The 57313-nt window shown below is 39.7% G+C and carries 61 protein-coding genes (2 of these 61 only partly in view); 47 read left to right on the top strand and 14 right to left on the bottom strand.

Features of this window, described 5'->3' with window-relative positions:
• From OVN23_RS00495 to coaB, 5 genes are all read right to left on the bottom strand, one after another.
• Positions 1-106, bottom strand: the beginning of a protein-coding gene (locus OVN23_RS00495) for a transcription repressor NadR (protein ID WP_267240136.1). It extends 410 nt beyond the left edge of the window; the window shows 106 of its 516 coding nt (coding positions 1-106); it begins with the start codon at positions 104-106; its stop codon lies off the left edge, out of view.
• A gap of 11 nt (positions 107-117) precedes the next feature.
• Entirely contained in the window at positions 118-645 is a 528-nt protein-coding gene (locus OVN23_RS00490) for an ECF transporter S component (RefSeq protein ID WP_001097400.1), read from the bottom strand.
• A 177-nt stretch (positions 646-822) separates the two neighbouring features.
• Entirely contained in the window at positions 823-1386 is a 564-nt protein-coding gene (locus OVN23_RS00485; protein ID WP_000747412.1) for an ECF transporter S component, read from the bottom strand.
• A complete protein-coding gene (coaC, locus tag OVN23_RS00480; RefSeq protein WP_164226223.1) occupies positions 1370-1921 on the bottom strand; it encodes a phosphopantothenoylcysteine decarboxylase in 552 nt (183 codons plus the stop codon). Before coaC ends, OVN23_RS00485 begins: the two co-directional genes overlap by 17 nt.
• 11 nt (positions 1922-1932) lie before the next feature.
• Positions 1933-2622 (bottom strand): phosphopantothenate--cysteine ligase, encoded by a 690-nt coding sequence (gene coaB, locus OVN23_RS00475; protein ID WP_267240130.1) that lies wholly within the window; start codon positions 2620-2622, stop codon positions 1933-1935.
• Between the two features lie 232 nt (positions 2623-2854).
• On the opposite strand from coaB, the gene OVN23_RS00470 reads away from it, so the two are divergent.
• Entirely contained in the window at positions 2855-4525 is a 1671-nt protein-coding gene (locus OVN23_RS00470; protein ID WP_267240129.1) for a formate--tetrahydrofolate ligase, read from the top strand.
• A gap of 74 nt (positions 4526-4599) precedes the next feature.
• Here OVN23_RS00470 and OVN23_RS00465 read toward each other — a convergent pair whose 3' ends face one another.
• A complete protein-coding gene (locus OVN23_RS00465) occupies positions 4600-4743 on the bottom strand; it encodes a hypothetical protein (protein ID WP_267240128.1) in 144 nt (47 codons plus the stop codon).
• A gap of 85 nt (positions 4744-4828) precedes the next feature.
• On the opposite strand from OVN23_RS00465, the gene mutY reads away from it, so the two are divergent.
• The 5 genes from mutY to OVN23_RS00440 all read left to right on the top strand — a co-directional run bounded on the left by mutY (position 4829) and on the right by OVN23_RS00440 (position 9774).
• Positions 4829-6004, top strand: a complete 1176-nt coding sequence (gene mutY / locus OVN23_RS00460; protein ID WP_218757738.1) for an A/G-specific adenine glycosylase — start codon at positions 4829-4831, stop codon at positions 6002-6004.
• A gap of 55 nt (positions 6005-6059) precedes the next feature.
• The gene (yycF, locus tag OVN23_RS00455; protein ID WP_050259789.1) at positions 6060-6764 is read left to right on the top strand and encodes a response regulator YycF; all 705 of its coding nucleotides are present in this window, start codon (positions 6060-6062) and stop codon (positions 6762-6764) included.
• On the top strand, positions 6757-8106 hold the full coding sequence (gene vicK / locus OVN23_RS00450; protein ID WP_061387623.1) for a cell wall metabolism sensor histidine kinase VicK: 1350 nt from the start codon (positions 6757-6759) through the stop codon (positions 8104-8106). Before yycF ends, vicK begins: the two co-directional genes overlap by 8 nt.
• A gap of 1 nt (position 8107) precedes the next feature.
• The gene (locus tag OVN23_RS00445; RefSeq protein WP_000004961.1) at positions 8108-8917 is read left to right on the top strand and encodes an MBL fold metallo-hydrolase; all 810 of its coding nucleotides are present in this window, start codon (positions 8108-8110) and stop codon (positions 8915-8917) included.
• Positions 8918-9000: 83 nt separating this feature from the next.
• Positions 9001-9774, top strand: coding sequence for a potassium channel family protein (locus OVN23_RS00440; RefSeq protein ID WP_267240127.1), 774 nt, complete (start codon positions 9001-9003; stop codon positions 9772-9774).
• Positions 9775-10033: 259 nt separating this feature from the next.
• On the opposite strand, the gene OVN23_RS00435 is transcribed toward OVN23_RS00440, so the two are convergent.
• On the bottom strand, positions 10034-11020 hold the full coding sequence (locus OVN23_RS00435; protein WP_000204727.1) for an L-lactate dehydrogenase: 987 nt from the start codon (positions 11018-11020) through the stop codon (positions 10034-10036).
• 193 nt (positions 11021-11213) lie between these two features.
• Between OVN23_RS00435 and gyrA the strand changes: the two genes are divergently transcribed.
• From gyrA to lepA, 16 genes are all read left to right on the top strand, one after another.
• Positions 11214-13682, top strand: a complete 2469-nt coding sequence (gyrA, locus tag OVN23_RS00430; RefSeq protein WP_267240091.1) for a DNA gyrase subunit A — start codon at positions 11214-11216, stop codon at positions 13680-13682.
• The gene (srtA, locus tag OVN23_RS00425; protein WP_130886013.1) at positions 13682-14425 is read left to right on the top strand and encodes a sortase SrtA; all 744 of its coding nucleotides are present in this window, start codon (positions 13682-13684) and stop codon (positions 14423-14425) included. Before gyrA ends, srtA begins: the two co-directional genes overlap by 1 nt.
• Before the next feature lie 138 nt (positions 14426-14563).
• Positions 14564-15361 carry a formate/nitrite transporter family protein gene (locus tag OVN23_RS00420; protein ID WP_267240090.1) on the top strand — a complete coding sequence of 266 codons (798 nt, stop codon included), beginning with the start codon at positions 14564-14566 and terminating at the stop codon, positions 15359-15361.
• Positions 15362-15507: 146 nt separating this feature from the next.
• Positions 15508-16788 (top strand): O-acetylhomoserine aminocarboxypropyltransferase/cysteine synthase family protein, encoded by a 1281-nt coding sequence (locus OVN23_RS00415; RefSeq protein ID WP_267240088.1) that lies wholly within the window; start codon positions 15508-15510, stop codon positions 16786-16788.
• Positions 16789-16883: 95 nt separating this feature from the next.
• Positions 16884-18158, top strand: coding sequence for a DUF2130 domain-containing protein (locus tag OVN23_RS00410; RefSeq protein ID WP_267240087.1), 1275 nt, complete (start codon positions 16884-16886; stop codon positions 18156-18158).
• 11 nt (positions 18159-18169) lie between these two features.
• Positions 18170-19048 (top strand): tRNA pseudouridine(55) synthase TruB, encoded by an 879-nt coding sequence (truB, locus tag OVN23_RS00405; RefSeq protein ID WP_267240138.1) that lies wholly within the window; start codon positions 18170-18172, stop codon positions 19046-19048.
• Positions 19049-19159: 111 nt separating this feature from the next.
• Entirely contained in the window at positions 19160-19798 is a 639-nt protein-coding gene (gene udk, locus OVN23_RS00400; protein WP_102210182.1) for a uridine kinase, read from the top strand.
• Between the two features lie 110 nt (positions 19799-19908).
• Positions 19909-22356 carry a GbpC/Spa domain-containing protein gene (locus tag OVN23_RS00395; protein ID WP_267240086.1) on the top strand — a complete coding sequence of 816 codons (2448 nt, stop codon included), beginning with the start codon at positions 19909-19911 and terminating at the stop codon, positions 22354-22356.
• Between the two features lie 239 nt (positions 22357-22595).
• On the top strand, positions 22596-23936 hold the full coding sequence (gene xseA, locus OVN23_RS00390) for an exodeoxyribonuclease VII large subunit (RefSeq protein ID WP_267240085.1): 1341 nt from the start codon (positions 22596-22598) through the stop codon (positions 23934-23936).
• On the top strand, positions 23914-24126 hold the full coding sequence (locus tag OVN23_RS00385) for an exodeoxyribonuclease VII small subunit (protein WP_000043226.1): 213 nt from the start codon (positions 23914-23916) through the stop codon (positions 24124-24126). Before xseA ends, OVN23_RS00385 begins: the two co-directional genes overlap by 23 nt.
• Positions 24123-24998, top strand: a complete 876-nt coding sequence (locus OVN23_RS00380; RefSeq protein WP_267240082.1) for a polyprenyl synthetase family protein — start codon at positions 24123-24125, stop codon at positions 24996-24998. The genes OVN23_RS00385 and OVN23_RS00380 overlap by 4 nt, the downstream gene beginning before the upstream one ends.
• Positions 24991-25806, top strand: coding sequence for a TlyA family RNA methyltransferase (locus OVN23_RS00375; RefSeq protein ID WP_267240081.1), 816 nt, complete (start codon positions 24991-24993; stop codon positions 25804-25806). Before OVN23_RS00380 ends, OVN23_RS00375 begins: the two co-directional genes overlap by 8 nt.
• On the top strand, positions 25799-26230 hold the full coding sequence (locus tag OVN23_RS00370) for an arginine repressor (protein ID WP_020900686.1): 432 nt from the start codon (positions 25799-25801) through the stop codon (positions 26228-26230). Before OVN23_RS00375 ends, OVN23_RS00370 begins: the two co-directional genes overlap by 8 nt.
• A gap of 6 nt (positions 26231-26236) precedes the next feature.
• Positions 26237-27904, top strand: coding sequence for a DNA repair protein RecN (gene recN / locus OVN23_RS00365; RefSeq protein WP_267240080.1), 1668 nt, complete (start codon positions 26237-26239; stop codon positions 27902-27904).
• A 1-nt stretch (position 27905) separates the two neighbouring features.
• Complete coding sequence (locus OVN23_RS00360; RefSeq protein ID WP_000133350.1) at positions 27906-28634, top strand: metallophosphoesterase family protein; 729 nt, start codon at positions 27906-27908, stop codon at positions 28632-28634.
• A gap of 78 nt (positions 28635-28712) precedes the next feature.
• Positions 28713-30536 (top strand): translation elongation factor 4, encoded by a 1824-nt coding sequence (gene lepA / locus OVN23_RS00355; protein WP_001047207.1) that lies wholly within the window; start codon positions 28713-28715, stop codon positions 30534-30536.
• An 80-nt stretch (positions 30537-30616) separates the two neighbouring features.
• Here the strand turns inward: lepA and OVN23_RS00350 are convergent, their stop codons facing one another.
• Complete coding sequence (locus OVN23_RS00350) at positions 30617-30814, bottom strand: hypothetical protein (RefSeq protein ID WP_267240079.1); 198 nt, start codon at positions 30812-30814, stop codon at positions 30617-30619.
• A 180-nt stretch (positions 30815-30994) separates the two neighbouring features.
• Here OVN23_RS00350 and OVN23_RS00345 point away from each other — a divergent pair, with 180 nt between their 5' ends.
• The 14 genes from OVN23_RS00345 (at position 30995) to OVN23_RS00280 (ending at position 42823) form a co-directional block, all read left to right on the top strand.
• Complete coding sequence (locus tag OVN23_RS00345; RefSeq protein ID WP_000521974.1) at positions 30995-31471, top strand: PTS sugar transporter subunit IIA; 477 nt, start codon at positions 30995-30997, stop codon at positions 31469-31471.
• Between the two features lie 38 nt (positions 31472-31509).
• Positions 31510-31815 (top strand): PTS sugar transporter subunit IIB, encoded by a 306-nt coding sequence (locus tag OVN23_RS00340; protein ID WP_000590549.1) that lies wholly within the window; start codon positions 31510-31512, stop codon positions 31813-31815.
• Between the two features lie 47 nt (positions 31816-31862).
• Positions 31863-33338, top strand: a complete 1476-nt coding sequence (locus OVN23_RS00335) for a PTS galactitol transporter subunit IIC (RefSeq protein ID WP_267240078.1) — start codon at positions 31863-31865, stop codon at positions 33336-33338.
• Between the two features lie 203 nt (positions 33339-33541).
• The gene (locus OVN23_RS00330) at positions 33542-34438 is read left to right on the top strand and encodes an aldose 1-epimerase family protein (protein ID WP_267240077.1); all 897 of its coding nucleotides are present in this window, start codon (positions 33542-33544) and stop codon (positions 34436-34438) included.
• Between the two features lie 163 nt (positions 34439-34601).
• Entirely contained in the window at positions 34602-35027 is a 426-nt protein-coding gene (gene lacA, locus OVN23_RS00325) for a galactose-6-phosphate isomerase subunit LacA (RefSeq protein ID WP_000029277.1), read from the top strand.
• A 30-nt stretch (positions 35028-35057) separates the two neighbouring features.
• Positions 35058-35573: a galactose-6-phosphate isomerase subunit LacB gene (gene lacB, locus OVN23_RS00320; protein WP_001216913.1), complete on the top strand. Its 516-nt coding sequence runs from the start codon at positions 35058-35060 to the stop codon at positions 35571-35573.
• A gap of 10 nt (positions 35574-35583) precedes the next feature.
• Entirely contained in the window at positions 35584-36513 is a 930-nt protein-coding gene (locus OVN23_RS00315; RefSeq protein ID WP_267240076.1) for a tagatose-6-phosphate kinase, read from the top strand.
• Between the two features lies 1 nt (position 36514).
• A complete protein-coding gene (gene lacD, locus OVN23_RS00310) occupies positions 36515-37495 on the top strand; it encodes a tagatose-bisphosphate aldolase (protein ID WP_267240075.1) in 981 nt (326 codons plus the stop codon).
• A 234-nt stretch (positions 37496-37729) separates the two neighbouring features.
• A complete protein-coding gene (locus tag OVN23_RS00305) occupies positions 37730-38566 on the top strand; it encodes a PRD domain-containing protein (RefSeq protein ID WP_164226244.1) in 837 nt (278 codons plus the stop codon).
• A 35-nt stretch (positions 38567-38601) separates the two neighbouring features.
• Entirely contained in the window at positions 38602-38919 is a 318-nt protein-coding gene (locus tag OVN23_RS00300; RefSeq protein WP_262078539.1) for a PTS lactose/cellobiose transporter subunit IIA, read from the top strand.
• A complete protein-coding gene (locus OVN23_RS00295) occupies positions 38919-40610 on the top strand; it encodes a lactose-specific PTS transporter subunit EIIC (protein ID WP_267240074.1) in 1692 nt (563 codons plus the stop codon). Before OVN23_RS00300 ends, OVN23_RS00295 begins: the two co-directional genes overlap by 1 nt.
• Before the next feature lie 214 nt (positions 40611-40824).
• The gene (lacG, locus tag OVN23_RS00290) at positions 40825-42231 is read left to right on the top strand and encodes a 6-phospho-beta-galactosidase (protein ID WP_267240073.1); all 1407 of its coding nucleotides are present in this window, start codon (positions 40825-40827) and stop codon (positions 42229-42231) included.
• 41 nt (positions 42232-42272) lie between these two features.
• Positions 42273-42530 (top strand): DUF3884 family protein, encoded by a 258-nt coding sequence (locus tag OVN23_RS00285; RefSeq protein ID WP_267240072.1) that lies wholly within the window; start codon positions 42273-42275, stop codon positions 42528-42530.
• 125 nt (positions 42531-42655) lie between these two features.
• Positions 42656-42823: a hypothetical protein gene (locus OVN23_RS00280; protein WP_181949285.1), complete on the top strand. Its 168-nt coding sequence runs from the start codon at positions 42656-42658 to the stop codon at positions 42821-42823.
• Here OVN23_RS00280 and OVN23_RS00275 read toward each other — a convergent pair.
• Positions 42813-43574: a DeoR/GlpR family DNA-binding transcription regulator gene (locus tag OVN23_RS00275; protein WP_164226247.1), complete on the bottom strand. Its 762-nt coding sequence runs from the start codon at positions 43572-43574 to the stop codon at positions 42813-42815. The genes OVN23_RS00280 and OVN23_RS00275 overlap by 11 nt on opposite strands.
• A 188-nt stretch (positions 43575-43762) precedes the next feature.
• On the opposite strand from OVN23_RS00275, the gene OVN23_RS00270 reads away from it, so the two are divergent.
• The gene (locus tag OVN23_RS00270) at positions 43763-43909 is read left to right on the top strand and encodes a hypothetical protein (RefSeq protein ID WP_023933379.1); all 147 of its coding nucleotides are present in this window, start codon (positions 43763-43765) and stop codon (positions 43907-43909) included.
• Here the strand turns inward: OVN23_RS00270 and nrdF are convergent.
• The 3 genes from nrdF to nrdH all read right to left on the bottom strand — a co-directional run bounded on the left by nrdF (position 43906) and on the right by nrdH (position 47514).
• Positions 43906-44868, bottom strand: a complete 963-nt coding sequence (nrdF, locus tag OVN23_RS00265; protein ID WP_023939068.1) for a class 1b ribonucleoside-diphosphate reductase subunit beta — start codon at positions 44866-44868, stop codon at positions 43906-43908. The two genes, OVN23_RS00270 and nrdF, sit on opposite strands and share 4 nt — an antisense overlap.
• Before the next feature lie 187 nt (positions 44869-45055).
• Positions 45056-47215 (bottom strand): class 1b ribonucleoside-diphosphate reductase subunit alpha, encoded by a 2160-nt coding sequence (gene nrdE, locus OVN23_RS00260; RefSeq protein ID WP_267240071.1) that lies wholly within the window; start codon positions 47213-47215, stop codon positions 45056-45058.
• Between the two features lie 80 nt (positions 47216-47295).
• Positions 47296-47514 carry a glutaredoxin-like protein NrdH gene (gene nrdH, locus OVN23_RS00255; protein WP_000259242.1) on the bottom strand — a complete coding sequence of 73 codons (219 nt, stop codon included), beginning with the start codon at positions 47512-47514 and terminating at the stop codon, positions 47296-47298.
• A 350-nt stretch (positions 47515-47864) separates the two neighbouring features.
• On the opposite strand from nrdH, the gene OVN23_RS00250 reads away from it, so the two are divergent.
• The 4 genes from OVN23_RS00250 to OVN23_RS00235 all read left to right on the top strand — a co-directional run bounded on the left by OVN23_RS00250 (position 47865) and on the right by OVN23_RS00235 (position 51092).
• Complete coding sequence (locus tag OVN23_RS00250; RefSeq protein ID WP_000146947.1) at positions 47865-48128, top strand: phosphocarrier protein HPr; 264 nt, start codon at positions 47865-47867, stop codon at positions 48126-48128.
• A gap of 5 nt (positions 48129-48133) precedes the next feature.
• Positions 48134-49867: a phosphoenolpyruvate--protein phosphotransferase gene (gene ptsP / locus OVN23_RS00245; RefSeq protein ID WP_267240030.1), complete on the top strand. Its 1734-nt coding sequence runs from the start codon at positions 48134-48136 to the stop codon at positions 49865-49867.
• 133 nt (positions 49868-50000) lie between these two features.
• The gene (locus OVN23_RS00240) at positions 50001-50495 is read left to right on the top strand and encodes a YkgJ family cysteine cluster protein (RefSeq protein WP_173233520.1); all 495 of its coding nucleotides are present in this window, start codon (positions 50001-50003) and stop codon (positions 50493-50495) included.
• Positions 50496-50552: 57 nt separating this feature from the next.
• Entirely contained in the window at positions 50553-51092 is a 540-nt protein-coding gene (locus OVN23_RS00235) for a ClbS/DfsB family four-helix bundle protein (protein WP_173233518.1), read from the top strand.
• 203 nt (positions 51093-51295) lie between these two features.
• On the opposite strand, the gene dhaQ is transcribed toward OVN23_RS00235, so the two are convergent.
• Both dhaQ and dhaS read right to left on the bottom strand, forming a co-directional pair.
• Positions 51296-52285, bottom strand: a complete 990-nt coding sequence (gene dhaQ / locus OVN23_RS00230; RefSeq protein ID WP_023936903.1) for a DhaKLM operon coactivator DhaQ — start codon at positions 52283-52285, stop codon at positions 51296-51298.
• Positions 52282-52812 (bottom strand): dihydroxyacetone kinase transcriptional activator DhaS, encoded by a 531-nt coding sequence (gene dhaS / locus OVN23_RS00225; protein WP_000168606.1) that lies wholly within the window; start codon positions 52810-52812, stop codon positions 52282-52284. The genes dhaQ and dhaS overlap by 4 nt, the downstream gene beginning before the upstream one ends.
• 153 nt (positions 52813-52965) lie before the next feature.
• On the opposite strand from dhaS, the gene dhaK reads away from it, so the two are divergent.
• From dhaK to OVN23_RS00195, 6 genes are all read left to right on the top strand, one after another.
• The gene (gene dhaK, locus OVN23_RS00220) at positions 52966-53955 is read left to right on the top strand and encodes a dihydroxyacetone kinase subunit DhaK (RefSeq protein WP_173234975.1); all 990 of its coding nucleotides are present in this window, start codon (positions 52966-52968) and stop codon (positions 53953-53955) included.
• A gap of 21 nt (positions 53956-53976) precedes the next feature.
• On the top strand, positions 53977-54552 hold the full coding sequence (gene dhaL, locus OVN23_RS00215; protein WP_024057029.1) for a dihydroxyacetone kinase subunit DhaL: 576 nt from the start codon (positions 53977-53979) through the stop codon (positions 54550-54552).
• Positions 54552-54926 carry a dihydroxyacetone kinase phosphoryl donor subunit DhaM gene (gene dhaM, locus OVN23_RS00210; protein WP_173234977.1) on the top strand — a complete coding sequence of 125 codons (375 nt, stop codon included), beginning with the start codon at positions 54552-54554 and terminating at the stop codon, positions 54924-54926. Before dhaL ends, dhaM begins: the two co-directional genes overlap by 1 nt.
• A 487-nt stretch (positions 54927-55413) precedes the next feature.
• Positions 55414-56415, top strand: coding sequence for a hypothetical protein (locus OVN23_RS00205; protein ID WP_173249760.1), 1002 nt, complete (start codon positions 55414-55416; stop codon positions 56413-56415).
• A complete protein-coding gene (locus OVN23_RS00200; RefSeq protein WP_000658758.1) occupies positions 56412-56609 on the top strand; it encodes a hypothetical protein in 198 nt (65 codons plus the stop codon). The genes OVN23_RS00205 and OVN23_RS00200 overlap by 4 nt, the downstream gene beginning before the upstream one ends.
• Before the next feature lie 38 nt (positions 56610-56647).
• On the top strand, positions 56648-57313 hold the 5' portion of the coding sequence (locus tag OVN23_RS00195) for a YjjG family noncanonical pyrimidine nucleotidase (RefSeq protein ID WP_112443710.1). It continues 27 nt past the right edge of the window; the window shows 666 of its 693 coding nt (coding positions 1-666); its start codon is at positions 56648-56650; the stop codon falls past the right edge of the window.

Genomic DNA, 57313 nt, shown 5'->3' with positions numbered 1-57313 from the left:
TAACTTGTCGAGTGACATGAAAGTGCTCAGCTAATCTTTGGCCATTGAGGGCTTTAGGAGCTTCTTTCAAGAGTTGGAGCAGGGCTTGTTTGCGATCTTTTGTCATAGTTCTTCCTTTTAACGGCGTTTTCGAAGCACTTTATAGACAGCTAGTGCTAATGTATAGTCTACCATACTATGGATAATTGTACCAAATCCAACTAGTACAAATAGAACATAAAACATATTTTCTACATTGGTACCAGAAGTTGCGTAAAAAACGACACAGGCCAATACTTCAGCAAGGGCATGAACGACAGCCAAAACAAAGTTGAAAATCCAGGAAGATTTTGGTTTATCTAGGGTATCGGGGAATTTTTGTAGGTAAAGAGCTCCCAGAGTCCCAAAAAAGATATGGGAAAAAGCTCGAAATACGATAACCATAGGATAGCCAGCCATCAAAAATCCAAAACTAGAGGCTAGGATGACAAAAACTGCCATCAAGGGCGACAAAAACATGGCAATAAAAATAGCGATGTGGCTCCCCAGAGTATAAGAAGCAGGTGGAATGACGATTTTGAAAGGCATAACAATTGGAATCAAAATCGCAATAGCCGTTAAGAGGGCAGTCATTGTCATAAATTGTGTCTTTTTCCGTGTATTCATAAGAATCTCCTTTTTAACTGTATATACACTAGTATAGTACTATAAACAAGACAATAAAGCAAGGATTTACTTGAGTTTATAGGTCATTTTAAATTAAATATTGGTAAAGATTTCACTAATAATAGTAATGATATAGAGCAAAATCTCCACCTTCAAGTATGAAAGCGGAGATTGTTTTTATTTCTTCAAGGTTTGTAGTCTTGGAACAATGGCTAGGGTTAGAACTGCGGAAATGACTAATTCAGCAATCGAGTTTGTTGAGATAACGGTTGCTAGGAGTTTTTGGATATTACCATCAAAGACATTTCCAAAAAGGTAGAAAATTCCACCAAGTACAAAGACTGTGTTGGTAAGTGAACCAAGGGCACCAGCTAAAATAAGACCAGTTTTATTTTTCATCAGTTTATAAACTAGATACGGAGTTAAACCAATCAGAATACGTGGGACGATGGCAATGATAGCTGAGTAGATGTTTCCGTTTGGTACAAATGGGGAGAAGAGGTAGCTTGTTGGTAAAATTGTAATAGTGTTAACGGTTAAGCTAAGTAGCCCCATCAAAAATCCAAGTGTAACTCCAACTCGTGGACCGTAGATAATGCTGGCAATAATGACAGGAATATGAACAATGGTCGGTTTGATTGGGAATGGAAAAAGGTTAAAGATAAGTGAGCTTAGAAAATGAATCACAAGCATGGTTGCAAAAAAGATAGCAATAGGTGCAATATTAGAGCGTTTTTTCATCGAGAGTTTCCTTTATTCTTTCTAAAATAATTGTGAGGTCGGCTAAGGCTCCTCTTCCGTGGTCTCCACAAGCTAGTAGGGATTCCTTAGGAGCAATCAGCTGATAGCCGTAGGTTTCTAATGTTTTCAGATTAGCCTGAGTTGCTGGATGGTCATACATTTTTGTATTCATAGCAGGAGCTATTAGTTTGGGAATATGACTTGGCAAGGCTAAAGCTGTACTGGTCACCATGTTGTCCGCAAAACCAAGGGCTAGTTTTGCGATAGTGTTAGCAGTTGCAGGGGCCACGATGAATACATCCGCCTTTTTTCCAAGTTCGATATGATTAACCTGTTCAGGATAGGGTTCCTTCATGACATCCAGGTGGACATGATTCTGTGATAAGACCTGTAGAGTCAAAGGTTGGATAAACTCTGTAGCAGCCTGAGTCATTAAAACAGTGACTTGATAGCCTTGTTTTTTTAGAGAACTGACTAAATCTGCCGACTTATAAGAGGCGATTGAGCCCGTTACAGCCAAGAGAATGTTTGCCATAGCTTTCCTTTCTAAGAATGATAGGCTTGAATTTTTTCAAGGAGGAGTTTTGCAATTTCTTCTTTAGTGTTAACCGTTTGAAGATAATCTTTCTCAACAAAGATTGCACGATGCTGGTTTGCTGAAATTTGAGTCAGGTCATTTGCGATAATCAAGTCTGCTTGGTTCTTGATAAGACTTTTTCTAGCAATGTCAACCAGATGGTCTTCGGTAACATCAACCAGCAGTTTGAAACCAATCAGATGAATAGCAGGATTCCATTCCTTGACTAGAGAGATGATCTTGGGTGTTTTTTTCAGGAATAAGACCTGAACCTCGTCGGTTGAAGAAATCTTAGCCTGATGATTCTGCTTGCTTAAAAATTCTTCTAGATTGGAGCTAGCCTGAACTTCCTCAAGTCCTGTCATATAAACAGAAGTGTAGTCGGACACCGCCATTGAGTGAATCAAAACCTGATAATCTGCAACCCGTTCTTGCATTTCCAGTAGAAGGTCCTTGGTATTGGTAATTTCTCGAATGCTTAGATTAGGGTGAGCTTCTGGCTTCAGAGCTCGTTTTGTCGTAATTAAACAAACTTCATGCCCTGCAGCAAGCAAGGTTTCTGTGATGATTTTCCCCAAGCGACCTGTAGAATGGTTAGTGATAGAGCGGACGCTATCGATAGCTTCACTGGTACCGCCCGATGTAACTAAAATTTTCATAGCACCATTGTACCAAAAAAAAAATAATAAGCAAAAGAAAGCGCTTGAATATATATATAAAATAATAAGAATCTACTATAGTTTTAAACTATAAAGCCATATAAAATTTAAGAAAGGACTCTAAAAACCTTAAAAATAGGGATATTTACGAACGTTTAGAGAGTTTAAGGATGTTAAAAATCTTGTTTTGTGTTATAATGAATTATCATATAAGAGGTTAGAGGAGTTTTGAATGAAAACAGATATTGAAATCGCACAGAGTATTGAGTTGAAGCCAATCGTTGATGTTGTAGAAAAACTGGGTATTTCTTACGATGATTTGGAGTTGTACGGAAAGTACAAGGCTAAACTCAGCTTTGATAAAATTCGTGCAGTTGAGAGTAATCCAGTTGGGAAATTGATTTTGGTTACTGCCATCAACCCAACACCAGTAGGTGAGGGAAAATCAACCATTACCATTGGTCTTGCGGATGCCTTGAATAAGATTGGCAAGAAAACCATGATTGCTATTCGTGAACCGTCTCTTGGTCCAGTAATGGGGATTAAGGGTGGTGCCGCTGGTGGTGGTTACGCCCAAGTGCTGCCAATGGAAGACATCAATCTCCACTTTACTGGGGATATGCATGCCATTACAACTGCCAACAATGCTCTTTCAGCCTTGATTGATAACCACTTGCACCAAGGAAATGAGCTAGGAATTGACCAGCGCCGTATTCTCTGGAAACGTGTAGTGGACTTGAACGACCGCGCTCTTCGTCATGTAACCGTTGGACTTGGTGGTCCTTTAAACGGTATTCCTCGTGAGGATGGATTTGACATTACCGTCGCTTCCGAAATCATGGCGATTCTTTGCTTGGCAACGGACATCGAGGACTTGAAACGCCGTTTGGCTAATATCGTTATCGGATATCGCTATGACCGTACACCTGTTTCTGTAGGTGATTTGCAGGTTGAGGGTGCCTTGGCTTTGATTTTGAAAGATGCTATTAAGCCAAACTTGGTTCAGACAATTTACGGTACACCTGCCTTTGTACACGGTGGTCCATTTGCCAATATTGCTCATGGATGTAACTCTGTCTTGGCAACGACCACAGCCCTTCACTTGGCTGATTACACAGTTACTGAAGCTGGTTTTGGTGCGGACCTTGGTGCCGAGAAATTCCTTGATATTAAGACACCAAACTTGCCAACTTCTCCAGATGCAGTAGTTATTGTCGCAACCCTTCGTGCCCTTAAGATGAATGGTGGTGTGGCTAAAGACGCTCTGACTGAAGAAAACGTAGAAGCTGTTCGTGTCGGTTTTGCCAACTTGAAACGCCATGTTGAAAATATCCGTAAGTTCGGTATTCCAGCAGTTGTTGCGATTAACGAATTTGTATCTGATACAGAAGCTGAAATTGCAGCCTTGAAAGAACTTTGTGCCTCAATCGATGTACCAGTTGAATTGGCAAGTGTCTGGGCTGATGGTGCAGAAGGTGGAGTAGCGCTTGCCGAAACGGTTGTCAAGACTATCGCTGAAAATCCATCTAACTATAAACGTTTGTATGACAACGGCCTTTCTGTCCAAGAAAAGATTGAAAAGATTGTTACTGAGATCTACCGTGGTAGCAAAGTGAACTTTGAGAAGAAAGCTCAAACGCAAATCGCTCAAATTGTTCAAAACGGTTGGGACAAATTACCAATCTGTATGGCTAAGACCCAGTATAGCTTCTCAGACAATCCAAATGCACTTGGGGCACCTGAAAACTTTGAAATTACCATTCGCGAATTGGTGCCAAAATTAGGTGCAGGCTTCATCGTTGCCTTAACTGGTGATGTCATGACCATGCCAGGACTTCCAAAACGACCAGCAGCCCTCAACATGGATGTTGAAAGCGATGGAACAGTCCTAGGCTTGTTCTAGTATATTGTACTTGACTTTAAATGAGTTTGGAAATACTATCCAAGCTCATTTTTTCTCAGACTGCAAGCAGTTTGTCAATAAGAATTATACTCTTCGAAAATCTCTTCAAACCACGTCAGCGTCTCCTTGCCGTAGGTATATGATGTTCTATCCACAACCTCAAAACAGTGTTTTGAGCAACCTGCGGATAGCTTCCTAGTTTTCTCTTTGATTTTCATTGAGTATCAGTCCTCTTTCCCTTGGGAAGAGGCTTTTTAATACTAGGAAAAGGACAGTTAGAGTCTTCTGTGTTATACTAGAGATATGTTAGATTTGAAAGAATACGGTATCGTCATGTGGCCGGAGGAGAAGATTGTTTCTTTTCGTCAGAAACTCCTCACTTGGTATGATGAAAACAAAAGAGATTTACCGTGGCGTAGAAGTAAAAATCCTTATCATATCTGGGTGTCTGAAATTATGCTCCAGCAGACCAGGGTGGATACGGTTATCCCTTACTATGAACGATTCTTGGACTGGTTTCCAACAGTGGAAAGTTTGGCAACTGCCTCTGAAGAAGGTTTGTTGAAGGCTTGGGAGGGACTGGGATATTATTCTCGAGTACGCAATATGCAGACTGCGGCCCAGCAGATTATGGCTGACTTTGGTGGTCAATTTCCAAATACCTATGAAGGAATTTCCAGTTTGAAAGGAATTGGTCCTTACACTGCAGGAGCCATTTCCAGTATTGCTTTTAACTTGCCTGAGCCAGCTGTAGATGGTAATGTTATGCGTGTTTTGGCCCGTCTGTTCGAAGTCAACCATGATATTGGCATTCCAAGTAATCGCAAAATTTTTCAGGCAATGATGGAAATCTTGATTGATCCGGATCGTCCTGGCGACTTTAACCAAGCTTTGATGGACTTAGGCTCAGATATTGAGGCTCCTGTAAACCCTAGGCCAGAAGAGAGTCCAGTGAAGGACTTTAGTGCGGCATATCAGAATGGAACCATGGACCGTTATCCAATCAAGGCTCCAAAGAAAAAGCCAGTTCCCATTTATCTAAAAGCCCTAGTTGTGAAAAATGCTCAGGGACAATTTTTACTTGAAAAAAATGAAAGTGAAAAGTTATTAGCAGGATTTTGGCATTTTCCCTTGATAGAAGTTGATGAGTTTCCGCAAGAAGAGCAGTTTGACCTCTTTCATCAGGTTGCAGAAGAAAGTGTCAACTTTGGCCCCAGTCCAGAGGAGAGTTTCCAGCAGGACTATGATCTAGATGTTGATTGGTTTGATACTTATTTTGAGACTATCAAGCATGTCTTTAGCCATCGAAAGTGGCATGTACAGATTGTAGCAGGTCAGGTGAGTGACTTTCATGATTTTTCAGATAGAGAAGTTCGCTGGCTTTCACCAGAAGAGTTCAAGGATGTCCCACTTGCCAAACCCCAACAAAAAATCTGGCAGGCTTATGCAAAAGCCAACTTAGACAGTAGCAAAGACTAGCTATTGTGTCTTCTTGCTATTTTTTTGGTATAATAGTAGAGAAAAAGGTGAACAAATGAAAAAAATACTAATTGTAGATGATGAGAAACCAATCTCGGATATTATCAAGTTTAATATGACCAAGGAAGGTTACGAAGTTGTAACTGCTTTTAACGGTCGTGAAGCGCTAGAGCAATTTGAAGCAGAGCAGCCAGATATTATTATTTTGGATTTGATGCTTCCAGAAATTGATGGTTTAGAAGTTGCCAAGACCATTCGCAAGACAAGTAGTGTACCTATTATCATGTTGTCGGCTAAAGACAGTGAATTTGATAAGGTCATCGGTTTGGAGCTTGGGGCAGATGACTATGTAACGAAACCCTTCTCCAATCGTGAGTTGCAGGCGCGTGTTAAAGCTTTGCTGCGTCGTTCTCAACCTATGCCAGTAGATGGGCAGGAAGCAGATAGCAAACCTCAACCTATCCAAATTGGGGATTTAGAAATTGTTCCAGACGCCTACGTGGCTAAAAAATATGGCGAAGAACTAGACTTAACCCACCGTGAGTTTGAGCTTTTGTATCATTTGGCATCGCATACAGGTCAAGTCATCACGCGCGAACACTTGCTTGAGACTGTCTGGGGTTATGACTATTTTGGTGATGTCCGTACAGTTGATGTGACTGTCCGACGTCTGCGTGAGAAGATTGAAGATACACCCAGCCGACCAGAGTATATCTTGACGCGCCGTGGTGTAGGGTATTACATGAGAAATAATGCTTGATTTACTGAAACAAACGATTTTTACCAGAGATTTTATCTTTATCCTGATTTTGTTAGGTTTCATCCTTGTTGTGACCCTTCTATTACTAGAGAATAGACGTGATAATATTCGATTGAAGCAAATCAATCAAAAGGTTAAAGATTTGATTGCAGGAGATTATTCCAAGGTTCTTGATATGCAAGGTGGGTCTGAAATTACCAATATTACCAATAATTTGAATGACTTGTCGGAGGTTATTCGTCTCACTCAGGAAAATCTAGAACAAGAGAGTAAGAGACTAAATAGTATTCTGTTTTATATGACAGATGGGGTTCTTGCGACTAATCGTCGGGGTCAGATTATCATGATTAACGATACAGCCAAGAAGCAACTGGGGCTGGTTAAAGAAGATGTTCTGAATAGAAGCATTTTGGAATTGCTCAAGATAGAAGAAGACTATGAATTGCGTGATTTGATTACCCAAAGTCCAGAATTGTTGCTAGATTCCCAAGACATCAATGGCGAATATCTAAGCCTTCGAGTTCGCTTTGCCTTGATTCGTCGAGAGTCTGGCTTTATTTCAGGTTTGGTGGCTGTTTTGCATGATACGACGGAGCAGGAGAAGGAAGAGCGCGAACGGAGACTCTTTGTGTCCAATGTTAGCCATGAGTTACGGACTCCTTTAACCAGCGTGAAATCTTATCTTGAAGCCTTGGATGAGGGAGCTTTGTGTGAAACTGTAGCACCAGACTTTATCAAGGTTTCTCTTGATGAAACCAACCGTATGATGCGCATGGTGACGGATCTCCTCCATCTTTCACGGATTGATAACGCCACCAGTCACTTGGATGTGGAACTGATTAACTTCACTGCCTTTATTACCTTTATCCTCAATCGTTTTGACAAGATGAAAGGACAGGAAAAAGAAAAGAAATATGAGCTGGTGAGAGATTATCCTATCAATTCTATCTGGATGGAAATTGATACAGACAAGATGACACAGGTGATTGATAATATTCTCAACAATGCCATCAAGTATTCGCCAGATGGGGGTAAAATCACTGTCAGAATGAAGACAACTGAAGACCAGATGATTTTATCCATTTCTGACCATGGTTTAGGCATTCCTAAGCAGGACTTACCACGTATCTTTGACCGTTTCTATCGTGTGGATCGTGCTAGAAGTCGTGCACAAGGTGGTACAGGTTTGGGACTGTCTATTGCCAAAGAAATTATTAAACAACATAAGGGCTTTATTTGGGCCAAGAGTGAATACGGTAAGGGATCAACCTTTACCATTGTGCTCCCTTATGATAAGGATGCAGTAAAAGAAGAAGTATGGGAGGATGAAGTAGAAGACTAGAATGAGTGAAACAGGCTTTAAATACAGTATTTTAGCGTCGGGTTCCAGTGGAAATTCCTTTTATTTGGAAACACCAAAAAAGAAGCTTTTAGTGGATGCAGGCTTGTCTGGTAAAAAGATTACTAGCCTACTTGCTGAAATTAACCGCAAGCCAGAAGACCTGGATGCCATCTTGATTACCCATGAGCATTCAGATCATATCCATGGAGTGGGCGTTTTGGCTCGCAAGTATGGTATGGATCTTTATGCCAATGAAAAGACCTGGCAGGCTATGGAAAATAGTAAATATCTTGGCAAGGTGGATTCTTCGCAAAAGCATATCTTTGAGATGGGCAAAACCAAAACCTTTGGAGATATTGACATCGAGAGTTTTGGTGTAAGCCATGATGCAGTCGCACCGCAGTTCTATCGCTTTATGAAAGATGATAAAAGTTTTGTCCTTTTGACAGATACAGGTTATGTCAGTGACCGTATGGCAGGAATTGTCGAAAATGCGGACGGCTATCTTATCGAGTCCAACCATGATGTAGAGATTTTGCGAGCAGGATCTTATGCTTGGCGACTCAAACAACGAATCCTATCGGATCTCGGTCACCTTTCTAATGAAGATGGTGCTGAAGCTATGATTCGTACCTTAGGAAATCGCACTAAGAAAATCTACCTTGGTCACTTGTCTAAGGAAAACAATATCAAGGAGTTGGCTCACATGACCATGGTCAATCAGCTAGCACAAGCTGATCTGGGAGTCGGAGTAGACTTTAAGGTTTATGATACCTCACCAGATACCGCAACACCCTTGACAGACATATAAAAAGAAGGCGAGTGCCTTCTTTTTTATAAATTAGTAGATATTTGTTGTGGTATAATGTTTAAAAATGACATAGGAGAAGTAGTGTGAAAAGAAAATGGTTATTTAAGGATTACTATGATACAACGATTATCATACTTGCTTTAATCTCTGTTATTCTGGTATTGCTTGGATTTTCTGAGATGATTGATTTGGACAATCCTCCGTACAATATTATTGATTTACTACTTTGGGGTGTTTTTGTAATTGATTATAGTTGGCGCTTTTTTATTACTAAAAGAAAATGGCGCTTTATTCTTGAAAATATTTTTGATTTATTGGCTATTCTCCCTTTAAATGCTATTTTCACAGTTTTTCGATTAGGACGTATCTTTCGCCTAGCAAGGCTGACAAAATTACTGAAACTGACTCGTTTACTTAGAATAATTGGACTTACAGGTAAATTAGAAAGAAAAATTAGTAGATTCTTACGGACAAATGGCCTGATTTATATCTTGTATGTTAATATTTTTATCGTTCTAGTAGGAAGTTCAATTTTATCTGTAGTTGAAGAAAAATCCTTCTCAGATAGTCTTTGGTGGGCTCTTGTGACAGTAACTACTGTTGGTTATGGTGATATTGTTCCAGTTTCCCTTTTTGGGAAATGGCTAGCAGTTTTACTGATGCTTGTCGGTATTGGAACAATAGGGATGTTAACAAGTGCCTTGACGAACTTTTTTGTAAAGGATAATCCAGATGAACAGATAAAACTTGATCAACTTCAACATGAATTATCTAGTCAGAGAATATTACTAGAGAAGCAATCTGAGAAAATCGAAGAACTGCATCGGATGATACAAGATTTGCTTGAAAAAACATAATAAAAATAAAGATGAGAGAAAGTTTGAGTTGAGGAGAAATCAAGTAAGTTTTGACACAATAGAACGCATATTATCAGGTATAAAAACTTGATACTATGCGTTTTATAGAGAAATGAAATCAAATCTGAACAAATCAATTAGAAATTTAAAGCATTTTATAACAACGTTTTAGAGTAATGGGGTGCTATTTCAACTTCAACCTACTATAATACAGAAAAAAACAACTCCCTGAGTACTCAAGGAGTTATTTCTATCTAAATTAGTTTTTAGAAGCTTCTTGGAATTCTGGGTTTTTCCATGCTTCGTCAATGATAGCTTGCAATTCTTTAGCAGATGCTTGCATTTTTTGAGTTTCCGCGTCGTTCAATGGGATATTTACTGGACGAACGATACCATGTGCACCAACAACAGCTGGTTGACCGATAAAGACGTTCTCAACTCCGTATTGACCTTCTTGGAATACTGAAAGTGGAAGTACTGCATTTTCATCGTCAAGGATTGCTTTAGTGATACGAGCAAGGGCTACTGCGATACCGTAGTATGTTGCACCTTTTTTGTTGATGATTGTGTAGGCTGCATCACGAACACCTTCGAACAATTCAATCAATTCAGCTTCTTGAACATTTTGAGTGTCTTTAAGGAATTCTTCAAGGTTTACACCAGCGATGTTTGCGTGTGACCAAACAGCGAACTCAGAGTCACCGTGTTCACCCATGATGTAAGCGTGAACTGAACGAGCATCTACATCCAATTTTTCAGCAAGTGCTTGACGGAAACGAGCTGAGTCAAGTGAAGTACCTGAACCGATAACGCGTTCTTTAGGGAAACCAGAGAATTTCCAAGTTGAGTAAGTCAAAACGTCAACTGGGTTAGCAGCAACAAGGAAGATACCTTTGAAACCTGATTCAACAACTTGAGTTACGATTGATTTGTTGATAGCAAGGTTTTTACCTACAAGGTCAAGACGAGTTTCACCTGGTTTTTGAGGCGCACCTGCAGTGATCACAACAAGGTCAGCGTCTGCACAGTCAGAGTATTGAGCTGCATAGATTTTTTTAGGTGAAGTGAAGGCAAGGGCGTGACTAAGGTCAAGCGCGTCACCAACAGCTTTTTCATGCAATTGTGGAATTTCGATAATTCCAAGCTCTTGTGCAATTCCTTGGTTAACAAGTGCAAAAGCGTAAGATGAACCTACAGCACCATCTCCGACAAGGATAACTTTTTTGTGTTGTTTAGTTGAAGTCATTGTTCTAAACATCTCCTTAATTTTATTAGGGGATTTTCCCCAGACAACTTCATTCTATCACTTTTAAAAAACTTTGTCACGAATATGCCTTATAGTTCTCAATGTAAACGTTTTAGTGGGTTAGAGGCTGAAATAGATGGGAATTTATGGTATAATGTTGTTACTTACTAATTGTGAAATGAGGCATTTATTAATGCAGGATAAAAATTTAGTGAATGTCAATCTGACAAAGGAGATGAAGACGAGCTTTATCGATTACGCCATGAGTGTTATCGTAGCCCGGGCTCTTCCTGATGTTCGAGATGGCTTGAAACCTGTTCACCGTCGCATTCTCTACGGAATGAATGAATTGGGTGTTACTCCAGACAAACCTCATAAAAAATCTGCTCGTATTACAGGGGATGTCATGGGTAAATACCACCCACACGGGGATTCCTCTATTTATGAAGCCATGGTCCGTATGGCTCAATGGTGGAGCTACCGTTACATGCTTGTAGATGGGCATGGAAACTTTGGTTCCATGGATGGAGATGGTGCTGCCGCCCAGCGTTACACTGAGGCACGTATGAGCAAGATTGCTCTAGAAATGCTTCGAGATATCAATAAGAATACGGTTGATTTCGTCGATAACTATGATGCCAATGAACGGGAACCCTTGGTTTTGCCAGCTCGTTTTCCAAACCTTTTGGTTAATGGAGCAACTGGTATTGCTGTTGGGATGGCAACCAATATTCCACCTCATAATCTAGGTGAAACCATTGATGCAGTGAAGTTGGTCATGGATAATCCTGAAGTGACTACCAAGGAATTGATGGAAGTCTTGCCTGGTCCAGATTTTCCAACAGGTGCCCTTGTCATGGGGAAATCAGGTATCCACAAGGCTTATGAAACAGGTAAAGGTTCGATTGTCCTACGTTCTCGTACCGAAATCGAAGAAACTAAGACTGGCCGTGAGCGCATCGTTGTAACAGAATTTCCTTACATGGTCAATAAAACCAAGGTGCACGAGCATATTGTTCGCTTGGTTCAGGAAAAACGCATTGAGGGGATTACAGCAGTACGTGATGAGTCAAACCGTGAGGGTGTTCGATTTGTTATTGAAGTCAAGCGTGATGCGTCAGCCAATGTTATCCTCAATAATCTTTTCAAGATGACCCAGATGCAAACCAACTTTGGTTTCAATATGCTGGCTATCCAAAATGGTATACCGAAAATTTTGTCTCTTCGTCAGATTTTGGATGCTTATATCGAGCACCAAAAAGAAGTAGTTGTTCGTCGTACACGTTTTGATAAGGAAAAAGCGGAAGCGCGCGCTCATATCTTAGAAGGTCTCTTGATTGCGCTAGACCATATCGACGAAGTGATTCGTATCATTCGTGCTAGTGAAACGGATGCGGAAGCACAAGCTGAGTTGATGAGTAAGTTTAAGCTTTCTGAACGTCAAAGTCAGGCCATCCTAGACATGCGTCTTCGTCGTTTGACAGGTTTGGAACGCGATAAGATTCAATCTGAGTATGATGACCTCTTGGCTCTGATTGCGGACTTAGCGGATATTCTTGCTAAGCCTGAACGTGTTTCTCAAATTATCAAAGACGAATTAGATGAAGTTAAACGTAAATTTTCCGATAAACGCCGTACAGAGTTGATGGTCGGTGAAGTCTTGAGTCTTGAAGATGAAGATTTGATTGAAGAATCGGATGTCTTGATTACCCTTTCTAACAGAGGCTACATTAAGCGTTTGGATCAGGATGAGTTCACTGCTCAAAAACGTGGGGGTCGTGGTGTGCAAGGAACGGGAGTGAAAGATGATGACTTTGTTCGTGAGTTAGTGTCAACTAGCACCCATGATCACCTGCTCTTCTTCACAAATAAAGGACGTGTCTATCGTCTTAAAGGTTATGAAATTCCTGAGTATGGTCGGACTGCCAAAGGGCTACCAGTAGTCAATCTCTTGAAATTGGATGAAGACGAAAGTATTCAGACGATTATCAATGTTGAGTCTGAACGCAGTGATGATGCTTATCTCTTCTTTACAACCCGTCATGGTATTGTGAAGAGAACCAGCGTTAAGGAATTTGCTAATATTCGTCAAAATGGACTTAAAGCACTGAATCTTAAAGATGAAGATGAGTTAATTAATGTCTTGTTGACGGAAGAAGAGACGGATATTATCATTGGTACCAAGTTTGGTTATGCAGTTCGCTTTAATCAATCAGCCGTTCGCGGCATGAGTCGTATCGCCACAGGTGTGAAAGGTGTGAATCTCCGTGAGGGAGACACAGTAGTTGGTGCTAGCGTAATTACTGATCAAGATGAGGTTCTTATCATTACTGAAAAAGGATATGGTAAGCGTACAGCTGCTACTGAATACCCAACAAAAGGTCGTGGTGGTAAGGGAATACAGACAGCTAAAATTACCGAAAAAAATGGCTTGCTGGCCGGTCTTATGACTGTTCAAGGGGATGAGGATTTGATGATTATCACTGATACAGGTGTCATGATTCGAACCAATCTTGCCAATATTTCACAAACAGGACGCGCAACTATGGGAGTTAAAGTAATGCGCCTGGATCAAGATGCTCAGATAGTGACCTTCACAACGGTTGCAGCGGCAGAAAAAGAAGAAGTTGGGACAGAAAATGAAACAGAAGGTGAAGCATAATGTCTCAAAAAAATAATAAAAAGAAAAACAAACGAAAAAATCTGCTGACAAATATCCTAGCAGGATTTCTGATAGTACTGTCACTGGCTTTGATTTTTAATGCGCAAATTCGAAATATTTTCATGGTCTGGAATACCAATAAGTATCAAGTTAGTCAGGTATCAAAAGAAAAAATAGAAGAAAATCAGGATACAGAAGGAAATTTTGATTTTGATTCGGTCAAAGCGATTTCTTCGGAAGCTGTTCTAGCTTCTCAATGGGATGCTCAAAAATTACCAGTTATTGGGGGAATTGCAATTCCTGAATTGGAAATGAATTTGCCGATTTTTAAAGGACTTGATAATGTTAATCTCTTCTATGGTGCTGGTACAATGAAACGCGAGCAAGTAATGGGAGAAGGAAATTATAGTCTAGCTAGTCACCATATCTTTGGTGTTGATAATGCTAATAAAATGTTATTTTCTCCTTTAGATAATGCTAAAAATGGTATGAAGATTTATCTAACCGATAAAAATAAAGTTTATACCTATGAAATCCGTGAAGTCAAACGTGTGACACCGGATCGTGTTGATGAAGTTGATGATAGAGATGGGGTCAATGAAATCACATTAGTAACCTGTGAAGACCTTGCTGCTACAGAACGTATTATTGTAAAAGGCGATTTGAAAGAAACAAAAGATTATTCACAAACATCTGATGAAATCCTAACAGCTTTTAATCAACCATATAAACAATTTTATTAATACAAATCAGTGAAATCCATGATTTCACTGATTTTTTAAGATTTTCATAAAAATAAACTGTTATGAAATACAGAAAACGCTTCCTTAATTCTAAAGTTTGTGATATAATTATCAAGAAAAAAGATTTAGGAGTTTATTATGGTTTCTTCAGAATTTATCTCAAAGATTGAATTTGCTTGCAAGAAGAAAGAAAGTCTTTATAGTCAAAGCAAACTTAAGTATGCGATTCGTTCTATGTTCGCAGGTGCATTTTTAACCTTCAGTACAGCTGCTGGTGCAGTTGGGGCTGATTTGATTAATAAAATTGCACCAGGTAGTGGACGTTTCCTATTCCCCTTTGTCTTTGCTTGGGGATTGGCCTATATTGTTTTCTTGAATGCCGAGTTGGTAACATCAAACATGATGTTCTTGACTGCTGGTAGTTTCTTGAAAAAAATCTCTTGGAGAAAAACAGCTGAGATTTTACTTTACTGTACCTTGTTCAATCTTATCGGAGCTTTGATAGCAGGTTGGGGCTTTGCCCACTCAGCAGCTTATGCACATCTGACTCACGATAGCTTTATTTCAGGTGTTGTTGAGATGAAGTTAGGCCGTTCAAATGAATTGATCTTGCTTGAGGCGATTTTGGCAAATATTTTCGTAAATATTGCGATTCTTTCATTTGTTTTGGTCAAAGATGGTGGTGCCAAACTTTGGCTTGTATTGTCAGCGATTTACATGTTTGTATTCTTAACAAACGAGCACATTGCTGCGAACTTTGCTTCTTTCGCGATTGTAAAATTCAGTGTTGCTGCTGACTCAATTGCTAACTTCGGTGTTGGAAATATGCTTCGCCACTGGGGTGTAACCTTCATCGGAAACTTTATAGGAGGTGGCCTCTTGATGGGTCTTCCATATGCCTTCCTCAATAAAAACGAAGATACTTATGTAGATTAAGAAAATGAGCACGATTGAGTCGTGCTTTTTTCGATTTCGTAAGAAGTAATAGCCACTCCTTATATCAAAATATAAAAAAGAGGTATTAGTCAAGATAGGTTGATAGTGCTACAATATCCTTAATCAAACTATTTGGAGGTCGTTTTATGACTCGTGATTTTAAATTTGAAACATTACAATTGCATGCTGGTCAAGTTGTGGATCCAGCTACCAAGTCTCGTGCAGTACCGATTTATCAGACTACATCCTTTGTTTTTGATGACACGCAGGAAGGTGCCGATTTGTTTGCCTTGAGAAAACCAGGTAATATCTATACTCGTATTACAAATCCTACAACGGCTGCCTTTGAAGAAAGAATTGCTGCCCTTGAAGGTGGTGTTGGAGCTCTTGCAACAGCATCAGGTATGGCCGCAGTGACTTATACGATTTTGGCCCTTGCCCATGCTGGTGACCATGTTGTAGCAGCATCAACTATTTACGGTGGGACTTTCAATCTCTTGAAAGAAACCCTTCCTCGTTATGGGATCACAACAACCTTTGTCGATGTGGATAATTTGGAGGAAGTAGAAGCAGCGATCAAAGACAATACCAAGCTTGTCTTAATTGAAACCTTGGGCAATCCCTTGATTAACATTCCTGACTTGGAAAAATTGGCTGAGATTGCGCATAAACACCAGATTCCACTCGTTTCGGACAACACTTTTGCTACACCATATTTGATTAACGTCTTTTCTCACGGTGTTGATATTGCCATTCACTCTGCGACTAAGTTTATCGGTGGGCATGGTACGACTATTGGTGGCGTTATTGTCGATAGTGGTCGTTTTGACTGGGCGGTTTCAGGGAAATTCCCTCAATTTGTTGAGGAAGACCCAAGCTATCACAATTTGAGCTATACTCGTGATGTGGGTGCAGCTGCCTTTATTATAGCTGTCCGTGTTCAATTGCTCCGTGATACAGGTGCAGCCTTGTCCCCATTTAATGCATTCTTGTTACTACAAGGACTTGAGACCCTCTCTCTTCGTGTGGAACGCCATGTGCAAAATGCAGAGAAAATTGTTGATTTCCTTGTCAACCATCCTAAGGTAGAAAAAGTCAACTATCCAAAACTTGCTGATAGTCCTTACCATGCTTTGGCTGAGAAATATTTGCCAAAAGGTGTGGGCTCAATCTTTACCTTCCATGTCAAAGGTGGGGAGGCAGAAGCACGCAAGGTAATTGATCATTTAGAAATCTTTTCTGACCTAGCAAACGTGGCAGATGCCAAGTCTCTTGTTGTTCACCCAGCTACAACCACTCACGGTCAGTTGTCAGAAAAAGATCTTGAAGCAGCAGGTGTCACACCAAACCAAATCCGTTTGTCTATCGGACTTGAAAATGTAGATGATTTGATTGAAGACTTGCGCTTGGCCTTGGAAAAAATTTAAAGTAAAAGAAGATAAACAGTGGGTTTCGACTCGCTGTTTTTGATTTTTCCTCAGGCATGATATAATGGTTACAGAAGCCTAGAAAGAGGAACGTTATGAACGAAATCAAATGCCCCAACTGTGGGGAAGTCTTTACAGTAAATGAAAGTCAGTATGCCGAACTTTTGTCTCAAGTGAGAACAGCAGAGTTTGATAAGGAACTACACGATAGGATGAAGCAGGAACTGGCCTTGGCTGAGCAAAAGGCCATGAATGAACAACAGTCTAAACTAGCTCAAAAAGACCAAGAAATTGCTCAATTGCAGAGTCAAATCCAAAACTTTGATACAGAAAAAGAATTGGCCAAGAAAGAGGTTGAACAGACAAGCCATCAGGCCTTATTGGCTAAGGACAAGGAAGTACAGGCCTTGGAAAACCAATTGGCAACCTTGCGTTTGGAGCATGAAAATCAACTGCAAAAGACTCTTTCTGACCTAGAAAAAGAACGGGATCAGGTCAAAAATCAGCTCCTTCTGCAAGAAAAGGAAAACGAGCTTTCTCTTGCTTCAGTTAAGCAAAACTACGAAGCTCAACTCAAAGCAGCCAGTGAACAAGTCGAATTTTACAAGAATTTCAAAGCCCAACAATCTACAAAAGCCATCGGGGAAAGTCTGGAACAGTATGCGGAAAGTGAGTTTAACAAGGTCCGTAGTTTTGCCTTTCCAAATGCTTACTTTGAAAAGGATAACAAGGTTTCTTCGCGTGGGTCTAAGGGGGACTTTATCTTCCGTGAGTGTGATGAAAATGGGGTAGAGATTATCTCCATTATGTTTGAGATGAAGAATGAAGCTGACGGAACAGAGAAAAAGCACAAGAATGCAGATTTTTACAAGGAATTGGACAAGGATCGTCGTGAAAAGAACTGTGAATATGCCGTTTTGGTGACCATGCTTGAGGCGGATAATGATTACTTTAACACAGGGATTGTTGACGTCAGCCACGAGTATGAAAAGATGTATGTGGTCCGTCCTCAATTCTTTATCCAATTGATTGGGCTCTTGCGTAATGCGGCTCTTAGTTCACTAAAATACAAGCAAGAGTTGGCTTTGGTGCGTGAGCAAAATATTGACATCACACATTTTGAAGAAGACTTGGATGCCTTTAAACAGGCCTTTGCCAAGAACTACAACTCAGCTTCGACCAACTTTGGTAAAGCTATCGATGAAATCGACAAGGCTATCAAACGTATGGAAGAGGTTAAGAAATTCCTAACCACATCTGAAAACCAACTCCGTCTCGCAAACAATAAATTGGAAGACGTTTCAGTAAAAAAACTAACTCGAAAAAATCCAACCATGAAAGCGAAGTTTGAAGCGCTGAAGGGGGAGTGAGAAAACAAGATATGAACGGTATTATCAACTTAAAAAAAGAAGCGGGGATGACCTCGCATGATGCGGTTTTTAAACTGCGTAAGATTTTGGGAACCAAGAAAATTGGTCATGGTGGGACCTTGGATCCGGATGTAGTGGGCGTTTTGCCTATTGCGGTTGGCAAGGCGACACGCATGGTCGAGTTCATGCAGGATGAGGGCAAGGTCTATGAGGGGGAAATCACTCTTGGCTATTCAACGACGACAGAGGATGCTAGTGGGGAAGTGGTCGCAGAGACACCTGTTTTATCGCCCTTGGATGAAAAGCTTGTTGATGAAGCAATCGCTAGTTTGACTGGGACTATTACCCAGATTCCACCTATGTATTCGGCTGTCAAGGTCAATGGTCGCAAGCTCTATGAGTATGCGCGTGCTGGTCAGGAAGTGGAGCGTCCAGAACGTCAGGTGACCATTTATCAATTTGAGCGGACAAGTCCGATTTCTTATGAGGGTCATTTGGCACGTTTTACTTTTCGTGTGAAATGTAGCAAGGGGACTTATATCCGTACCTTATCAGTTGACTTTGGAGAAAAACTTGGCTATGCGGCTCATATGTCTCACTTAACACGAACAAGTGCAGCGGGTTTGCAGCTAGAAGATGCTCTTACCTTGGAAGAAATTGCTGAAAGAGTAGAGGCTGGTCAACTGGACTTTCTCCATCCTATAGAGATTGGGACAGGGGACCTTGTCAAAGTTTTCCTAAGTCCAGAAGATGCTACAGAAGTGCGCTTTGGTCGTTTTATCGAACTCGAACAAACAGAACAAGAATTGGCTGCCTTTGAAGATGATAAATTGCTAGCCGTTCTAGAAAAACGGGGCAATCTCTATAAGCCAAGGAAGGTTTTTAACTAGTCTAACTGGAGTGTGGGGATGGAATTGTTTTCCCTAGACTATACAAACCAGACTACAAATTTTGCTAAAAATGTGATAGAATAGACGACGGATAAAAAAACGGAGGATAGCATGCAAAATAGACCAATCATTATCGGGGTTACAGGTGGTTCTGGTGGCGGTAAGACCAGTGTTTCAAGAGCCATTTTATCGCATTTTCCTGATGAAAAGATTTCCATGATTGAGCACGATTCATACTACAAGGATCAGTCTCATTTGACCTTTGAAGAGCGTGTCAAAACCAACTACGACCATCCTTTTGCCTTTGATACAGACTTGATGATTGAGCAGATTAAGGAATTGTTGGCAGGGCGTCCGGTGGACATCCCGACTTATGACTATACAGAGCATACACGAAGTAACAAGACCTATCGTCAGGAGCCTCAAGATGTCTTTATTGTTGAGGGGATTTTGGTCTTGGAGGACAAGCGTCTGCGCGATTTGATGGATATCAAGATTTTTGTGGATACGGATGATGATGTGCGCATTATTCGTCGTATCAAGCGTGATATGGAAGAGCGTGGCCGTAGCCTTGATAGCGTTATTGACCAGTACTTAGGTGTGGTCAAACCCATGTATCATCAGTTTATCGAGCCAACCAAGCGTTATGCTGATATTGTCATTCCTGAGGGAGTCAGCAATACAGTTGCTATCGATCTTTTGACAACCAAGATTGCAAAGATTTTGGAAGAAGCTCGAAACAGCAAATAAACAGATGAATTAGATTTAAGTAAATTTATTGTATATGTATTAAGTTTGGAAAATAAATAATCAAAAGAAACTAAGTTTTCTCTAAATCGTTCTAAGAAAGAGTGAGTAATATGAATAAAAACTCAGTAAAATTTGGATTAGCAAGCGCATGCTTAACTTCTGCTATCTTATTTGGGGTGCATACAGTTGAAGCTTCTGACCAATCTTCAAACATTCAACAAAACGAGTTTGATAGTTATGGCAAGGCTTTAACTACGTATAAGGCAGAAACAACAAAATATGAATTAGATAAGAAAGCATATGAAGCAGAACTTAAAGCCTACAATGAAAGTGTGGCTAAATATGAAGCGGACAAGGCTGAGTACGATAGAGCTGTTTTAGCAAATAAAGAACTTACTACCAAATATGAAGCTGATAAAGCAGCCTATGAAAAAGCAAAAGCTGAATATGACAAAGTGTTAGCTGCAAACAAAGAGACACTTACAAAATACGAAAGGGACCTTTCGGAATACAATAAACAAAAAGCTGAGGCGGACAAGGTAAAAGCTGAATACGAAAAACTTAAAGCTGAGTGGGATGCTAAAAAAGCACAATATGAAAAAGATAAAGCGGCCTATGACAAAGCTCAAACTGACTATAATATGGCCAAAGCTGATTATGACGCTAAACTCGCAACATACAATACAAAACTTGCAGAATACAATAAACAAGTTAAATCTAATGAAGCTGCTGATAAAATTGAAAACGATAAACGTAGAGCAGAATATAACGAAAAATTGAAAAAATTCGAAGAAGAATCGAAGAAACCAGGTCGTTTTGCAAGCGAAGAAAAAAACTATTTGATTTTCGTTAAAGAACCAAATGCTAAAATCAGCATAGAAGTTAAAGATACTGGTGATACTGGTGCTTTAGCAATGTTGAAATATACTCAGAAAGACGGAAGTTTTTGGAAACTAAATCATAAAAAGTTGAGTAGCGACCAATTATCAGATGAAGCATTAGCAAAAAATAATTTGACAGATAAGATCATCAAACGATGGGATGAAACAGTAACAGGTTATCGAGAATACGGCAAAGACCCACATATCACCACATATCCTGTCATTGCCAAAAAAGATAGACCGTTTACCGTGACTTACACAAACTTAGAGAACACCACATACGATAAGAAAAAAGTCACACGTATTGATTATGAATACACTGTCTTAGATACTGGTAGTTCTGTTGATACAATGCAAATTTCTCCTGCCTACGATCCAACTATTTCAGTATCAATCTATGGTGATTTCAGAAAACATGGATATAGTACAAGAGTTCGTATGAAACCAACTCTATATCTTGAAGATGGAACGAAAGTGATTCCAACAAAAGAAAAACCAGTTATGTTTGCAGTGAGTTCTATGAATACAGGATGGCATGGTTATAGTGACAATTCGTATTATTTCGCAGACAATAAGGATATGTTTAAGGAATTCTATGGGAAATCAGGAGTTTATGACGAATACTTAAATGACGAATTTAAGAAACTGTATAACGTAGATCTCGAAACAGCATCAAAACCCGGCGGATTATTGAGTGACCCTTCCAAACGTCAAGAGTGGAATACAAAAAAAGCAGAATTGAAAACAGCATACGTAAAAGATGAAGAAGAGTACAAAAAAGATGGTTTCAAAAAAGTCAAAGATTATATGACTAACAAATATGGATCCAATGTGAATACATGGCCTAGTACTTATCGTGAAATTGTGTATGCTATTCATAATGCTTCATTTATCAAATTGAATGAATCTTTTGTCTATAAACATGATGATGGATTTTATGCCGATAAAACATTAGATGAAATTAACAGTGGAAACCCGGTATGGGATAACCAAGAATCACCTTACAAATACAAAGGTGCAGGTGTTATAAAAGTGACAGAAGATGGCTTCTATTTGGAATTTGGTGCAACTGTCCCATTCACTCAATTATTCGGAATCAACACGGCTATCGTTGACGAATATATTGAAGTGAAACCGAAATTAGAATTGGTTGAAACACCAAAACCAACGCCACCAACTCCACCGATTGAACCAAAACAACCAGAACTTAAAGAACCAACACCATTAGGAGTTGCTCCAAAAGAACCAAACAAGTTCGATAAAGAAAAACCAGTGAAACCTGACTTGAAAGAACCAAAAGCTCCAACCCCACCGGTTAAGCCTGACTTGAAAGAACCAACGCCACCAACGAGACCAGTGGAGCCACCAAAAGTGGAGACACCAGTAAAACCTGTTGAACCGCCAAAAGTGGAGAAACCAGCAAAACCAGTGGAACCACCAAAAGAGGAAAAACCAACAGAACCAGTGGAACCGCCAAAAGTGGAGAAACCAACAGAACCTGTTGAGCCACCAAAAGTGGAGACACCAACGAAACAAGTTGAGCCACCAAAAGAGGAAAAACCAACATTGCCACGTACGGGGAGTGCGTCGGACATGAGTATGACTGTGGTTGGGTTATTAACAACTTTAGCATCATTCTTTGTGTTTACTAAACGTAAAGATGAAAGTAACAAATAGTTATCAAGGTTTTGTCGAAAAGATTTAAGCAGAAGGCAAAAGTTCACTTTTAAAATATCAAAAAAACGAGTATATCCGTAATTGGAGATACTCGTTTTCTTATGCCATAAGCTGTCAGATATTTGTTGTAAACCTATTATTTATTTTTCCCTCATAATGGTACATAAATGAAGATTTTTAGGCATATTTTTGGTATAATAATACCCATGAAAGAGCAAGAAAATGAATAGTAGGTGGAGATGGAAAAGTATTTATCGGTAACAACTTTGACCAAGTATCTGAAAATGAAATTCGATAAAGACCCTTACTTGGAACGGGTCTATTTAACTGGTCAAGTTTCCAACTTTCGTAAACGACCTACTCACCAATATTTCTCCCTAAAAGATGACCATGCAGTTATTCAAGCGACCATCTGGTCTGGGATTTATCAGAAATTAGGTTTCGACCTTGAAGAAGGGATGAAGATCAATGTAATTGGGCGTGTACAGGTCTATGAACCAAGTGGTAGCTACTCCATCATCATTGAAAAGGCAGAGCCTGATGGAGTTGGTGCACTTGCGATTCAGTTTGAACAACTCAAGAAAAAATTGACGGAAGAAGGCCTGTTTCAAGAACGTTTCAAGCAACCTCTGCCCCAATTTTCTAAGAGAATTGGTGTAGTGACCAGTCGCAGTGGAGCCGTGATTCGAGATATTATCACGACCGTCAGCAGGCGATTTTCAGGTGTTGACATTCTTCTCTATCCGACCAAGGTTCAAGGTGAAGGGGCTGCGGAGGAAATTGCTCGAAATATTGCGCGTGCCAATCAACGTGACGATTTGGATTTGCTGATTATTGGTCGTGGTGGTGGTTCCATCGAGGATCTCTGGGCCTTTAACGAAGAGATTGTGGTACGGGCTATTTTTGAATCTCGCTTGCCAGTTATCTCTAGTGTGGGGCATGAGACGGATGTGACCTTGGCAGATTTTGTGGCAGATCGCCGCGCTGCGACACCAACGGCTGCTGCTGAACTAGCAACACCTGTGACCAAGTTGGATCTATTAGCTCATTTGCAAAATCAGGAAAAACGGATGGCAACGGCAGTGCGAAATGTCCTATCTAAGAAACAAGAAGCTTTGAAAAAATGCAGTCAGTCTGTTATCTTTAGACAGCCAGAGCGTTTGTATGATGGCTATATGCAACGCTTGGATCAACTGCAACTGCGCTTAAAACAAAATTTGCGAACACGGATTTCTGATAACAAACAGATAGTACAAGCAAGGACGCATCGACTGGTACAATTATCACCTGTTACCAAAATCCAACGTTATCAAGACCGTCTAGGTCAGTTAGACAAGCTCCTACGTAGCCAAATGGCTTTGGTTTATGATGCCAAGGTTGCTGAAGTCAAGCGACTTTCAGAAGCCTTGTTGATGTTGGATACCAGTCGAATCGTGGCGCGTGGCTATGCTATTGTCAAAAAAGAAGAGTCCGTAGTTGATTCGGTTGAGAATTTAAAGAAAACAGACCAAGTGACGCTTTTGATGCGAGATGGTCGAGTAGAATTAGAGGTTAAAGATGTCAAAACAAAAGAAATTTGAGGAAAATCTAGCAGAACTGGAAACCATTGTCCAAAGTTTGGAAAATGGTGAAATTGCTCTGGAAGATGCGATTGCTGCCTTTCAAAAGGGGATGGTCTTGTCAAAAGAGCTCCAAGCGACGCTGGACAAGGCTGAAAAGACCTTGGTCAAGGTTATGCAAGAAGACGGAACAGAAAGTGATTTTGAATGAAGAAGCAAGAAAAATTAGCTCTTGTCGAGTCAGCCTTGGAAGATTTTTATGGAGACCAGCAGTTTGCCTCTAGTTTGCGAGAGTCTGTTCTCTATTCCATTTATGCTGGTGGCAAGCGTATTCGACCTTTTCTCTTGTTAGAAGTTCTGGAAGCCTTGAAGGTTGCTATTAAACCTGCTCACGCGCAGGTAGCTGCGGCCTTGGAAATGATTCATACAGGTAGCTTGATTCACGATGACCTTCCTGCTATGGATGATGATGATTACCGTCGAGGGCGTTTGACCAATCATAAGAAATTTGGCGAAGCAATGGCAATTTTGGCTGGAGATGCTTTATTCCTAGATCCTTACGCCTTGATAGCGCAGGCAGATTTGCCAAGTCAGATTAAGGTGGACTTGATTGCCAACTTATCTCTTGCTTCAGGAAGTCTAGGCATGGTAGCAGGGCAAGTTTTGGATATGGAGGGAGAACGCCAACATTTGTCTTTGGAAGAACTCCAGATCATTCATGCTAATAAGACTGGGAAACTACTAGCCTATCCCTTTCAAGCGGCTGCTATTATAGCCGAATTGGCACCTGAGATGCAGGCAAAACTTAAAACTGTTGGTGAATTGATTGGACTTGCTTTTCAAGTTCGAGATGATGTGTTAGATGTGACCGCCAGTTTTGAGGAAATCGGTAAGACACCGCAAAAGGACTTGCAGGCTGAAAAGTCAACCTACCCAGCCTTGTTAGGCTTGGAAGAGGCTATTGACTTTTGCAATCAAACTTTGGATCAAGCCAATGCCAAATTAGAAGAAATTGCCCAGCAGGTTCCCTTTGAAATAGAATCGATTGTAAGTGTAGTAGAAAGTTTGAGAATCAATGGCTAAGGAAAGAGTGGATGTACTAGCTTATAAACAGGGCTTGTTTGACACGAGAGAACAAGCCAAGCGTGGTGTGATGGCTGGCCTAGTCGTAGCAGTCCTTAATGGAGAACGGTTCGACAAGCCAGGAGAGAAAATTCCAGATGACACCGAGCTAAAACTCAAGGGTGAAAAACTCAAATATGTTAGTCGTGGTGGCTTGAAACTGGAAAAGGCCTTGCAGGTCTTTGATTTGTCAGTGGATGGAGCTACAACAATTGATATCGGTGCCTCTACTGGAGGCTTTACCGATGTCATGTTACAAAATGGTGCTGAGTTAGTTTATGCAGTCGATGTTGGTACCAATCAGTTGGCTTGGAAATTACGCCAAGACCCACGGGTTGTTAGCATGGAGCAGTTCAATTTCCGCTATGCTGAAAAGACTGATTTCGAGCAGGAACCGAGCTTTGCCAGTATTGATGTGAGTTTTATTTCCCTAAGTCTGATTCTTCCGGCCTTGCACCGTGTGTTGGCTAATCAAGGTCAGGTCGTGGCTCTGGTTAAGCCTCAGTTTGAGGCAGGTCGTGAGCAGATTGGGAAAAATGGAATCATTCGCGATGCCAAGGTGCACCAGAATGTCCTTGAATCTGTCACAGCTATGGCAGTAGAGGAAGGCTTTTCAGTCCTTGGATTGGACTTTTCTCCCATCCAAGGTGGACATGGAAATATTGAGTTTTTAACGTATTTGAAAAAAGAAGAGTCAGCAAGCAATCAGGTTCTTGCTGAGATTGAAGAAGTAGTAGAGAGGGCGCATAGTCAATTTAAAAATGAATAAAAAAGAGAGACTTGAAAAAATTAGAAGATTTGTGACAGATTATCAAATCGGTACGCAAGAAGAAATCGTAGAACATTTGAAAGAGGCGGGCATCACGGCCACTCAGGCAACTGTATCCCGAGATATTAAAGAATTAGGTATTGTCAAAATTCCTTTGAGAGACAACACCTATGTCTACGAATTACCAAAATCAATCGTGAAAAGTTTGCAACTGGCTGAAGATAATATTGAGTCAGCTGAATTGATGGACAAGATGATCAATCTCCAAGTGATTCCAGGAAATACAGCTTTTGTAAAAGCTCAGTTAATTGAGACTTTTGCGGACAAGATTTTCAGCTGTTTAGCTGATGATAGTTCGATTTTAGTCATTGCCAGAAGTGAAAGTCTAGCTGAGGAAATCTTTGAACAAGTAAAAAATTGGTAGGTCTATATGTTACTTGAAATTTCGATAAAAAACTTTGCCATTATTGAGGCTATTTCCCTCAATTTTGAAAAGGGGATGACTGTCCTGACTGGTGAAACGGGTGCAGGGAAGTCGATTATCATTGATGCCATGAATATGATGTTGGGAGCTCGTGCGACGACAGATGTTATTCGTCATGGTGCGCCAAAGGCAGAGATAGAGGGGCTTTTCTCAGTTGAGAATAGTCGCCTTTTACAGGAAATTTTTGATGAGCAAGGTTTGGAAATGGGTGATGAAATTATCATCCGTCGGGAAATCTTGCAAAATGGTCGTAGTATCAGCCGTGTGAATGGCCAGATGGTTAATCTGTCTGTTTTGCGGGCTATTGGACAACATCTAGTAGATATTCATGGTCAACATGACCAAGAAGAGTTAATGCGCCCTCAACTGCATATCCAGATGTTGGATGAATTTGGTGATGTAGCTTTTTGGAACTTGAAAGAAACCTATCAAACGAGTTTTGATGCCTACCGTAAAATGCGCAAGCAGGTTCTGGAAGTCAAGAAAAACCAGCAGGAACACAAGGCACGTATCGAAATGTTGGAATTTCAAATGGCAGAGATTGAGGCAGCAAACTTGCAGGCTGGAGAAGATTTGGCTCTCAATCAAGAGCGTGATAAACTGCTCAACCATAAAAATATTGCGGATACACTGACCAATACCTACAGTATGTTAGACAATGAAGAGTTCTCGAGTCTGGCCAATGTTCGTTCGGCCATGAATGACATGGAAAGTGTCGAAGAGTACGACCCTGAATACCGTGAGATTTCAAGCTCACTGTCTGAGACCTACTATGTCTTAGAAGATATTAGCAAGCGTTTGGAAGCTATTATTGAGGACCTTGATTTTGATGGTAATCGCCTCATGCAGGTTGAGAATCGTTTGGACCTCCTTCACACTATTACCCGTAAGTATGGTGGGACTGTAGACGATGTCTTGCTTTATTTTGCTAAAATTACAGAAGAATACAATCTATTGACAGGTAATAACCTTTCGTCTGAGGACATGGAAGCAGAGCTCAAGAAATTGGAAGTCAATCTTGTTGATTTGGCAGGTCAACTTGCATCTGCTCGTCATGACTTGGCTCAGCAGCTCGAAGCAGAGATTAAACAAGAGCTTCAAGATCTTTATATGGAAAAAGCCCAGTTTCAAGTTCGTTTTAGCAAGGGTAAATTCAGTCGTGAGGGCAATGAAATGGTCGAATTTTACATTTCAACCAATCCTGGAGAAGACTTTAAACCCTTGGTTAAGGTTGCATCTGGTGGGGAATTATCCCGTCTCATGCTAGCCATCAAGTCTGCCTTTTCTCGCAAAGAAGGTAAGACCAGCATTGTCTTTGATGAGGTGGATACAGGAGTTTCAGGCCGTGTAGCTCAGGCTATTGCACAGAAGATTCACAAGATTGGCCAGCATGGGCAGGTTCTGGCTATCTCCCACTTGCCACAAGTGATTGCGATTGCGGATTATCAATTCTTTATTGAGAAGATTAGCAATGACCATTCAACAGTTTCGACTGTTCGTCTTTTGACGGTTGAAGAGCGAGTGGAGGAAGTTGCCAAGATGTTGGCAGGTGATGATGTGACGGAAGCAGCTCTGACGCAAGCCAGAGAATTGTTGAGAAACAGGGAGAAATAAGATGACAGATTATTATGTAATTGGAGATGTTCATGGAAAAGCTGGAATGCTAGAAGACCTTCTCAAAACATGGGATGGTCAGACCCAGTTGCTCTTTCTAGGGGATTTGATTGACCGCGGTGAAGATAGTCGCCGTGTCCTTGAAATGGTTAAGGACTTGGTTGATAATCAAGGTGCTATCTGTTTGTCAGGAAACCACGAGTATATGTTTTTGACATGGCTAGATGACCCAGAAGAAAGTTATGACCACTATCGTCGTAATGGTGGAGATACAACCATTAATTCTATCCTAGGTCGTCCCTTGGATGCACCAGTTGATGGAGTTGAGGATGCCAAGCGTGTTGCCACTGAAGCGGCAGACCTGGTCGAATTTATTCGTCAAATGCCATTTGTGGTAGAGACAGACAAGTATATCTTTGTACATGCGGGTATTGATTTGACATTGGATGACTGGCATGAAACTACAGATTATAAGAAAGTCTGGCTTAGAAAGCCATTCCACGAAGCAGAAAATCATACTGGGAAAACCATTGTCTTTGGTCACACACCGGTTTATGGTTTGCTGAAGCAAGAGCGAGGTACAGCTGAGCTTTGGACTACAGAAGATGGTAAGATTGGGATGGACGGAGGAGCTGTCTATGGTGGTGTCCTTCACGGAATTGTCTTTACAGACCAAGGAATGACAGAACACCACTTTATCGAAAATGACGGCTTTGTCGCTGAAGATTAGTACTCCTAGCAGGGTATGGTCTTGTCAAAATATCAAAAACAATTTATAATAAATAGATACCCTGAAAGGAAGAGAATCATGAACTTAGAAGAATTGAAAAAACGACAGGAGAAGATCCGTAACTTCTCTATTATCGCCCACATTGACCACGGGAAATCAACTCTAGCAGACCGCATTTTGGAAAAGACAGAGACAGTTTCCAGTCGTGAGATGCAGGCCCAGCTTTTGGATAGCATGGATTTAGAGCGAGAACGTGGGATTACCATTAAACTCAATGCCATTGAGCTGAATTATACTGCTAAAGATGGGGAAACTTATATTTTTCACTTGATTGACACGCCGGGGCACGTGGACTTCACCTATGAAGTTTCACGTTCACTCGCTGCCTGTGAGGGTGCTATTTTAGTGGTCGATGCCGCTCAAGGTATTGAGGCTCAAACCCTTGCCAACGTTTATCTGGCCTTGGACAATGATTTGGAAATCATGCCAGTCATTAACAAGATTGACCTGCCAGCTGCAGATCCAGAGCGCGTGCGTACAGAGATTGAAGATGTCATTGGTTTGGATGCCAGTGAAGCAGTCTTAGCATCTGCCAAGGCTGGTATTGGTATCGAAGAAATTCTCGAGCAAATCGTAGAAAAAGTGCCAGCTCCAACAGGTGATGTGACGGCGCCACTTAAGGCCTTGATTTTTGACTCAGTTTACGATGCTTACCGTGGGGTTATTCTCCAAGTGCGTGTCATGGACGGAGTGGTCAAACCTGGTGATAAGATTCAGCTTATGAGTAATGGCAAGACCTTTGATGTGACCGAAGTCGGTATTTTTACACCCAAAGCAGTTGGTCGTGATTTCCTTGCGACTGGTGATGTTGGTTATATTGCGGCTTCTATCAAGACGGTTCAGGATACCCGTGTGGGTGATACCGTTACCTTGGCAACCAATCCTGCGGCAGAGCCATTACATGGTTACAAGCAGATGAATCCTATGGTTTTTGCGGGTCTTTACCCAATCGAATCAAACAAGTACAATGACCTGCGTGAAGCCCTTGAAAAATTGCAACTGAATGATGCCAGTCTTCAGTTTGAACCAGAAACATCGCAGGCACTTGGATTTGGTTTCCGTTGTGGATTTCTTGGACTTCTCCATATGGATGTAATCCAAGAACGTTTGGAGCGTGAGTTCAACATCGATCTCATCATGACAGCTCCATCCGTTATCTATAAGGTTAATTTGACCGACGGTGAGTCTATGGATGTGTCTAACCCATCTGAGTTCCCAGACCCAACTAAGATTGCGACCATTGAGGAACCTTATGTTAAGGCGCAAATCATGGTACCACAGGAGTTCGTCGGAGCAGTAATGGAGCTGGCTCAGCGTAAGCGTGGGGACTTTGTGACTATGGACTATATTGATGATAACCGTGTCAATGTTATCTATCAAATTCCACTTGCTGAAATCGTCTTCGACTTCTTTGATAAACTCAAGTCTTCGACACGTGGTTATGCAAGTTTTGACTACGAATTGTCAGAATATCGCCCATCTAAGCTGGTCAAAATGGACATCCTTCTCAATGGAGACAAGGTGGATGCCCTCAGCTTTATCGTTCACAAGGACTTTGCCTACGAGCGTGGGAAACTCATCGTTGATAAGCTCAAGAAAATTATCCCTCGCCAACAATTTGAGGTGCCAATTCAAGCAGCTATTGGACACAAGATTGTGGCTCGTACTGATATCAAGGCCCTTCGTAAGAACGTACTTGCCAAATGTTATGGTGGTGACGTTTCTCGTAAACGTAAACTCCTTGAAAAACAAAAAGCTGGTAAGAAACGTATGAAAGCTATCGGATCAGTAGAAGTTCCGCAAGAAGCCTTCCTCAGCGTCTTGAGCATGGATGAAGAATAAGTTATCAGGAATGCATTTCCTTCTTCACAGGAAATTTATATAAGAATCAATAGTAAAGCAGGCTTTAATGGTCTGCTTTTTTAGTTTTTATACTCTTCGAAAATCTCTTCAAACCACGTCAGCGTCGCCTTGCCGTATGTATGGTTACTGACTTCGTCAGTTTCATCTACAACCTCAAAACCATGTTTTGAGCTGACTTCGTCAGTATTATCTACAATCTCAAAACTGTGTTTTGAGCAACCTGCGGCTAGCTTCCTAGTTTGCTCTTTGATTTTCATTGAGTATTAGAACAGAAAAAATGCTCGGAGTATTTGTTTGTGTGTTTATTTTTATATAACAAACTATAAACACAACAAAAATATAAAAAAAGAGACAAAAATCAACAGAAAACTATTGACAACGATTTCATATAGTGTTATACTTATGGCATAAAGTTAATGGAAAGAAGGGAAAACCTTATGGGATTAGATCATTTCTTTGACAAAAACCTTGTGTTTTGCTTAGAAGCGGATAATCAAGAACATCTCTTTGATCAGGTTGCAACTTTATTGGAAGAACGAGAAATTGTAACTCCGACCTATCGTGAAGCCTTGATCACGCGTGAAAAGTCATTTCCAACTGGCTTAGATATGGAATTTTTGGGTAAGGATTTGCCGAATGTGGCTATTCCTCATACAGATATTGTTCATAATTTAGCGGAGAAAGTTGTAGTGGTTCGATTAGAAAAACCGGTGACTTTCCACAATATGATTGCGCCAGATAAGGAAGTAGAAGTATCTTTACTCTTCTTTATCATTAATAACTCAAGTTCAAGTCAAACGAATATTCTTGCTCAGTTGATGGACTTCTTCACAGGAAATGGTCATCTTGAAGACCTATCAAAAATTTCTGAACCAGAAGCCCTCTATGCTTATATCGCTGAAGCAATCGCTTAATCTTGTCTATTAAAAATATTAAATCGGAGGAGATCCATATGATTAAAATTCTTGCTGCCTGCGGTGCAGGTGTTAACTCAAGCCACCAAATTAAAAGTGCTCTTGAAGAAGAACTTTCAAACCGTGGTTACGATGTGCACTGTGATGCAGTCATGGTCAAAGACGTTAACGAAGACCTTATCAAAGGTTATGACATCTTCACACCAATTGCTGCGACAGACCTTGGTTTTGACCCAGGTATTCCAGTTATCGAAGCTGGACCAATCTTATTCCGTATCCCAGCTATGAGTGCTCCAGTATTTGACAATATTGAAGCAGCCATTAAAGAACACGGGTTAAGCTAATTTTAATTTGTTAACATTCATATAACATAAAAAAGGGAGGAACTGTTATGGATGCAATCTTTGACCTAATCAAAGGCTTTTTCACCCCCATCTTAGATATGGGTGGACCTGTCATCATGTTAATCATTTTGACAGTATTGGCTTTACTTTTTGGAGTGAAATTCTCCAAAGCGCTTGAAGGTGGTATCAAACTTGCCATCGCTCTTACAGGTATCGGTGCCATCATCGGTATGCTAAACACTGCTTTCTCAGCATCACTAGCAAAATTCGTTGAAAACACTGGTATCCAATTGAGTATCACTGACGTTGGTTGGGCACCACTTGCAACAATCACTTGGGGATCTGCTTGGACACTTTACTTCTTGCTCATCATGTTGATTGTCAACATAGTGATGCTTGCTATGAAGAAAACAGATACACTTGACGTTGATATCTTCGATATCTGGCACTTGTCTATCACAGGTCTTTTGATTAAATGGTATGCAGATAACAACGGTGTGAGTCAAGGGGTTTCACTCTTTATTGCTACAGCAGCTATCGTCCTTGTTGGTGTGTTGAAAATTATCAACTCTGACTTGATGAAACCTACATTTGATGACCTTCTTAACGCTCCAAGTTCATCACCAATGACATCAACTCACATGAACTACATGATGAACCCAGTTATCATGGTTTTGGATAAGATTTTTGAAAAATTCTTCCCAGGTCTTGATAAATACGACTTTGACGCCGCAAAATTGAACAAGAAAATCGGTTTCTGGGGATCTAAATTCTTCATCGGTTTCATCCTTGGTATCGTTATCGGTATTATGGGAACTCCACATCCAATTGCAGGAGTTGAAGATGCAGATAAATGGCGTCTTGTTATCAGAGGATGGTTGTCTCTTGGTTTGACTGCCGGTGTATCTTTGGAACTCTTCTCACTTATCGGTTCATGGTTCATCGCAGCCGTAGAACCACTATCACAAGGTATTACAAACGTTGCTACTAAACGTCTTCAAGGACGTAAATTTAACATCGGTCTTGACTGGCCTTTCATCGCTGGTCGTGCTGAAATCTGGGCTTGTGCTAACGTACTTGCACCAATCATGTTGGTTGAAGCTGTGCTTCTTTCAAAAGTCGGAAATGGTATCTTGCCACTTGCAGGTATCATCGCTATGGGTGTTACTCCAGCTCTCTTGGTTGTAACACGTGGTAAATTGCTCCGTATGATTATCTTTGGAACACTCTTGTTGCCACTCTTCCTTCTTTCAGGTACACTTATCGCACCATTTGCAACAGAACTTGCTAAAGGTGTAGGTGCCTTCCCAGCAGGTGTGAGTGAAACTCAATTGATTACTCACTCAACTCTTGAAGGACCAATCGAAAAACTTCTTGGTTGGACAATTGGTAACACTACAACAGGTGATATCAAAGCAATCCTTGGTGCAGTAGTCTTCCTTGTATTCTATATCGGTATCTTTGCTTGGTACAGAAAACAAATGATTAAACGTAACGAAGAGTACGCAGCAAAAGCAAAATAATGCGCTCCTATAAAATGTAAGCTCAATGAAAATCAAAGAGCAAACTAGGAAGCTAGCCGCAGGCTGTACTAAAGTACGGCAAGGCGACGCTGACGAAGTTTGAATTGGATTTTCGCAGAGTGTAAATTGTTGAAACTAGGTTGTCATACCATTAGGAGTGACAACCTAGTTTTTTATAAACTATCAAGAAATCGGAGAAAATAATGGTAATTGAATTAAAATCAGAACAATTAAGAGTTCAATTTAACAGTTTTGGTGGGGCTCTTTCTTCTATAAAAGATGCGGAAGGTCTCGAGTATTTGTGGCAAGGAGATGCTATTTATTGGAGTGGACAAGCTCCTGTTCTCTTCCCTATTTGTGGTTCATTGAGAGAGGATACAGCCCTCTATATAGATGAGAAGGGGCAAGAAAGTAAAGGAAAGATTCCTCGTCATGGTTTGGTTCGTAAGAAAGAATTTGAATTAGTTGAACAGACAGACAAGAGTGTAACTTTTGCAATTGAAGACGATGAGAATAGCTATCAAAACTATCCTTATCATTTCCGCCTAGAAATCACTTATAGCCTTACTGGTAAAACAGTACGGACTCAATACAAGATTTTCAATAAAGAAACTAGCAAGGTCATGCCTTACTTTATTGGTGGACATCCAGGATTTAATTGTCCTCTACTTGATGATGAAGTCTACGAAGATTACTATATAGAGTTTGAGAAAGAAGAGACTTGCTCTGTTCCACGTCCTTTCCCAGAAACAGGTATGTTGGATTTTCAAGATAGAAGTCCATGGTTAGAGAATCAAAAAGAATTAGACCTAAGCTATGATCTTTTCAGCACAGATGCAGTGACTTTGGATGAATTGCAATCTCGAACAATTGCCCTTCGTTCTCGTAAACATGATAAGGGATTGAAAGTGCACTTTGCAGAGTTTCCAAACCTCATCATCTGGTCAACTTTGAACAAGGGGCCTTTCATTGCCTTTGAGCCATGGTCTGGCTTGTCAACATCCCTTGAAGAAGGAGATCATTTAGAAGATAAGAAGAATGTTCGTCTCTTAGAAGCCAATCAGGTTGAAGAAATAGGGTTTGAGATAGAAGTTTTATAAAAAAGTAAAAAGTAAAAAATAAATAACAAAAACAAACACAAACTGTTGACTTTTTCAAACAATAGTAGTATATTATGTTTGTGAGGACTAATTGACTGTTTTTTAAAGACAGCCAATACACTGCTGGAATCCAGCATAGAAAAAATAAAAAGGAGTATACAATATGTCTATTGTTATCGGTGCAGATGCTGCAGGTTTGAGATTGAAAGAAGTTGTGAAAGACTTCTTAGAAAAAGAAAATTTCCACGTTGTGGATGTTACAGCTGAAGGTCAAGACTTTGTCGATGTGACTCTTGCTGTTGCTGCAGAAGTAAACAAAGAAGAACAAAACCTTGGTATCGTGATTGATGCTTATGGAGCTGGTCCATTTATGGTTGCAACTAAGATCAAAGGAATGGTTGCTGCAGAAGTATCTGACGAACGTTCAGCTTATATGACTCGTGGCCACAACAACTCACGTATGATCACTATGGGTGCACAACTTGTTGGTGATGAATTGGCTAAAAACATCGCTAAAGGATTTGTTAACGGTAAATACGATGGTGGACGTCACCAAATTCGGGTCGATATGTTGAACAAAATGTGCTAATTAGATTACAGTAAGAAAGGTAAGTTAAAAATGAGAATTGCAATTGGATGTGACCACATCGTAACAGATGAAAAAATGGCGGTTTCAGAATTTTTGAAATCAAAAGGATATGAAGTCATTGACTTTGGTACATATGACCATACACGTACTCACTACCCAATCTTTGGTAAAAAAGTAGGGGAAGCTGTAACTAGCGGTCAAGCTGATCTTGGGGTATGTATCTGTGGTACTGGTGTTGGTATCAACAACGCTGTAAATAAAGTTCCAGGTGTTCGTTCTGCCTTGGTTCGTGATATGACAACAGCACTTTATGCTAAAGAGCAATTGAATGCCAACGTTATTGGTTTTGGTGGTAAGATTACTGGTGAATTGCTCATGTGTGATATCATCGAAGCTTTCATCCATGCTGAATACAAACCATCTGAAGAAAACAAAAAATTGATTGCGAAAATTGAACACGTTGAAAGTCATAATGCTCAACAAACAGATGCAAACTTCTTCACTGAATTCCTTGAAAAATGGGATCGTGGAGAATACCACGACTAAGAGGTGACCTATGATTTTAACAGTCACAATGAACCCATCCATTGATATTTCCTATCCCTTGGATGAGTTGAAGATTGATACTGTCAATCGTGTGGTGGATGTAACCAAAACTGCGGGTGGTAAAGGACTAAACGTTACTCGAGTACTTTCAGAATTTGGAGATTCAGTTCTTGCTACTGGTTTAGTTGGTGGCAAACTTGGTGAATTTTTAGTTGAAAATATTGATGATAATGTTAAGAAAGATTTCTTTTCTATTCAGGGAGAAACTCGTAACTGTATCGCTATTCTCCACGGAGACAACCAAACAGAAGTTCTTGAAAAAGGTCCGGTAGTATTGGAACAGGAAGGTCAAGATTTTTTGGAACATTTCAAAAATCTCCTGGACTCGGTTGAAGTAGTAGCTATCTCAGGTAGTTTACCAGCTGGTCTTCCAGTTGATTACTATGCGAGTTTGGTAGAACTTGCTAATCAAGCTGGCAAGCCTGTTGTCTTGGACTGCTCTGGTGCAGCACTTCAGGCTGTTCTTGAATCACCATATAAACCAACAGTCATCAAACCAAATAATGAGGAATTGTCTCAGCTTCTTGGAAGAGAAGTTTCTGAGGATTTGGATGAATTAAAAGAAGTCCTTCAAGAACCTTTGTTTGCAGGGATTGAATGGATTATCGTTTCACTTGGTGCCAACGGTACTTTTGCCAAACATGGTGACACTTTCTACAAGGTAGATATTCCTAGAATTCAGGTGGTAAATCCTGTTGGATCTGGAGACTCTACTGTGGCAGGAATTTCTTCAGGACTTCTTCACAAAGAATCGGATGCAGAATTACTCATCAAGGCAAATGTCCTTGGTATGCTCAATGCTCAAGAAAAAATGACTGGTCATGTCAACATGGCCAACTATCAAGCTCTATATGATCAATTAATAGTAAAAGAGGTATAAAATGGCTTTAACAGAACAAAAACGTGCACGCTTAGAAAAACTTTCTGATGAAAATGGTATCATCTCAGCTCTTGCATTTGACCAACGTGGTGCTTTGAAACGCCTCATGGCTCAACACCAAACAGAAGAACCAACTGTAGCTCAAATGGAAGAACTGAAAGTTTTGGTAGCAGATGAATTGACTAAATACGCATCATCTATGCTTCTTGACCCTGAGTATGGACTTCCAGCAACTAAAGCTCTTGATGAAAAAGCTGGTCTACTCCTTGCTTATGAAAAAACAGGTTATGACACAACAAGCACAAAACGCTTGCCAGACTGCTTGGATGTTTGGTCTGCAAAACGTATTAAAGAAGAAGGTGCAGATGCAGTTAAATTCTTGCTTTACTATGACGTAGATAGCTCAGACGAACTCAACCAAGAAAAACAAGCTTACATCGAACGTATCGGTTCTGAGTGTGTGGCTGAAGATATCCCATTCTTCCTTGAAATCCTTGCTTACGATGAAAAAATTGCTGACGCAGGTTCTGTAGAATACGCTAAAGTAAAACCACACAAAGTTATCGGTGCTATGAAAGTCTTCTCAGACCCACGCTTTAACATTGATGTCTTGAAAGTAGAAGTTCCTGTTAACATTAAATATGTTGAAGGCTTCGCTGAAGGTGAAGTAGTTTATACACGTGAAGAAGCAGCAGCCTTCTTCAAAGCACAAGATGAAGCAACTAACTTGCCATACATCTACTTGAGTGCTGGTGTATCAGCTAAACTTTTCCAAGATACTCTTATATTTGCTCATGAATCAGGTGCAAACTTTAACGGAGTTCTTTGTGGCCGTGCTACATGGGCTGGATCAGTTGAAGCTTACATCAAAGATGGTGAAGCAGCAGCTCGCGAATGGCTTCGCACAACTGGTTTTGAAAACATTGACGAACTCAATAAAGTTCTTCAAACAACAGCGACTTCATGGAAAGAACGCGTGTAAGAAAGCCCTCCTAGTTTAAGAACATGAATCTAAAAAATTTTTAAAAAAAGTTGTATGTAAAGGTTTACAAAATAACTTACTTGTGCTATACTTAAATCACAAGTTAATACAAGGTGAGTGTTACTAAGTAATATTAGGCATGATCACAGGTGAATTAGAAATCGGCTGATTTTCTAGTTCATTTGTGGTCATTTTTTGTACTCATATACCTTTAAGATATAAAAGGAGGTTGACATGTATCGAATTCTAAATCCAATGAATCACAATGTCTCTCTTGTCAGAAATGATAAAGGAGAAGAAGTGATTGTGATTGGTAAGGGGATTGCATTTGGAAAGAAGAAAGGGGATTTGATTGCTGAAAATCAGGTTGAGAAAATCTTTCGGATGAAGACCGAAGAGTCCAGAGAAAACTTTATGTCTCTCCTCAAAGATGTTCCGCTTGATTTTATCACAGTGACCTATGAAATCATTGATAAGCTATCAAAGAAATATCATTATCCAATTCAAGAGTATCTCTATGTAACCTTGACAGATCATATTTACTGTTCTTACCAAGCTCTAGCACAAGGAAGGTACAAGGATAGTAATCTGCCAGATATTTCCGCTAAGTATCCTGTCGCTTTTCAAATCGCAAATGAAGCATTTGAAATTTACCGCCAGAAGTTAGCGGATCATTTTCCTGAGGACGAAATTATTCGGATTGCTTATCATTTCATTAATGCTGAAGGTGAAAATGAAGTGGAACTTGTGGAGTCGATTGATAAGAGGAAAGAAATTCTCAGGAATGTTGAGGAAGTTCTAAAGGAATATGCAATTCAACGAACCAAAGAGAATACCCATTTCTATGATCGCTTTATGATTCATCTGAATTATTTCTTGGATTATTTAGACAGATCTAGAGATGATAACCAATCACTTCTGGATATGGAAGAGCATATCAATCAATCCTATCCAAAAGCGTTCGAGATTGGCTCCAAGATCTATGATGTGATTACGCAACATACGGGTCTTGATTTGTATAAAAGTGAACGAGTTTATCTAGTTCTACATATCCAACGTTTATTGTCATAAAAATTTAATTAAAAATACATAAGGAGAATTCTATCATGAATAGAGAAGAAGTAACATTGTTAGGTTTTGAAATCGTAGCCTATGCAGGCGATGCTCGTTCAAAACTATTGGAAGCCTTGAAAGCTGCTGAAGCTGGTGATTTTGCAAAAGTGGATAGCTTAGTTGAGGAAGCTGGTTCTTGTATTGCTGAAGCTCACCACGCGCAAACAAGTCTATTGACTAAGGAAGCTTCAGGTGATGACTTAGCTTATAGTGTAACCATGATGCATGGCCAAGACCACTTAATGACAACTATCTTGTTAAAAGATTTGATGCACCATTTAATTGAACTGTACAAGAGAGGAGTTAAATAATGAATAAACTAATTACATTTATTGAGAAAGGAAAACCTTTCTTTGAGAAATTATCTCGTAATATCTATCTTCGTGCTATTCGTGATGGTTTCATTGCAGGTATGCCTGTTATTCTCTTCTCAAGTATTTTTATCTTGATTGCCTTTGTACCAAACTCATGGGGCTTTAAATGGTCTGATGAAGTAGTGGCTCTATTGATGAAACCTTATAGCTATTCTATGGGTATTCTCGCACTTTTGCTAGCTGGTACGACTGCTAAATCACTGACCGACTCAGTAAACCGGAGCATGGAGAAAACCAATCAAATCAACTATATGTCAACTCTGTTGGCAGCTATTGTTGGATTATTGATGTTGGCAGCTGATCCAATTGAAGGTGGCTTTGCAACAGGATTCCTCGGAACAAAAGGTTTGCTTTCAGCCTTCCTAGCAGCCTTTGTTACTGTAGCAATCTATAAGGTTTGTGTTAAGAACAATGTCACTATTCGCATGCCTGACGAAGTTCCACCAAATATCTCACAAGTCTTTAAAGATGTGATTCCATTCACTCTATCAGTGGTTTCTCTTTATGCTCTTGATTTACTAGCACGTCATTTTGTGGGTGCTAGTGTAGCAGAATCAATCGGTAAATTCTTTGCACCATTATTCTCTGCAGCTGATGGCTATCTTGGTATTACCATTATCTTTGGTGCCTTTGCCTTCTTCTGGTTTGTTGGTATTCATGGTCCATCTATCGTTGAACCTGCTATCGCAGCTATTACCTATGCAAATGCCGAAGTCAACTTGAACCTTCTCCAACAAGGTATGCACGCTGATAAGATTCTTACTTCTGGTACACAAATGTTTATCGTTACCATGGGTGGTACTGGTGCGACACTGGTTGTTCCATTCATGTTCATGTGGTTAACAAAATCAAAACGTAACCGTGCAATCGGTCGTGCTTCAGTAGTTCCAACTTTCTTTGGTGTAAATGAACCAATCTTGTTTGGTGCACCACTTGTTTTGAACCCAATCTTCTTTATCCCATTCATCTTTGCACCAATTGCAAACGTATGGATCTTTAAGTTCTTTATCGAAACACTTGGCATGAACTCATTTACTGCCAACCTTCCATGGGTTACTCCTGGACCTTTGGGGATTGTCCTTGGTACAAACTTCCAAGTTCTATCATTCATTCTTGCTGCTCTTCTAATCGTAGTTGACGTAGTCATTTACTATCCATTCCTTAAAGTCTATGATGAACAAATTCTTGAAGAAGAGCGTTCAGGTAAGTCTAATGATGAATTGAAAGACAAAGTTGCTGCAAACTTCAACACTGCAAAAGCGGATGCTATTCTTGAAAAAGCGGGTGTAGAAGCAGCACAAAATAAAATCACTGAAGAAACAAATGTCCTCGTTCTCTGTGCTGGTGGAGGTACAAGTGGTCTCCTTGCAAATGCTTTGAACAAGGCAGCTGCAGAATACAATGTTCCTGTTAAAGCAGCAGCAGGTGGCTATGGTGCTCACCGTGAAATGTTACCAGAGTTTGATCTAGTTATCCTTGCTCCTCAAGTTGCTTCAAACTTTGAAGACATGAAAGCAGAAACAGATAAACTCGGTATTAAACTTGCCAAGACAGAAGGCGCTCAATACATCAAATTAACCCGTGATGGAAAAGGTGCTCTTGCATTTGTACAAGCTCAATTCGATTAACGATAGGGACTGTGAAACAGTCTCCTATCGTTACGGAAATCGCTATGGCGAATTTCCTAATCGCCTTGTTAATTCGTCGGTAAAAAGATATCGTTTTTACCTCCTCATGTCACAATTCGGTGACTTGGTACAAGAAGTGAGATGGAGAAGGATGGCTCACTGACTCCTCTCCTCTCACTTTTACTTTATTTAAATCAAGAAATAGGTGAAAAAAATGACAAAAACACTTCCAAAAGACTTTATTTTTGGTGGCGCAACAGCTGCTTATCAAGCAGAAGGTGCTACACATACTGATGGAAAAGGACCAGTTGCTTGGGATAAATATCTTGAAGATAACTACTGGTACACTGCAGAACCAGCCAGTGATTTTTACAATCGATACCCAGTTGACCTTAAGCTAACAGAAGAGTATGGTGTCAATGGCATTCGAATTTCTATTGCCTGGTCACGTATTTTCCCGACTGGTTACGGTCAAGTAAATGCTAAAGGTGTTGAGTTTTATCATAATTTATTTGCAGAGTGTCACAAACGTCATGTTGAGCCCTTTGTAACTCTTCATCACTTTGACACGCCAGAAGCTCTCCACTCAAATGGAGACTTCTTAAATCGTGAAAATATTGAACACTTTGTAGACTACGCGGCCTTCTGTTTTGAAGAATTTCCAGAAGTAAACTATTGGACAACCTTTAATGAAATTGGGCCAATTGGTGATGGTCAATATTTAGTTGGGAAATTCCCTCCAGGTATTCAGTACGACCTTGCCAAAGTTTTCCAATCGCACCACAATATGATGGTGTCTCATGCACGTGCAGTCAAGCTATATAAAGATAAAGGTTATAAAGGTGAAATTGGTGTTGTTCACGCTCTGCCAACTAAGTATCCTTTGGATCCTCAAAATCCTGCAGATGTTATTGCGGCAGAGTTGGAAGATATTATTCACAATAAATTTATCTTGGATGCAACTTATCTGGGTCACTACTCTGAAAAGAGCCTGGCAGGGGTAGAGGCTATCTTGGCTGCCAATGGTGGTAGCTTGGATCTTCGTGAAGAAGATTTTACAGCATTAGAAGCAGCAAAAGACTTGAATGATTTCCTTGGAATCAACTACTATATGAGTGACTGGATGGAAGCCTTTGATGGCGAAACTGAAATCATCCATAATGGTAAGGGTGAGAAAGGAAGCTCTAAGTACCAAATCAAAGGTGTTGGTCGTCGTGTAGCACCTGATTATGTGCCACGCACGGACTGGGATTGGATTATCTATCCTCAAGGTTTATATGACCAAATCATGCGCGTGAAGAAAGATTATCCGAACTATAAGAAAATCTACATCACTGAAAATGGACTCGGTTATAAAGATGAGTTCGTTGATAATACTGTTTACGACGATGGTCGTATTGATTATGTGAAACAACACTTGGAAGTCTTGTCTGATGCGATTGCAGATGGCGCTAATGTAAAAGGTTACTTCATCTGGTCATTGATGGACGTCTTCTCATGGTCAAACGGTTATGAGAAACGTTACGGTCTTTTCTATGTAGACTTTGAAACTCAAGAACGTTATCCGAAGAAATCAGCTCACTGGTACAAGAAAGTAGCGGAAACTCAAGTGATTGAGTAGTAGAATGAGTCATTAGATATAGAATTTTAGTGAGGTAAAAGATGTTCAAAAATTTTATCCAATCTATTTATGAAAAAGTTTATATTATCAATTTTGATAAATGTTCTCAAATACCTTGTTTGACTAGTGAGGAGCTGAAAAAACTTGGGAAATGGTATGTCTCGACCGGTAAAGAATGGATTTGTCATTCAGATTATGAGCTGGAAGAATTTAAAAATATCTTTTTAAATTTTATCAATCCTGAAGAACGGGATAATATCTCCTTTGATTCAGATTTTATGCCGTTTCAACAATCGTAACCAATTTCCAAAAAAGTTAAATCTTATATCTAGTACTCTGCAAAACTTTTATCTAATCACGTTGCTTATACTCAATAAAAATCAAAGAGCAACTTTAAACTAGAAAGCGAGTCGCAGGTTTCTCAATGCATAGCTTTGAGGTTGCAGATAAAGCAATTGGGCAAAAAGTCTTTAACGCAGAAAAACGCATAATATCAGGTGTTGAAAACCTTGATACTATGCGTTTTATTGTGGGAAGATTTACTTCTGAAATTGAGTTGTTACCCAGAATCTTTCAGTTGATTAAGGCTTGATGACTTTAGTAAGTTTAGATAGCTCAAAAAGGATTGAATCACTTAGTTTAGAATCTGAAACAATAGTATCAAGATTTGATACATTATAAAAAGTATAAAAATCAAACTTATTGAACTTACTATGATCTGCGAGCAAATATTTTTTATTAGAATTATTTAAAGCGATGCGTTGAGCCTCTCCCTCTTCCTCGCTAAAAGTAGCTAGAGCTCCGTTTTGAATACCATTACAGCTAACGAAAGCTTTAGAAAATTGGAGATTAGAGAGATTTTGTAGGGTCAATGTGCCAACAAAAGCACCTGTAATTTCGCGATAATTTCCACCTATTAAAATCAAATCTGTTAATTTTCGTTCGCTTAAAATCAGAAAAACAGGTAGACTGTTGGTCACGACGCGGATATTGTCAATAGGTAACTCACGCGCAAAAAATTCTAATGTTGTTCCTGGTCCAATGAAAATAGTTTCTCTTTCTTCTACTAGACTGCCTGCAAAACGGGCTATTTCTTGTTTTTCTGCCGTTTGGAGGGCTTGTTTTTCAATATTTGATCGCTCATTAGTCAAAAGGGAGTTGGTTCGAAGTTTTTCAGCTCCACCATGCACACGAATCAGCAAGTCTTTATCAGCTAATTCCTGTAAATAGCGCCTTGCAGTCATATCTGAAACGGCTATTTCGTCCATAATCTGCTTAACCGTTATGGTTCCTTTACTATTTACTATCTCTAAAATTTTGGTTAATTTTTCTTGCTTGAGCATATTATCACCTCGTTTCCTACTACTATCTTACCATAAACTAGCTCATCATTCAAATACAAAAACAACAAAATAAAACAAAAACAAAAATATCGAGGTTTGTTTTCAAAACTTCGATATTTTATTAGATTATTATTTTGTTGTTTCAAGTTTACTTTTTGATAGTTAAGAGTGGTGGAGAATTATACTCAATGAAAATCAAAGAGCAAACTAGGAAGCTAGCCGTAGGTTGCTCAAAACACAGTTTTGAGGTTGTAGATAAGACTGACGAAGTCAGTGAGCATATCTACGGCAAGGCGAAGCTGACGTGGTTTGAAGAGATTTTCGAAGAGTATTAGTCCAAACCGTAGTTGTAGTCATCATCTTGCATGGCTTCAACTTCGCCAAGAAGGTAACCATTTCCGACTTGAGAGAAGAAGTCATGGTTGGAAGTTCCTGTTGAAATACCGTTCATAACGATTGGGTTGACATCTTCAGCTGAATCTGGGAAAAGTGGATCTTGTCCCATGTTCATGAGAGCTTTATTGGCATTGTAGCGAAGGAAGGTTTTAACCTCTTCAGTCCAACCAACACCGTCATAAAGACTCTCTGTGTAGCCTTCTTCATTTTCATAAAGAGTATAGAGTAGGTCGTACATCCATTCTTTGAGTTTTTCTTGCTCTTCTTCAGGCAATTCATTGAAACCAAGTTGGAATTTGTAACCAATGTAGGTTCCGTGAACAGACTCGTCACGAATAATCAATTTAATGATTTCTGCAACGTTGGCTAGTTTGTTGTTACCGAGATAGTAGAGGGGAGTGAAGAAACCAGAGTAGAAGAGGAAGGTTTCGAGGAAGACGCTGGCAACTTTCTTTTCAAGTGGGCTACCGTTGAGGTAGATTTCGTTGACAATCTCAGCCTTCTTTTGTAGGTAAGGATTGGTATTGGTCCATTCGAAAATTTCTTCAATCTCAGCCTTAGTATTTAAGGTAGAAAAGATTGAAGAGTAAGATTTAGCGTGAACAGATTCCATAAATTGGATGTTATTGAAAACAGCTTCCTCATGTGGTGTACGGATGTCTGCGCGAAGGGCTTCAACCCCAGTTTCAGATTGCATGGTGTCCAGAAGGGTTAAACCACCAAAGACTTTTCCGACCAAGTCTTTCTCTTTGTTAGATAGCTTTCTCCAGTCATCCAAGTCATTTGACAAGGGAATACGTGTATCGAGCCAGAATTGCTCCGTCAGTTTTTCCCAAGTTGATTTGTCGATGACATCTTCGATGGCATTCCAGTTAATGGCTTTGTAGTAAGTTTCCATTTAAAATCTCTTTCTGTGTTTAGTATTGCGAACTCACAATTATTTCTACTTTACCATAATTCTATAGGAGTATCGCACAAAAAGTCGGAAGCCCGACTTTTAAAATGTTACATAAATTATGTTATGACCTAGTAGATTTGATTTTATCAGTGCTGCTTAGGGAAAAATAGTGTTTCTATGCTAGAAACTAAATTACACAGCTTTCACATTGGTTAGCACCGACTTCTCCACCGTCATCTGTAAAGGTACGGACGTAGTAGATAGACTTGATTCCCTTGTTAAAGGCATAGTTACGAAGGATGGACAAGTCACGTGTCGTTTGTTTATTTTCCCTCTTCCATTCGTAAAGGCCTTTTGGAATGTCACTACGCATGAAGAGGGTGAGTGAAAGTCCTTGATCCACGTGTTCAGTCGCAGCAGCGTAAACATCGATGACTTTACGCATATCCATATCGTAGGCAGAAGTGTAGTAAGGAATGGTTTCTGTAGACAAGCCAGCAGCAGGGTAGTAGATTTTACCAATTTTCTTCTCTTGGCGTTCTTCGATACGTTGCGTAATCGGGTGGATAGAAGCAGAAACGTCGTTGATATAGCTGATAGAACCATTTGGCGCTACAGCAAGGCGGTTTTGGTGGTAAAGACCATCTGCTTGAACCTTGTCGCGAAGTTCAGCCCAGTCAGCAGCACTTGGGATAAAGACATCTTTGAAAAGTTCTTTAACACGGTCTGATTTTGGAATAAATTCGCCAGTTACATACTTGTCGAAGTAGCTTCCCTTAGCATAGTCTGATTTTTCAAAGTTGTGGAAGGTGATACCACGTTCACGCGCAATATTGTTTGATTCAACCAAGGTCCAGTAGTTCATAAGCATAAAGTAGATGCTTGTAAATTCAACAGACTCAGGCGATCCATATTCAATGAGTTGTTGAGCAAGGTAGCTGTGAAGTCCCATGGCACCAAGACCAAAGGTATGAGCTTGGCTATTTCCGTGGTCGATGGTAGGAACAGCTACGATGTGTGAACTATCTGTAACGAAAGTTAAAGCACGAACCATAGCACGGATAGAACGACCAAAATCAGGTGAAGTCATCATGTTGACCACGTTGGTTGAACCAAGGTTACATGAAACATCCGTTCCCATCTGAAGGAATTCTTGAGCATCGTTGATCAAGCTTGGTTCTTGGACCTGAAGAATCTCAGAACACAAGTTACTCATGATAATCTTACCATCAATAGGATTTGCACGGTTGGCCGTATCAATGTTGACGACATAAGGATAGCCAGACTCTTGTTGCAATTTGGAGATTTCAGTTTCCAAATCACGCGCCTTGATTTTTGTCTTGCGAATATTTGGATTTGCAACTAGTTCATCGTATTTTTCAGTAATATCGATGTAGTTGAATGGCACACCGTATTCTTTTTCTACAGAGTAAGGGCTGAAGAGGTACATTTCTTCATTTTTACGAGCCAATTCGTAGAATTTATCTGGTACAACGACACCAAGTGAAAGGGTCTTGACACGAACTTTTTCATCGGCGTTTTCTTTCTTAGTTGAAAGGAAGGCGATGATATCTGGGTGAAAGACGTTGAGGTAGACAACCCCAGCACCTTGACGTTGCCCCAATTGGTTTGAGTAAGAGAAGCTATCTTCGAAGAGTTTCATAACTGGTACGACACCAGAAGCTGCTCCTTCATACCCCTTGATAGGTGCACCAGCTTCACGAAGGTTGCTGAGGGTAATTCCCACACCACCACCAATACGTGAAAGTTGAAGGGCAGAGTTGATAGAACGTCCGATAGAGTTCATGTCATCCGTCACTTGGATTAAGAAACAAGATACCAACTCCCCACGACGAGCACGTCCAGCATTCAAGAAGGAAGGAGTAGCAGGTTGGTAGCGTTGGTGGATGATTTCATTGGCAATATCGATTGCAACAGCTTCATTCCCATCAGCGAAATAAAGGGCGTTAAAGAAGACACGGTCTTCCATACTTTCAAGATAATATTCACCGTCATTAGTCTTTAAGGCATATTGATTGTAAAATTTATAAGCAGCCATGAAAGACTTGAATTGGAAGTTTTGGTCTTTGATAAATTGTGACAATTCTTCCAAGAACTCTGGACGGTATTTCTTGATAAAGGCTGTTTCGATGTAGTTGTGGTCAATGAGGTAGTTGATTTTATCTTTAATTGAATCAAAAACCATAGTGTTTGGAACGACATTTTCTTTAAAGAAGGCATCCAAGGCTTCCTTATCTTTATGAAGCATGATTTGTCCATTAACAGGACGGTTGATTTCGTTATTGAGACGGAAGTAAGTCACGTCTTCAAGATGTTTTAATCCCATAAAATTTCCCTTATCTAATTACAAAAGAAAGGCTTCTAAGTTAGGCCTAGAAGCAGTTTCTTCTGGATGATGTACTAAGATTATGCTAATTGTTTCAGTTTTCCTGGTTGGAAACCTGAAAAGACTTCAGTTGGTGTTTGAATAATAGGAGCTGCGCTAAAACCGAGTTCTTTGACTTGATCGATGTACTCAGGCTGCTCATCAAGATTGATTTCTTTATATTCAACGTTATTACTGTCCAAGAAACGTTTGGTCATTTTACATTGGACACAATTGTTTTTAGAATAAACGGTTACCATTGTGTAACTCCTCTTCAAAATTTAATACTATCTTAGTATATCAGAAAATAAAAATTTGTCAATGATTTAAACTAAATATAGTGGTCTGTTTTTCTAGTCAAGCTCACAAAACACAATATGTAGTGTTTGCTTTATAAAATAGCAATGATTATCCTATAAATCGTTTTTAAAGAAACTATATCCTGTGTTTTATTATCTAGGACAGAAGATTTTCAGCAAGTTATCTGAAAGGAAATTGAAGGAAAATCCAGAAAATGCTTGAAAAAAATCCTAGAAGATGGTATAATACCAAATTGTAAGGGTTATCACATATAACTCAAAAAAAGAAAGAACAAAAGGAGAGTCAAACTATGGCTTCTAAAGATTTCCACGTAGTGGCAGAAACAGGTATTCACGCACGTCCAGCAACATTGTTGGTACAAACTGCTAGCAAATTTGCTTCAGATATCACTCTTGAGTACAAAGGTAAATCAGTTAACCTTAAATCAATTATGGGTGTTATGAGTCTTGGTGTTGGCCAAGGTGCTGACGTAACTATCTCAGCTGAAGGTGCAGATGCAGATGACGCTATCGCTGCAATCTCAGAAACAATGGAAAAAGAAGGATTGGCATAAGGGAAATGACAGAAATGCTTAAAGGAATCGCAGCATCTGACGGTGTTGCAGTTGCAAAAGCATATCTACTCGTTCAACCGGATTTGTCATTCGAGACTATTTCAGTCGAAGATACAAACGCAGAAGAGGCTCGTTTGGATGTTGCTCTTGAAGCTTCTCAAAACGAGCTTTCTCTTATCCGCGAGAAAGCTGTAGGTACGCTTGGTGAAGAAGCGGCTCAAGTTTTTGACGCTCATTTGATGGTTCTTTCTGACCCAGAATTGATTGGTCAGATTAAAGAAACAATTCGTGCTAAGAAAGTCAATGCAGAAGCAGGTCTTAAAGAAGTGACTGACATGTTCATCACTATCTTTGAAGGTATGGAAGACAACCCATACATGCAAGAACGTGCAGCGGACATCCGCGACGTGACAAAACGTGTATTGGCAAACCTTCTTGGTAAGAAATTGCCAAACCCAGCTTCTATCAATGAAGAAGTAATCGTGATTGCACATGACTTGACACCATCTGATACAGCTCAATTGGACAAAAACTTTGTAAAAGCTTTTGTAACCAACATCGGTGGACGTACAAGCCACTCAGCTATCATGGCACGTACACTTGAAATTGCAGCTGTATTGGGAACAAATAACATCACTGAAATCGTCAAAGACGGTGATATCCTTGCCGTTAACGGAATTACTGGTGAAGTGATTATCAACCCAACAGATGAACAAGCGGCAGAATTTAAAGCAGCTGGTGAAGCTTATGCTAAACAAAAAGCTGAATGGGCACTTTTGAAAGATGCTCAAACAGTGACTGCTGACGGTAAACACTTTGAGTTGGCTGCTAACATCGGTACTCCAAAAGACGTTGAAGGTGTTAACAACAACGGTGCAGAAGCTGTTGGACTTTACCGTACAGAGTTCTTGTACATGGATTCTCAAGATTTCCCAACAGAAGACGAGCAGTATGAAGCATACAAGGCTGTTCTTGAGGGAATGAATGGTAAACCAGTGGTTGTTCGTACAATGGATATTGGTGGAGATAAGGAACTTCCTTACTTCGATATGCCACACGAAATGAACCCATTCCTTGGATTCCGTGCCCTTCGTATCTCTATTTCTGAAACTGGAGATGCAATGTTCCGTACACAAATCCGTGCCCTTCTTCGTTCTTCTGTTCATGGTCAATTGCGTATCATGTTCCCAATGGTTGCCCTCTTGAAAGAATTCCGTGCAGCTAAAGCAGTTTATGAAGAAGAAAAAGCAAATCTTCTTGCTGAAGGTGTTGCAGTTGCGGATGACATCCAAGTTGGTATCATGATTGAAATTCCTGCAGCAGCCATGCTTGCAGACCAATTTGCAAAAGAAGTAGACTTCATGTCAATTGGAACAAACGACTTGATCCAATACTCAATGGCAGCAGACCGTATGAACGAGCAAGTTTCATATCTTTACCAACCATATAACCCATCAATCCTTCGATTGATTAACAACGTTATCAAGGCAGCTCACGCTGAAGGTAAATGGGCTGGTATGTGTGGTGAGATGGCTGGTGACCAAAAAGCTGTTCCACTTCTTGTCGGAATGGGCTTGGATGAATTCTCTATGTCAGCAACATCTGTCCTTCGTACACGTAGCTTGATGAAGAAATTGGACGCTGCTAAGATGGAAGAGTACGCTAACCGTGCCCTTACAGAGTGTTCAACAATGGAAGAAGTCCTTGAACTTCAAAAAGAATACGTTAACTTCGATTAATGTGATTAACCTTGTAACCTAGTTGCAAGGTTTTTTGCTACATTTTGGAAAAGTATAGTCCTATAAAGTCCACTTTTCAATGGTTCAGAGGCATGGTATAATAGGGGAAAGTAATTAGAATAAGAGAGAAACCATGTCTAAAGAAATTGATATTGAGTATTACCACCAATTAGCTTTACAAAAGCAGAAGGAACATCGCAAAGTTTTAGCCGATTTAAAGAAAAAACCTCCTAAAAACCTAGACAAGATAGCCCAGCAGATTCACCAAGAAGTCTTTGCGGAGATTGATTGTACGGCCTGTGCCAACTGTTGTAAGACTTTGGGACCCGACTTTAAAGAAGCGGATATTACACGAATTGCCAAGTATTTTAAGATGAAATTACCAGCTTTTGAAGCGGAGTTTCTGCAGGTAGATGAAGATGGAGATAAGGTTTTCAAATCCATGCCCTGCCCATTTTTAGGAGGAGATAACCTTTGTTCTATCTATGACGTTCGTCCAAAGGCCTGTCGTGAATTCCCTCATACTGACCGCAAAAAGATCCATCAAATCAACCATTTGACGATTAAGAATACCTTGACCTGTCCAGCAGCCTATCTCTTTGTTGAGAAATTAAAGGATAAGTTGTAGAGATTTAAAGGATAAAAAATCTCTAATAATAACTAGTAATATGAAGGGAGTACTCCTGTGCCTAGACCGAAAACAAAAGAGGATCTAATGCTGGCCTCTAAGGAAAACTATGAAAAGCTCAATCGTTTCATCTCCCAACTAAGTGAAGATGAGCTACAGACTCCATTTGATTTTTCAAGAGACCCAAAGAAAAAAGAAGCTCACTGGAAAAGGGATAAAAATCTACGGGATGTCTTGATCCATCTTTATGAATGGCATCAGTTGCTTTTGACTTGGGTTTATTCTAATCAAAAAGGTCACGAAAGACCTTTTCTCCCTGAACCTTATAATTGGAAAACTTATCGAGAAATGAATGTCGCTTTTTGGAAGAAGCACCAGAAAACCTCCTTAGAAGAAGCGACTATACTCCTAGAACAATCACATAGGGAGGTTTTAGAGTTGATAGAAGTTTTTAGCAATGACGAACTCTTTACCAAAGGTGTCTATAAGTGGACGGGTGGGACAAGTCTAGGTTCCTACTTTGTTAGTAGCACGTCAAGCCACTATGATTGGGCTCTGAAAAAACTCAAAGCTCATCGGAAGAATTGTAAGGGATAGATGGACTTTTTGAAATTGCAAGAATGAGTTCTTTTAAACGTAATACTCAATGAAAATCAAATTCAAACTGCGTCAACGTCGCCTTGCCGTACTCAAGTACAGCCTGCGGCTAGTTTCCTAGTTTGCTTTTTGATTTTCATTGAGTATAAGATAAAAGCAAAGGGCTATCAAGTGATGTAGCCCTTTTGAGTTATACAAGCAAATTACCATGCAAAAGCTGTCGTTGGAGCATTGAGCGCTTCTAACCATTGCTTATTTTTTACAGGGCAAAGAGTTACGGATATACCTGCCATATCTAGACTGGTCATAAATGTTCCTGATTTTATAAAGGTAATAGTGACTCCTTCAATTTCTAAGAGTTGAAGGATGTCATTGATAAATATGCCCATTTCTAGGTTGGTAGTAGTACCTAGATTATTTACAAGCAATATAAATTGATCACCCTTTTTCCAATGATAGTGCAATCTTAATTTACTTATAATTTCATTTGCAAGGATTTCCGATGATTGGAATGGGACGATACGATAGCCTTCTTCGCCATGTATCCCAATACCATAAGAAATATTTCCTTCTTCCAAGTTAAATAGTGGAAGGGGGGCTTGGGGGAGACTAGCAGCTTTCGTTGCAAAGCCAATTGTTGCGATTTCGGGAGCAAGTTCATGACCTAAATCAGTTAGTTGCTCTATGTCGGCACCATTTTGAGCTGCATATCCTAGGATTTTATGAAGTAAGATTGTCCCTGCAAGTCCCCTTCCTCTAATTTGAAATCTATTGTGAGGTTCAATAGAAATATCGTCGTGTGCTAGACTATAGCCGACTTTAATTCCTTCTTGTCTAGCGGTGTTAATGGCCCAGCTAAATTCTTTGATGTCTGCTTCGAAATTTTTTACAATGATGAAGACACCGTGACCATTGTTTAAAAAACGAATGGACTCTAAGATTTCAGTTCTTGTAGGTGGAGTAAATAATTGGCCATAGATAGCAGCAGTAAGCATTCCTTCTCCCACATATCCAATATGCGCAGGTTCGTGACCGGAACCTCCACCCGACAAGATTGGAACCTGATGAGGATTTCGATTTTTTTGATAGACTAATGGTAAAGTAGGGTGTTTTTCTAATTCGGGATGACTGCTAACAGTTGCTGAAATGTAACTTGAAATAATTTTCTGTTTATGATTTGAAATAAATGTCATTGTGGTCTCTTTCCAATAATTGTCATGATTAGAAAGTCTGGTTGTGGAACTGGACTTTTTTTATTGACGTAAGCCTTCACGATTTCTGCTAGAGCATGTGAATGATAGTCTAACAAAAAACAAGTATAAGCAGATGAATCGATATCAATCTGACCGTATTCTCTTAAAATTTTTGATACAAGCAAGCGACAGTAGCTGATAAAGTGGTCATAGAAGTTATTTTGCCCTTGAATATCAAAAAGTTGAATATAAAAGTCACGCTCTTGTTCGAAATAAAAAAATAATTCTTGTAATAGTTTTTGGCCTGAAATAAAGTCCAAGTTATTGGTGATATACTCGGTTAAGTCATTTTCAAATATCCAGTCGAGCAGTTCATATTTGTCAAGAAAGTGATTATAAAAGGTCTGTCTACGAATGCCAGCTGATTCCATAATATCTACAATAGAGATTTTGTCAAATTCTCTAGTAGCTAATAGATCTCTAAATGCCTTGGCAATCCGTTTTTTTGTAATAAGTGATGATGCCATAGGAAACCTTTCTTTTACTTCCTTCATTTTACCAAAAAAATGTTTGAAACGGGTTTAAAAGGGGACAAATAATAGAATCTGTCCCTTATCAGCCAGCGATAAAAAATATATAATGAAAGCGAAAATAAAGGTAGATGCCGAAAGGAGTTTCTCATGAAAAAAATTATAAATGAACCGACACAGGTTGTTGATGAAATGTTGCAGGGGTTGTCATTCATGCATGATGACTTGGTTCAACGCTTAGATGGTTTTGATGTTATCGTTAGAAAGGCAGAAAAGACAGGAAAAGTTGGACTCATTTCTGGTGGAGGTTCAGGACATGAACCAAGTCACGCTGGATTTGTAGGAGATGGAATGTTGTCTGCTGCTATTTGTGGAGCAGTCTTTACCTCACCTACTCCCGACCAAATTTTAGAAGCCATTAAGGCAGCTGATGAAGGTGCTGGGGTCTTTATGGTCATCAAGAACTATTCTGGTGATATTATGAACTTTGAAATTGCACAAGAACTTGCTGAAATGGAAGGTATTGACGTAGCAAGCGTTGTGGTTGATGATGATATCGCTGTTGAAAATAGTCTCTATACCCAAGGTCGTCGAGGTGTTGCGGGTACTATTTTAGTCCATAAAATTTTGGGGGCTGTAGCTCGTTCTGGTAAATCATTAGCTGAAATAAAGGATTTGGCAGATAAACTTGTGTTAGAAATTAAAACAATTGGTCTTGCCTTGTCTGGAGCAACTGTTCCTGAAGTTGGCAAACCAGGATTTGTTTTAGAAGATGATGAATTTGAATATGGAGTTGGTATTCACGGTGAGCCAGGGTATAAGAAAGAGAAAATGCAGCCTTCCGCACAATTGGCATCAGAATTAGTTGAAAAATTATCTGAAGGTTTCCAACTTAAAACTGGTGAACGATATGGGCTTCTCATCAATGGTTTAGGAAGCACGCCTCTTATGGAACAATATGTATTTGCAAATGATGTGGTAAAATTGCTCCATGAAAAAGGTGTTGAGTTGGCATTTAAGAAAATTGGAAACTACATGACTTCAATCGATATGGCTGGATTGTCATTAACATTGATTCGATTGGCAGATGATGAGTGGTTGGATGCTCTAAATGCACCTGTTACTACACCAGCTTGGTAAAACTCAAGGAGGAAATATCGAATGAATGCTGAACAAGCTCTTGAATGGATGAAGCTTTTTAATGAAAAGATTCAAGAACAGAAAGATTATCTTAGTGAGCTAGACACTCCTATAGGAGATGGAGACCACGGTGGAAATATGGCGCGTGGAATGGCTGCAGTTATGGAAAACTTAGAAGGAAAGCAATTTGAGACCAGCAGTGATGTGTTTAAACTTGTCTCAATGCAACTACTGAGTAAGGTAGGCGGTGCTTCTGGTCCCTTGTATGGCTCTGCTTTTATGGGCATGGCCAAGGCTGATTCAAATTCGAAATTAGAAGAAATCTTACAAAGTGGTTTGGATATGATTGTCAAACGCGGGAAAGCAGAAGTTGGAGAAAAGACAATGGTTGACGTTTGGACTCCTGTTATTGCTGCCTTGTCTGATGGCCAGTTGACTCAAGAGGTTATTGATCAGGTAGTGAATGCTACCAAAGATTTACTTGCAACTAAAGGAAGAGCATCTTATGTAGGAGAACGATCTCTCGGACATATTGACCCTGGATCATTTTCATCAGGATTACTCTTTACTGCTCTATTAGAAACTGGGGTGGTTTAATGGGAAGCATTGGTCTTGTTATCGTTTCACATTCCAAACACATTGCACAAGGTCTTGTTGAACTGATTAGTGAAGTAGCTAAAGATGTTCCGATTACTTATGTAGGAGGAACCGAAGATGGAGGAATTGGAACGAGTTTTGATCAGGTAGATAGGGTTGTTTCTGAAAATCAAGCAGATACTTTACTAGCCTTTTTTGACCTAGGTTCTGCTAAAATGAATTTAGAAATGGTGGCTGATTTCAGTGATAAGAGTATCATCATCAACAGTGTTCCAATTGTAGAAGGCGCCTATACTGCAGCTGCTCTTCTACAGGCTGGGGCAGAACTATCGGTTATTCAAACACAGTTGGCGGAGCTTGAAATCAATAAATAAGGAATCTTCCTATTATTCCTTTTTAGGTGAGTTATTACTTATCTCTACTATCAAAGTTTAAGTAGATTATTACAAAATCAGAAAGGGATTGCTTGGGCAGTTCCTTTTTAATTTAACAGAAGTAAAGCCATAGAGTTTCTAAATTGTGAACCATTCAAAACTAATTGTAATGGGATTATTCTAGCTTTAGAATCCTTCAAAAATTTAGATTTAAAGCAATCAATGACTTAGAAGAGTACGAAAACATTTAGTTTATAGGAATTTTAGTCCTAGAATTACATGGATATTTATGAAGTTGAGTTGTTCGATAGCTAGAATTGTTCTATTCTGAAAGATTTGGGCTGTCAATTGTATAGGATAGTGTTATTCTATGTTAGATTCCAGTAAAAATGATTGGATAAATAATATTAAAGAAAAATCAAAATCATAATTTTGTTTAATATGGTATAATATTTCTAATAATTTAAATATAATGAGGTAGTAATTTATGGATGAAGTTTTATTTTTTGGAGAAGATGACTTCGATATTCTTGATATTGATGGTTATGAACTAAAACCCTCATCGTTTTTTAATAAGTTACCAGAAATAGCCAAACCATTAGTCAAAAATGCAAATAAAATCTTATCTGAAGTAGAAAAAATGTTATATTCTGCTCCAGCCTTTATCAATGTTGTCCAATCTAGTATACCTGAAGAGGTTTTTCAGGCAATTCTTTCTCCAGAACAACGGGAACAAATTGCTCAAGGAGTGTTAAAATTAATGACCAAGAAAGATGGCTCTCTTTTGGCGGTATTAGTAGATACTAATACTAATAAAGTCGTTGGAAATGTACCATTGAAATCTGTTAAGTTGGCACCAGAATTAAATAAAGCGCTAGCCGATTATTCGTCACAAATTCAAATGGCTCAGATTGCAGAGGAGATTCAGAATGTACAATATGCTATCGAGGACGTCAGAAAAGGACAGGAGTCAGATAGACTCGCAATAGCCTATAGTTGTCAACAGAAACTCTTGCAAGCTAGAGAGATATCAGATTCAAACATTAGAACAATGATGTTACTGCAAGTTATTTCAGATGCAGAAGATAGTAGAAATCTCTTAATGCTTAGTCAAAAATCAAATGTAAATTTTATCAAAGAACAACCAGATTCTACTTGGGGTAAGTTATTAAAAGGGGATAAACCAGATAAAATTGAAGCTCGTATGAATGAGATTAGAGATGGATTAGCAGCTGTAAATATCGTTTCACTATCAGCAGCAATAGCTTATAATGAGTTGGGCGAGAAAAAAGCTGCTCAAAAAAGTTTGGATTACTTTGGGAAATTTATTAACGAAACTTATCTCAGTTCTCAGAAATTAGTAGAGAGACTTGATTTACTTGATCCTTCGCCTACAAATTACTGGACAAAAGAATTGCCAAAAATTGAAACTTCGATAATGAAATTGCCAAATAAAACAGATTCTATTGAGACAGAGGTGCTAGAATGAAAGAAATAAAAAAATGCAAGACATGTACTAGGGATTTACCATCAAGTTATAAGCACAATAAGTGCGAATCGTGTAGAAACAAAAAAATAGATGAAGCAAAAAAGATACTTAAAGTTGTTGGACAAGTTGGAAGTGTGGTTACTCCAGTTGTAGTTGGTATGTTGATGAATAAAACTAAGAAAAAGAAGAAATAAACTAATCTATTAAATACCTAGAAAGGAAAACTCTCAAATTGTCCTACAAATTTCTACTTTTCGACCTTGACCACACTCTTCTTGATTTTGATGCTGCTGAGGATGTGGCTTTGACGCAACTTCTAAAAGAAGAAGGAGTTGCAGATATTCAGGCTTATAAAGACTATTATGTTCCTATGAATAAGGCTCTCTGGAAGGACTTAGAGCAAAAGAAAATCAGTAAACAAGAGCTGGTTAACACGCGCTTTTCTCGTTTATTTGCTCACTTTGGACAGGAAAAAGACGGTAGTTTTCTAGCCCAGCGTTATCAATTTTACCTCGCTCAGCAGGGGCAAACGATTTCGGGTGCTCATGAACTTTTGGACAGCCTCATCGAGCGTGATTATGAGCTATATGCTGCGACAAATGGCATTACTGCCATTCAGACAGGGCGTTTGGCTCAGTCTGGTCTAGCACCTTATTTCAATCAAGTCTTTATCTCTGAACAATTGCAAACACAAAAGCCTGATGCTCTCTTTTATGAAAAAATCGGTCAACATATTGCAGGTTTTAGCAAAGAAAAGACGCTGATGATTGGAGATTCCCTAACCGCCGACATTCAAGGCGGCAATAATGCGGGGATTGACACTATCTGGTACAACCCTCATCGTGTTGAAAATCACACACAAGCCCAGCCGACTTACGAAGTCCATTCTTACCGAGAC

Origin of the sequence: Streptococcus sp. Marseille-Q6488, from assembly GCF_946902925.1 — a bacterium.
In the GTDB taxonomy this organism is placed as follows: Bacteria; Bacillota; Bacilli; order Lactobacillales; family Streptococcaceae; genus Streptococcus.
The sequence above is the reverse complement of the archived record's forward strand: the minus strand, read 5'-3'. Positions and strand labels throughout refer to the sequence as shown.

Excerpts from the sequence above, each read along its gene's own strand:
- OVN23_RS00490 (WP_001097400.1), bottom strand. The coding sequence starts at position 645 with ATGAATACACGGAAAAAGACACAATTTATGACAATGACTGCCCTCTTA.
- OVN23_RS00485 (WP_000747412.1), bottom strand. The coding sequence starts at position 1,386 with ATGAAAAAACGCTCTAATATTGCACCTATTGCTATCTTTTTTGCAACC.
- coaC (WP_164226223.1), bottom strand. The coding sequence starts at position 1,921 with ATGGCAAACATTCTCTTGGCTGTAACGGGCTCAATCGCCTCTTATAAG.
- coaB (WP_267240130.1), bottom strand. The coding sequence starts at position 2,622 with ATGAAAATTTTAGTTACATCGGGCGGTACCAGTGAAGCTATCGATAGC.
- OVN23_RS00470 (WP_267240129.1), top strand. The coding sequence starts at position 2,855 with ATGAAAACAGATATTGAAATCGCACAGAGTATTGAGTTGAAGCCAATC.
- OVN23_RS00465 (WP_267240128.1), bottom strand. The coding sequence starts at position 4,743 with ATGAAAATCAAAGAGAAAACTAGGAAGCTATCCGCAGGTTGCTCAAAA.
- mutY (WP_218757738.1), top strand. The coding sequence starts at position 4,829 with ATGTTAGATTTGAAAGAATACGGTATCGTCATGTGGCCGGAGGAGAAG.
- yycF (WP_050259789.1), top strand. The coding sequence starts at position 6,060 with ATGAAAAAAATACTAATTGTAGATGATGAGAAACCAATCTCGGATATT.
- vicK (WP_061387623.1), top strand. The coding sequence starts at position 6,757 with ATGCTTGATTTACTGAAACAAACGATTTTTACCAGAGATTTTATCTTT.
- OVN23_RS00445 (WP_000004961.1), top strand. The coding sequence starts at position 8,108 with ATGAGTGAAACAGGCTTTAAATACAGTATTTTAGCGTCGGGTTCCAGT.
- OVN23_RS00435 (WP_000204727.1), bottom strand. The coding sequence starts at position 11,020 with ATGACTTCAACTAAACAACACAAAAAAGTTATCCTTGTCGGAGATGGT.
- gyrA (WP_267240091.1), top strand. The coding sequence starts at position 11,214 with ATGCAGGATAAAAATTTAGTGAATGTCAATCTGACAAAGGAGATGAAG.
- srtA (WP_130886013.1), top strand. The coding sequence starts at position 13,682 with ATGTCTCAAAAAAATAATAAAAAGAAAAACAAACGAAAAAATCTGCTG.
- OVN23_RS00420 (WP_267240090.1), top strand. The coding sequence starts at position 14,564 with ATGGTTTCTTCAGAATTTATCTCAAAGATTGAATTTGCTTGCAAGAAG.
- OVN23_RS00415 (WP_267240088.1), top strand. The coding sequence starts at position 15,508 with ATGACTCGTGATTTTAAATTTGAAACATTACAATTGCATGCTGGTCAA.
- OVN23_RS00410 (WP_267240087.1), top strand. The coding sequence starts at position 16,884 with ATGAACGAAATCAAATGCCCCAACTGTGGGGAAGTCTTTACAGTAAAT.
- truB (WP_267240138.1), top strand. The coding sequence starts at position 18,170 with ATGAACGGTATTATCAACTTAAAAAAAGAAGCGGGGATGACCTCGCAT.
- udk (WP_102210182.1), top strand. The coding sequence starts at position 19,160 with ATGCAAAATAGACCAATCATTATCGGGGTTACAGGTGGTTCTGGTGGC.
- OVN23_RS00395 (WP_267240086.1), top strand. The coding sequence starts at position 19,909 with ATGAATAAAAACTCAGTAAAATTTGGATTAGCAAGCGCATGCTTAACT.
- xseA (WP_267240085.1), top strand. The coding sequence starts at position 22,596 with ATGGAAAAGTATTTATCGGTAACAACTTTGACCAAGTATCTGAAAATG.
- OVN23_RS00385 (WP_000043226.1), top strand. The coding sequence starts at position 23,914 with ATGTCAAAACAAAAGAAATTTGAGGAAAATCTAGCAGAACTGGAAACC.
- OVN23_RS00380 (WP_267240082.1), top strand. The coding sequence starts at position 24,123 with ATGAAGAAGCAAGAAAAATTAGCTCTTGTCGAGTCAGCCTTGGAAGAT.
- OVN23_RS00375 (WP_267240081.1), top strand. The coding sequence starts at position 24,991 with ATGGCTAAGGAAAGAGTGGATGTACTAGCTTATAAACAGGGCTTGTTT.
- OVN23_RS00370 (WP_020900686.1), top strand. The coding sequence starts at position 25,799 with ATGAATAAAAAAGAGAGACTTGAAAAAATTAGAAGATTTGTGACAGAT.
- recN (WP_267240080.1), top strand. The coding sequence starts at position 26,237 with ATGTTACTTGAAATTTCGATAAAAAACTTTGCCATTATTGAGGCTATT.
- OVN23_RS00360 (WP_000133350.1), top strand. The coding sequence starts at position 27,906 with ATGACAGATTATTATGTAATTGGAGATGTTCATGGAAAAGCTGGAATG.
- lepA (WP_001047207.1), top strand. The coding sequence starts at position 28,713 with ATGAACTTAGAAGAATTGAAAAAACGACAGGAGAAGATCCGTAACTTC.
- OVN23_RS00350 (WP_267240079.1), bottom strand. The coding sequence starts at position 30,814 with ATGAAAATCAAAGAGCAAACTAGGAAGCTAGCCGCAGGTTGCTCAAAA.
- OVN23_RS00345 (WP_000521974.1), top strand. The coding sequence starts at position 30,995 with ATGGGATTAGATCATTTCTTTGACAAAAACCTTGTGTTTTGCTTAGAA.
- OVN23_RS00340 (WP_000590549.1), top strand. The coding sequence starts at position 31,510 with ATGATTAAAATTCTTGCTGCCTGCGGTGCAGGTGTTAACTCAAGCCAC.
- OVN23_RS00335 (WP_267240078.1), top strand. The coding sequence starts at position 31,863 with ATGGATGCAATCTTTGACCTAATCAAAGGCTTTTTCACCCCCATCTTA.
- OVN23_RS00330 (WP_267240077.1), top strand. The coding sequence starts at position 33,542 with ATGGTAATTGAATTAAAATCAGAACAATTAAGAGTTCAATTTAACAGT.
- lacA (WP_000029277.1), top strand. The coding sequence starts at position 34,602 with ATGTCTATTGTTATCGGTGCAGATGCTGCAGGTTTGAGATTGAAAGAA.
- lacB (WP_001216913.1), top strand. The coding sequence starts at position 35,058 with ATGAGAATTGCAATTGGATGTGACCACATCGTAACAGATGAAAAAATG.
- OVN23_RS00315 (WP_267240076.1), top strand. The coding sequence starts at position 35,584 with ATGATTTTAACAGTCACAATGAACCCATCCATTGATATTTCCTATCCC.
- lacD (WP_267240075.1), top strand. The coding sequence starts at position 36,515 with ATGGCTTTAACAGAACAAAAACGTGCACGCTTAGAAAAACTTTCTGAT.
- OVN23_RS00305 (WP_164226244.1), top strand. The coding sequence starts at position 37,730 with ATGTATCGAATTCTAAATCCAATGAATCACAATGTCTCTCTTGTCAGA.
- OVN23_RS00300 (WP_262078539.1), top strand. The coding sequence starts at position 38,602 with ATGAATAGAGAAGAAGTAACATTGTTAGGTTTTGAAATCGTAGCCTAT.
- OVN23_RS00295 (WP_267240074.1), top strand. The coding sequence starts at position 38,919 with ATGAATAAACTAATTACATTTATTGAGAAAGGAAAACCTTTCTTTGAG.
- lacG (WP_267240073.1), top strand. The coding sequence starts at position 40,825 with ATGACAAAAACACTTCCAAAAGACTTTATTTTTGGTGGCGCAACAGCT.
- OVN23_RS00285 (WP_267240072.1), top strand. The coding sequence starts at position 42,273 with ATGTTCAAAAATTTTATCCAATCTATTTATGAAAAAGTTTATATTATC.
- OVN23_RS00280 (WP_181949285.1), top strand. The coding sequence starts at position 42,656 with ATGCATAGCTTTGAGGTTGCAGATAAAGCAATTGGGCAAAAAGTCTTT.
- OVN23_RS00275 (WP_164226247.1), bottom strand. The coding sequence starts at position 43,574 with ATGCTCAAGCAAGAAAAATTAACCAAAATTTTAGAGATAGTAAATAGT.
- OVN23_RS00270 (WP_023933379.1), top strand. The coding sequence starts at position 43,763 with ATGAAAATCAAAGAGCAAACTAGGAAGCTAGCCGTAGGTTGCTCAAAA.
- nrdF (WP_023939068.1), bottom strand. The coding sequence starts at position 44,868 with ATGGAAACTTACTACAAAGCCATTAACTGGAATGCCATCGAAGATGTC.
- nrdE (WP_267240071.1), bottom strand. The coding sequence starts at position 47,215 with ATGGGATTAAAACATCTTGAAGACGTGACTTACTTCCGTCTCAATAAC.
- nrdH (WP_000259242.1), bottom strand. The coding sequence starts at position 47,514 with ATGGTAACCGTTTATTCTAAAAACAATTGTGTCCAATGTAAAATGACC.
- OVN23_RS00250 (WP_000146947.1), top strand. The coding sequence starts at position 47,865 with ATGGCTTCTAAAGATTTCCACGTAGTGGCAGAAACAGGTATTCACGCA.
- ptsP (WP_267240030.1), top strand. The coding sequence starts at position 48,134 with ATGACAGAAATGCTTAAAGGAATCGCAGCATCTGACGGTGTTGCAGTT.
- OVN23_RS00240 (WP_173233520.1), top strand. The coding sequence starts at position 50,001 with ATGTCTAAAGAAATTGATATTGAGTATTACCACCAATTAGCTTTACAA.
- dhaQ (WP_023936903.1), bottom strand. The coding sequence starts at position 52,285 with ATGACATTTATTTCAAATCATAAACAGAAAATTATTTCAAGTTACATT.
- dhaS (WP_000168606.1), bottom strand. The coding sequence starts at position 52,812 with ATGGCATCATCACTTATTACAAAAAAACGGATTGCCAAGGCATTTAGA.
- dhaK (WP_173234975.1), top strand. The coding sequence starts at position 52,966 with ATGAAAAAAATTATAAATGAACCGACACAGGTTGTTGATGAAATGTTG.
- dhaL (WP_024057029.1), top strand. The coding sequence starts at position 53,977 with ATGAATGCTGAACAAGCTCTTGAATGGATGAAGCTTTTTAATGAAAAG.
- dhaM (WP_173234977.1), top strand. The coding sequence starts at position 54,552 with ATGGGAAGCATTGGTCTTGTTATCGTTTCACATTCCAAACACATTGCA.
- OVN23_RS00205 (WP_173249760.1), top strand. The coding sequence starts at position 55,414 with ATGGATGAAGTTTTATTTTTTGGAGAAGATGACTTCGATATTCTTGAT.
- OVN23_RS00200 (WP_000658758.1), top strand. The coding sequence starts at position 56,412 with ATGAAAGAAATAAAAAAATGCAAGACATGTACTAGGGATTTACCATCA.